General features: G+C 47.9%; 53 protein-coding genes, 2 pseudogenes and 1 riboswitch (2 of these 56 cut by a window edge). Of the genes and pseudogenes, 35 read left to right on the top strand and 20 right to left on the bottom strand.

The annotated features are described in order from the left end of the window. Positions 1–1,509, top strand: partial view of a fructose-specific PTS transporter subunit EIIC gene (locus tag NST99_RS33035; protein WP_341097383.1) — the 3' portion only. It extends 474 nt beyond the left edge of the window; 1,509 of the gene's 1,983 nt are visible here — the last part of the coding sequence; the start codon falls outside the window, past its left edge; it ends in the stop codon at positions 1,507–1,509. A 257-nt stretch (positions 1,510–1,766) separates the two neighbouring features. On the opposite strand, the gene NST99_RS33030 is transcribed toward NST99_RS33035, so the two are convergent. From NST99_RS33030 to NST99_RS33005, 6 genes are all read right to left on the bottom strand, one after another. Then, positions 1,767–4,391, bottom strand: coding sequence for a family 16 glycosylhydrolase (locus NST99_RS33030; protein WP_341097382.1), 2,625 nt, complete (start codon positions 4,389–4,391; stop codon positions 1,767–1,769). 176 nt (positions 4,392–4,567) lie between these two features. Then, the gene (locus NST99_RS33025; RefSeq protein ID WP_341097824.1) at positions 4,568–6,094 is read right to left on the bottom strand and encodes a response regulator; all 1,527 of its coding nucleotides are present in this window, start codon (positions 6,092–6,094) and stop codon (positions 4,568–4,570) included. A gap of 12 nt (positions 6,095–6,106) precedes the next feature. Beyond that, positions 6,107–7,948, bottom strand: a complete 1,842-nt coding sequence (locus NST99_RS33020) for a sensor histidine kinase (protein WP_341097381.1) — start codon at positions 7,946–7,948, stop codon at positions 6,107–6,109. Between the two features lie 135 nt (positions 7,949–8,083). Next, positions 8,084–9,751 carry an extracellular solute-binding protein gene (locus NST99_RS33015; protein WP_341097380.1) on the bottom strand — a complete coding sequence of 556 codons (1,668 nt, stop codon included), beginning with the start codon at positions 9,749–9,751 and terminating at the stop codon, positions 8,084–8,086. 50 nt (positions 9,752–9,801) lie between these two features. Next, positions 9,802–10,626, bottom strand: a complete 825-nt coding sequence (locus NST99_RS33010; RefSeq protein WP_083675719.1) for a carbohydrate ABC transporter permease — start codon at positions 10,624–10,626, stop codon at positions 9,802–9,804. 75 nt (positions 10,627–10,701) lie between these two features. Then, on the bottom strand, positions 10,702–11,622 hold the full coding sequence (locus NST99_RS33005) for an ABC transporter permease (RefSeq protein ID WP_038598111.1): 921 nt from the start codon (positions 11,620–11,622) through the stop codon (positions 10,702–10,704). Between the two features lie 153 nt (positions 11,623–11,775). On the opposite strand from NST99_RS33005, the gene NST99_RS33000 reads away from it, so the two are divergent. Continuing rightward, positions 11,776–12,516: a glycoside hydrolase family 16 protein gene (locus NST99_RS33000; RefSeq protein ID WP_341097378.1), complete on the top strand. Its 741-nt coding sequence runs from the start codon at positions 11,776–11,778 to the stop codon at positions 12,514–12,516. A 102-nt stretch (positions 12,517–12,618) separates the two neighbouring features. On the opposite strand, the gene NST99_RS32995 is transcribed toward NST99_RS33000, so the two are convergent. After that, the gene (locus tag NST99_RS32995) at positions 12,619–12,858 is read right to left on the bottom strand and encodes a hypothetical protein (RefSeq protein WP_341097376.1); all 240 of its coding nucleotides are present in this window, start codon (positions 12,856–12,858) and stop codon (positions 12,619–12,621) included. A 309-nt stretch (positions 12,859–13,167) separates the two neighbouring features. Continuing rightward, positions 13,168–14,598 carry a MocR-like pyridoxine biosynthesis transcription factor PdxR gene (gene pdxR / locus NST99_RS32990; protein WP_341097374.1) on the bottom strand — a complete coding sequence of 477 codons (1,431 nt, stop codon included), beginning with the start codon at positions 14,596–14,598 and terminating at the stop codon, positions 13,168–13,170. Positions 14,599–14,821: 223 nt separating this feature from the next. Between pdxR and NST99_RS32985 the strand changes: the two genes are divergently transcribed. Together NST99_RS32985 and NST99_RS32980 are read left to right on the top strand one after the other, a co-directional pair. Then, positions 14,822–15,370 carry a pyridoxamine 5'-phosphate oxidase family protein gene (locus tag NST99_RS32985; protein ID WP_341097372.1) on the top strand — a complete coding sequence of 183 codons (549 nt, stop codon included), beginning with the start codon at positions 14,822–14,824 and terminating at the stop codon, positions 15,368–15,370. A gap of 197 nt (positions 15,371–15,567) precedes the next feature. Further along, complete coding sequence (locus NST99_RS32980) at positions 15,568–16,329, top strand: leucine-rich repeat domain-containing protein (RefSeq protein WP_341097369.1); 762 nt, start codon at positions 15,568–15,570, stop codon at positions 16,327–16,329. A gap of 173 nt (positions 16,330–16,502) precedes the next feature. Here the strand turns inward: NST99_RS32980 and NST99_RS32975 are convergent, their stop codons facing one another. Further along, complete coding sequence (locus NST99_RS32975; protein ID WP_341097368.1) at positions 16,503–17,249, bottom strand: SDR family oxidoreductase; 747 nt, start codon at positions 17,247–17,249, stop codon at positions 16,503–16,505. A 155-nt stretch (positions 17,250–17,404) separates the two neighbouring features. Between NST99_RS32975 and NST99_RS32970 the strand changes: the two genes are divergently transcribed. The 4 genes from NST99_RS32970 (at position 17,405) to NST99_RS32955 (ending at position 20,159) form a co-directional block, all read left to right on the top strand. Next, positions 17,405–18,328, top strand: a complete 924-nt coding sequence (locus NST99_RS32970) for an AraC family transcriptional regulator (RefSeq protein WP_341097366.1) — start codon at positions 17,405–17,407, stop codon at positions 18,326–18,328. Positions 18,329–18,540: 212 nt separating this feature from the next. Then, positions 18,541–18,870 carry a hypothetical protein gene (locus NST99_RS32965; RefSeq protein WP_341097364.1) on the top strand — a complete coding sequence of 110 codons (330 nt, stop codon included), beginning with the start codon at positions 18,541–18,543 and terminating at the stop codon, positions 18,868–18,870. Positions 18,871–18,939: 69 nt separating this feature from the next. Next, the gene (locus tag NST99_RS32960; RefSeq protein WP_341097361.1) at positions 18,940–19,911 is read left to right on the top strand and encodes a helix-turn-helix transcriptional regulator; all 972 of its coding nucleotides are present in this window, start codon (positions 18,940–18,942) and stop codon (positions 19,909–19,911) included. Between the two features lie 101 nt (positions 19,912–20,012). Further along, complete coding sequence (locus NST99_RS32955) at positions 20,013–20,159, top strand: hypothetical protein (protein ID WP_341097841.1); 147 nt, start codon at positions 20,013–20,015, stop codon at positions 20,157–20,159. On the opposite strand, the pseudogene NST99_RS32950 reads toward NST99_RS32955, so the two are convergent. Both NST99_RS32950 and NST99_RS32945 read right to left on the bottom strand, forming a co-directional pair. Beyond that, positions 20,143–20,415 (bottom strand): annotated as a pseudogene (locus tag NST99_RS32950) (MFS transporter); the annotation flags it as partial. The gene NST99_RS32955 and the pseudogene NST99_RS32950 overlap by 17 nt on opposite strands. Positions 20,416–20,437: 22 nt before the next feature. Further along, on the bottom strand, positions 20,438–21,448 hold the full coding sequence (locus tag NST99_RS32945) for an alpha/beta fold hydrolase (protein ID WP_341097360.1): 1,011 nt from the start codon (positions 21,446–21,448) through the stop codon (positions 20,438–20,440). 133 nt (positions 21,449–21,581) lie between these two features. Here NST99_RS32945 and NST99_RS32940 point away from each other — a divergent pair, with 133 nt between their 5' ends. Further along, the gene (locus NST99_RS32940; protein ID WP_341097359.1) at positions 21,582–22,508 is read left to right on the top strand and encodes a LysR family transcriptional regulator; all 927 of its coding nucleotides are present in this window, start codon (positions 21,582–21,584) and stop codon (positions 22,506–22,508) included. 148 nt (positions 22,509–22,656) lie between these two features. Continuing rightward, positions 22,657–23,535 carry a MerR family transcriptional regulator gene (locus NST99_RS32935; RefSeq protein WP_341097358.1) on the top strand — a complete coding sequence of 293 codons (879 nt, stop codon included), beginning with the start codon at positions 22,657–22,659 and terminating at the stop codon, positions 23,533–23,535. Between the two features lie 25 nt (positions 23,536–23,560). Here the strand turns inward: NST99_RS32935 and NST99_RS32930 are convergent, their stop codons facing one another. Genes NST99_RS32930 through NST99_RS32910 form a run of 5 tightly spaced genes read right to left on the bottom strand, consistent with a single transcriptional unit; the run spans position 23,561 to position 27,838 of the window. After that, positions 23,561–24,952 carry a sensor histidine kinase gene (locus NST99_RS32930; RefSeq protein WP_341097354.1) on the bottom strand — a complete coding sequence of 464 codons (1,392 nt, stop codon included), beginning with the start codon at positions 24,950–24,952 and terminating at the stop codon, positions 23,561–23,563. Further along, positions 24,949–25,611 carry a response regulator transcription factor gene (locus tag NST99_RS32925; RefSeq protein WP_038598089.1) on the bottom strand — a complete coding sequence of 221 codons (663 nt, stop codon included), beginning with the start codon at positions 25,609–25,611 and terminating at the stop codon, positions 24,949–24,951. Before NST99_RS32925 ends, NST99_RS32930 begins: the two co-directional genes overlap by 4 nt. A gap of 29 nt (positions 25,612–25,640) precedes the next feature. Beyond that, positions 25,641–26,399, bottom strand: a complete 759-nt coding sequence (locus tag NST99_RS32920; RefSeq protein ID WP_341097352.1) for a lantibiotic immunity ABC transporter MutG family permease subunit — start codon at positions 26,397–26,399, stop codon at positions 25,641–25,643. A 1-nt stretch (position 26,400) separates the two neighbouring features. Further along, positions 26,401–27,129, bottom strand: coding sequence for a lantibiotic immunity ABC transporter MutE/EpiE family permease subunit (locus tag NST99_RS32915; protein ID WP_341097350.1), 729 nt, complete (start codon positions 27,127–27,129; stop codon positions 26,401–26,403). Position 27,130: 1 nt separating this feature from the next. Continuing rightward, a complete protein-coding gene (locus NST99_RS32910) occupies positions 27,131–27,838 on the bottom strand; it encodes a lantibiotic protection ABC transporter ATP-binding protein (protein ID WP_341097348.1) in 708 nt (235 codons plus the stop codon). Between the two features lie 137 nt (positions 27,839–27,975). Here NST99_RS32910 and NST99_RS32905 point away from each other — a divergent pair, with 137 nt between their 5' ends. The 8 genes from NST99_RS32905 to NST99_RS32870 all read left to right on the top strand — a co-directional run bounded on the left by NST99_RS32905 (position 27,976) and on the right by NST99_RS32870 (position 34,337). Beyond that, a complete protein-coding gene (locus NST99_RS32905) occupies positions 27,976–28,161 on the top strand; it encodes a hypothetical protein (protein WP_341097346.1) in 186 nt (61 codons plus the stop codon). 67 nt (positions 28,162–28,228) lie between these two features. Continuing rightward, a complete protein-coding gene (locus NST99_RS32900) occupies positions 28,229–28,900 on the top strand; it encodes a hypothetical protein (protein WP_341097344.1) in 672 nt (223 codons plus the stop codon). Between the two features lie 21 nt (positions 28,901–28,921). Then, positions 28,922–29,899 carry a phosphotransferase enzyme family protein gene (locus NST99_RS32895; RefSeq protein ID WP_341097342.1) on the top strand — a complete coding sequence of 326 codons (978 nt, stop codon included), beginning with the start codon at positions 28,922–28,924 and terminating at the stop codon, positions 29,897–29,899. 84 nt (positions 29,900–29,983) lie between these two features. Then, positions 29,984–30,715, top strand: coding sequence for an SMI1/KNR4 family protein (locus NST99_RS32890; protein WP_341097341.1), 732 nt, complete (start codon positions 29,984–29,986; stop codon positions 30,713–30,715). Between the two features lie 249 nt (positions 30,716–30,964). After that, entirely contained in the window at positions 30,965–31,657 is a 693-nt protein-coding gene (locus NST99_RS32885) for a response regulator transcription factor (RefSeq protein WP_341097340.1), read from the top strand. Positions 31,658–31,740: 83 nt separating this feature from the next. Then, positions 31,741–32,664, top strand: coding sequence for an ATP-binding cassette domain-containing protein (locus NST99_RS32880; protein WP_341097338.1), 924 nt, complete (start codon positions 31,741–31,743; stop codon positions 32,662–32,664). Then, on the top strand, positions 32,657–33,418 hold the full coding sequence (locus NST99_RS32875; RefSeq protein ID WP_341097337.1) for an ABC transporter permease: 762 nt from the start codon (positions 32,657–32,659) through the stop codon (positions 33,416–33,418). The genes NST99_RS32880 and NST99_RS32875 overlap by 8 nt, the downstream gene beginning before the upstream one ends. 22 nt (positions 33,419–33,440) lie before the next feature. Further along, on the top strand, positions 33,441–34,337 hold the full coding sequence (locus NST99_RS32870) for a sensor histidine kinase (protein ID WP_341097335.1): 897 nt from the start codon (positions 33,441–33,443) through the stop codon (positions 34,335–34,337). Positions 34,338–34,472: 135 nt separating this feature from the next. Here NST99_RS32870 and NST99_RS32865 read toward each other — a convergent pair whose 3' ends face one another. Next, positions 34,473–35,501, bottom strand: coding sequence for a helix-turn-helix domain-containing protein (locus NST99_RS32865; protein WP_341097333.1), 1,029 nt, complete (start codon positions 35,499–35,501; stop codon positions 34,473–34,475). 269 nt (positions 35,502–35,770) lie between these two features. Here NST99_RS32865 and pnuC point away from each other — a divergent pair, with 269 nt between their 5' ends. The 5 genes from pnuC to NST99_RS32840 all read left to right on the top strand — a co-directional run bounded on the left by pnuC (position 35,771) and on the right by NST99_RS32840 (position 41,728). After that, positions 35,771–36,448, top strand: a complete 678-nt coding sequence (pnuC, locus tag NST99_RS32860; RefSeq protein ID WP_341097331.1) for a nicotinamide riboside transporter PnuC — start codon at positions 35,771–35,773, stop codon at positions 36,446–36,448. Continuing rightward, entirely contained in the window at positions 36,445–37,455 is a 1,011-nt protein-coding gene (locus tag NST99_RS32855) for an AAA family ATPase (protein WP_341097330.1), read from the top strand. The genes pnuC and NST99_RS32855 overlap by 4 nt, the downstream gene beginning before the upstream one ends. A 117-nt stretch (positions 37,456–37,572) precedes the next feature. Next, positions 37,573–37,653: riboswitch (glycine riboswitch) on the top strand. A 163-nt stretch (positions 37,654–37,816) separates the two neighbouring features. Then, a complete protein-coding gene (locus tag NST99_RS32850) occupies positions 37,817–39,208 on the top strand; it encodes an amino acid permease (RefSeq protein WP_341097329.1) in 1,392 nt (463 codons plus the stop codon). 315 nt (positions 39,209–39,523) lie between these two features. Next, on the top strand, positions 39,524–40,927 hold the full coding sequence (locus tag NST99_RS32845) for a phytase (RefSeq protein WP_341097327.1): 1,404 nt from the start codon (positions 39,524–39,526) through the stop codon (positions 40,925–40,927). Between the two features lie 129 nt (positions 40,928–41,056). After that, complete coding sequence (locus NST99_RS32840) at positions 41,057–41,728, top strand: YdeI/OmpD-associated family protein (RefSeq protein WP_341097326.1); 672 nt, start codon at positions 41,057–41,059, stop codon at positions 41,726–41,728. Between the two features lie 167 nt (positions 41,729–41,895). Here the strand turns inward: NST99_RS32840 and NST99_RS32835 are convergent, their stop codons facing one another. Then, positions 41,896–43,371: a DHA2 family efflux MFS transporter permease subunit gene (locus NST99_RS32835; RefSeq protein WP_341097324.1), complete on the bottom strand. Its 1,476-nt coding sequence runs from the start codon at positions 43,369–43,371 to the stop codon at positions 41,896–41,898. Between the two features lie 166 nt (positions 43,372–43,537). Here NST99_RS32835 and NST99_RS32830 point away from each other — a divergent pair, with 166 nt between their 5' ends. Beyond that, complete coding sequence (locus NST99_RS32830; RefSeq protein WP_341097322.1) at positions 43,538–44,092, top strand: TetR/AcrR family transcriptional regulator; 555 nt, start codon at positions 43,538–43,540, stop codon at positions 44,090–44,092. A 37-nt stretch (positions 44,093–44,129) separates the two neighbouring features. Here NST99_RS32830 and NST99_RS32825 read toward each other — a convergent pair whose 3' ends face one another. Continuing rightward, positions 44,130–44,561, bottom strand: coding sequence for a MarR family winged helix-turn-helix transcriptional regulator (locus NST99_RS32825; RefSeq protein ID WP_076113772.1), 432 nt, complete (start codon positions 44,559–44,561; stop codon positions 44,130–44,132). A gap of 180 nt (positions 44,562–44,741) precedes the next feature. Between NST99_RS32825 and NST99_RS32820 the strand changes: the two genes are divergently transcribed. From NST99_RS32820 to NST99_RS32810, 3 genes are all read left to right on the top strand, one after another. After that, on the top strand, positions 44,742–46,028 hold the full coding sequence (locus NST99_RS32820) for an amidohydrolase family protein (protein ID WP_341097321.1): 1,287 nt from the start codon (positions 44,742–44,744) through the stop codon (positions 46,026–46,028). Positions 46,029–46,195: 167 nt separating this feature from the next. Beyond that, positions 46,196–46,909 carry an ABC transporter ATP-binding protein gene (locus tag NST99_RS32815; protein ID WP_341097319.1) on the top strand — a complete coding sequence of 238 codons (714 nt, stop codon included), beginning with the start codon at positions 46,196–46,198 and terminating at the stop codon, positions 46,907–46,909. Continuing rightward, on the top strand, positions 46,902–48,500 hold the full coding sequence (locus NST99_RS32810; RefSeq protein ID WP_341097318.1) for a hypothetical protein: 1,599 nt from the start codon (positions 46,902–46,904) through the stop codon (positions 48,498–48,500). The genes NST99_RS32815 and NST99_RS32810 overlap by 8 nt, the downstream gene beginning before the upstream one ends. A 129-nt stretch (positions 48,501–48,629) precedes the next feature. On the opposite strand, the pseudogene NST99_RS32805 reads toward NST99_RS32810, so the two are convergent. Then, positions 48,630–49,208, bottom strand: a pseudogene (locus NST99_RS32805) (glycerol dehydrogenase); the annotation flags it as partial. A gap of 301 nt (positions 49,209–49,509) precedes the next feature. Between NST99_RS32805 and helD the strand changes: the two are divergent. From helD to NST99_RS32765, 8 genes are all read left to right on the top strand, one after another. Further along, positions 49,510–51,933 (top strand): RNA polymerase recycling motor HelD, encoded by a 2,424-nt coding sequence (helD, locus tag NST99_RS32800; RefSeq protein ID WP_341097317.1) that lies wholly within the window; start codon positions 49,510–49,512, stop codon positions 51,931–51,933. 91 nt (positions 51,934–52,024) lie between these two features. Further along, positions 52,025–52,507: a GyrI-like domain-containing protein gene (locus NST99_RS32795; RefSeq protein ID WP_341097316.1), complete on the top strand. Its 483-nt coding sequence runs from the start codon at positions 52,025–52,027 to the stop codon at positions 52,505–52,507. Between the two features lie 295 nt (positions 52,508–52,802). Beyond that, positions 52,803–53,465 carry a response regulator transcription factor gene (locus NST99_RS32790; protein ID WP_341097314.1) on the top strand — a complete coding sequence of 221 codons (663 nt, stop codon included), beginning with the start codon at positions 52,803–52,805 and terminating at the stop codon, positions 53,463–53,465. 189 nt (positions 53,466–53,654) lie between these two features. Next, positions 53,655–54,689 carry a radical SAM/SPASM domain-containing protein gene (locus NST99_RS32785; protein ID WP_341097311.1) on the top strand — a complete coding sequence of 345 codons (1,035 nt, stop codon included), beginning with the start codon at positions 53,655–53,657 and terminating at the stop codon, positions 54,687–54,689. 14 nt (positions 54,690–54,703) lie between these two features. Beyond that, entirely contained in the window at positions 54,704–54,991 is a 288-nt protein-coding gene (locus NST99_RS32780; RefSeq protein WP_038598046.1) for a PqqD family protein, read from the top strand. Positions 54,992–55,018: 27 nt separating this feature from the next. Continuing rightward, positions 55,019–55,162, top strand: coding sequence for a hypothetical protein (locus tag NST99_RS32775; protein ID WP_156130981.1), 144 nt, complete (start codon positions 55,019–55,021; stop codon positions 55,160–55,162). 53 nt (positions 55,163–55,215) lie between these two features. After that, positions 55,216–56,475, top strand: a complete 1,260-nt coding sequence (locus NST99_RS32770) for a M16 family metallopeptidase (RefSeq protein ID WP_341097310.1) — start codon at positions 55,216–55,218, stop codon at positions 56,473–56,475. 9 nt (positions 56,476–56,484) lie between these two features. Continuing rightward, positions 56,485–57,671 carry the 5' portion of a M16 family metallopeptidase gene (locus tag NST99_RS32765; protein ID WP_341097309.1) on the top strand. It continues 34 nt past the right edge of the window, so 1,187 of the gene's 1,221 nt are visible here — the first part of the coding sequence; it begins with the start codon at positions 56,485–56,487; its stop codon lies beyond the right edge, outside the window.

Genomic DNA, 57,671 nt, shown 5'->3' with positions numbered 1-57,671 from the left:
CCAGGGGGGCTATTAATTCCAGATGATTCATTCTGGAAGACGATTCAGGATATTGGATCGGCATCATTTACTTTCATGGTACCAATATTGGCCGGATTTATAGCAATGAGTATTGCGGACAGGCCTGGTCTTGCTCCAGGTATGGTCGGTGGGTTCATCGCTGCTAACGGAAGTTTCTATGGTAGTGAAGCAGGAGCCGGATTTATTGGCGGGATTATCGCCGGTTTCCTTGCAGGGTATATAGCGCTCGGAATTAAGAAGATTAAGGTCCCTAAGGCGTTGAAGCCTATTATGCCAATCATTATTATACCCGTATTGACCTCTTTGATTGTAGGGCTGATTTTTGTGTTCGTTATAGGTTCTCCAATCGCACAGGTGTTTGAATCCCTGACGGTATGGCTCGTAGGTATGCAAGGTACAAGTTCGATTCTGTTAGCTCTCATCCTAGGTGCGATGATCTCCTTCGATATGGGCGGTCCAGTGAACAAGGTTGCCTTCCTATTCGGATCGGCCATGATCGGTGAAGGAAACTATGAAATAATGGGTCCAATTGCTGCTGCTATTTGTATCCCGCCTATTGGTACGGGACTTGCAACGATGATTCGCAAGCGTAAATTCGAACCTTCGGAACAAGAAGCAGGTAAAGCATCATTTACAATGGGCTTATTTGGTATCACAGAAGGTGCGATTCCGTTTGCTGCACAAGATCCACTACGTGTCATTCCAAGTGTCGTGGTAGGTTCGATGGTAGGTTCGGTGATTGCGATGGTTGGCCATGTTGGTGATAGAGTTGCCCATGGTGGACCTATTGTAGCTGTTCTTGGTGCTGTTGACAATGTTTTGATGTTTTTTATTGCTATTATTGTCGGCTCAATAGTAACAGCTCTTATGATCAGTATGTTGAAAAAGGATGTTGTAACAGGGACTCTGGATATCGCGGGAGAAGCGGATCTTGAACATTCAGTTGTGACTGGTGGGAGAACTGCTACAGCTGTGTCAGCATCTGTACAGATAAAGGATCAGATTATTGAAGAAGTGCCAGTCTTCCACATTGAGAAATTAACCGATATCCTTACGCCCGATTTAATTGATTTAGATCTGGACGGGGATACTCAGGATGCGATTATCGACGAAATGATTGGAACATTGGATAGCGTCGGAGCGGTAAGTTCAACCCGTGATTTTAAAGAGGCTATATGGGCTCGGGAAGAAGAAAGCTCGACAGGCATAGGTATGAATATTGCCATTCCGCACGGCAAATCGGACGCTGTACTGAAGCCAAGTGTTGTCTTTGGCATCAAGCAGAACGGAGTAGACTGGAAGAGCCTGGACGGAAGTGAAGCCAAACTGATCTTTATGATTGCAGTGCCACGCAACAGTAAAGGAAACGCTCATCTGAAAGTCTTACAAATGCTGTCCCGAAAGCTGATGGATGATGACTTCAGGGAAAAACTGTTGGCGGTAAAAACGAAGGCAGAAGCCTATCAATTGCTAGATCAGGTGCGTTGATTCATTGCACTGAGTAGTAAAGAAATGACGATCAATTTGCCTTTGACTTTTCCAGCAACAGTGAACATTCAGTCATGGAAAAAGCACAGGAACACACGGCTAGAGTGTATAGTGAATTAAACTTGGACGCACAAAAGGAATTTGCAAGAGGATTAGCTAACCGATTAGGTTTACAAGTATAAAAACAACCAAGCATTGCCCCAGGGGCATTGCTTGGTTATTTGCATTCCGCTTAATCACTCATTCCGCCATAATCCCTACTCCGGAACTCCCTGTGTCAATCCATGCACATACGTCTGCCAAGGCGTGTCGAGCGCTCCCTGACCTGGGTTGTAGGTGAAGGAGTATTCCACTGTATCTCCTTGCTGCAGGTTGAGGAGCGGGTAGGTGAAGTTGCCGTTCCCTGTAGAGGTCATGGCGACGTTGATCTGGCCGCCGCCATTGATCTTGTAATGCAGGTCGGCGAAGGTCGCGCCGTTAACGTAGAATTGCAGGTTGTTGGCGGTCTTCTTCAGGCCGCGCACGCTGTCACCGATGACGACGGTGCCGGGTGACGGCGTGACGACAGTGATAGTGCTGGCAGCCGTTTTGCTGCCGTCAGCGGTTGTGGCTGTTACGGTGACAACGCCCGGCGCGAGGCCGGCTACGCTGCCGGTTGCGTTGACGGAGGCGATGCCGGGACTAGAGACCGACCAGTTGACTACTTTGTTGGTAGCATTCGAAGGCGCTACGCCCGCAGTTAACTGGACGCTCTTGCCTACCTCTACTTGGGAAGAGGACGGTGTGACGGTGACGCCGCTAACTGGAACGTTGCCGGGATTTTCGCCGCCCGTGCCTTCTTTGTATACCCGCACATAGTCTAGCTGCATTGTAGCCGGGATACTGGATGGGTCCGGTATGCGTCCCCCGTCGAAATGGCCGCCGACTGCCAGGTTCATGATGAGGTAGAACGGCTGATCGAACGGTGCGTCGGGATTGTTCGGCGCGGCGACAGAATACCATTGCTGACGGCTTACTTTGAAGAAGAATTTGCCGTCTACATACCATTTGATGTTGTCATCTTCCCACACCATAGAATAGACGTGGTAATCGTTCGCGAACGTTTGCCCTTGCGGGAAGTGATACTCACCGGCGATATAGCGGTTCACCGGCCATTGGCCGCCGAAGTGGATAGCCCCGCTGGTGGTGCCGGGCAGCCGCCCTTTGGCTTCCATGATGTCGATTTCGCCGGATGCAGCCCAGGCTCCGTACACGGAATTCTCCGGCAGCATCCAGAGCGCCGGCCAGATACCGTCGCCGGTAGGCAGCTTGGCGCGGATGTCCACCCGGCCGTACTCAAGGGACATATGATTCTTGGTGTTGATTTTGCCGGAGGAATACTCTGCGTACCGGTTCGGGTCCTGCGGGAACGAACGGTGATCGTTCAAGGCCCGGATGTTCAGCTGTCCGCCAGTCACGAATACGTTCTGTGTGCTGTTCGTGTAGTGCTGCATCTCTGCATTGCCCCAGCCCCAGCTGTTGGGATCATCGCTGATGTAATAGCCTGTTTCATAATTCCATTTGCTTGTATCGAGTTCGGTGCCGCTGAATTCATCCTGCCAGATGAGGTTCATGCCGGCGATGGCTGGATCACTTGGCGTCCCGATCACAATGTCTCCATGGTCGGTTTCATCGGGACGCGGCGCATTGGGGTTGCCGATGAAGTTGTAATACACATAGTTGCTGCCGACGTTTCCGCCGGACTGCCCGTTTAACGGGTAGCCGATACGGATTTCCATGTTCTCCTGAATCGGCTGGAACCAGAGGCCGTAGACGTAGTCTGCCCAGTATCCCCACTGGTTGGCGGCGGACATGTTATTGTATCCGTTGCCCGAGTAGACGAATCTGCTCTGGCCGGAGCTGCTGAGATCGACCCATTGCCCGCCTATTTTAATCTGATACACGAAGTTGCCTAGTTCGCTGCCAATCGGCGCGCCTCCGTCAATCTTAGGTAACGGGAAGCCGATGGCGCCGCTCTTGTCCGCTGTGTAGGTGGTGCCGTCGTAAGCGGAGAGGACGAACGAATTGCGGACAGGCTGATTGAAGGTAATGGTGTAGATGAGGCTGGCGGAAGAGGTCTTCGACTCCAGCTTGACGTTGATTGATTCTGTTACCTTAAACCAGTAACCTCCGCCCCCTTCAGTAAACTGGCCGAAATTGCTGTCATAGATCCAGCCGCTGGCCGCATTGTTGTCGATGTTAACCCACTGGGTGCTGCCAACAGGCTTGACGGACAGCTTGAGATCGTGAGCTACCGCATCATAGATGAGGCCCGGATTGTTGTTGAAGACGGGATACGTAAAACCTGCGCTGCCGGTGAAGCCCGCCGTAAGTGCCGGTCCTTGCGTCGGCGTCATTGACGTGATGGTAGTGGTGTTAACGTTCTGGAACACAAGCGTGTAATCCAGTGTAACTCCGCTATTGGCTTTGGAGTATAGCTGAATTTCTGTGGTAGCAGTTAGCGTAAACCAGTAGCCATTCGCGCCGCCGTCGCTCCAGTGTCCCCAGTTCTGGTTATAGACATAACCGCCTGCGCTGTCGATGTCTACCCAATTGCCACTTTTCTTCACCTTAACGCCTACATCGCCGGAAACGTCGTTCCAGCTGGCGGAACCTCCATTAAAGACCGGCATAACAAACCCAAAGCTGGCTTGCCCCACTCCGGATTTGGAGATGACCGGCCCGTCTGCCGCTGAGAAATAAGCCATGGACGTTACAGTACTGCCTGCCGCCTGAACCCTGGAAGCTGGTAACAATCCGATGCCCGACAACATCACCAGCGCGAGGAACAGGCCCCATACTTTGCGTGTAAACCTAATCTCAGCTTTGTACATTCGTTTCATACTTGCCCTCCTTTAGAATCGTTTGGCACAATAGAAAACGCTTTCAGATTAATACATCTATATTCTAACTAATGGAATAATTCGGTTAAAGGTACAGGATTTTATATGAAGTCCCATTATTTTAGTTTTAGACAGGATGAACCCCAAAAATCCCCCATAAAGGGGGATCGGTACACTTATTTCCGCCGGATCATCTGTCTGTATTCCGTGGGCTGCATGCCCATCACTTCGCGGAAGGCCCGGGTGAAGCTTTTGTAGCTTTCATACCCGACCAGCGGCGTGATCTCGACGATTTTATATTCCGTCTCGGCCAGCAGCCGCCGGGCTTTATCCAGCCGCACATCACGCAAGTATTCGGCAAATCCTTTACCGACATTCTTTTTGAACAGGTTGGAGAAATAAGCGTAGTTCAGCGATACATGGTTGGAAACCATGGCGAGATCAAGCGGCTTGTGGTAATTTTCGTGGATGAAGCGGATCGCTTCGTTCAGGTCCTGTGAGTTACGGTAGCTGCACTTAAACTCGTAATAGAAATGGTTGAGACGCAGCATCTGATGCTGCAGCGCCTGAATATAATCACGGATACCAGGATAGTCATACAGGTTACGCAGCGATTCAATATCGAGCGCATCCTCCCCCATGTAAGGGCGTATCACCCACTCGTACTCCTCCAGCATCTGCACCACAGCCCGGCATAACCGGTCGGTATATTGAATGTGATAACGCTGCAGCACATCTTTGTGAAAAAGCATCGAAATGCCCTCGGCGATTTTGCCGTCGTTGTTAGCTCCAATGAAACGGAACAAAGCGTACAGCTCTTCATGGGGAAGCTGCCACTGCTGCATAAGCCCCGCGATGTTCTCCGGCAGCATGCAGCGCAGCTCGGGGAATAAATAGCTGTGCCGGTATAACTCCTGGACCTCGGTGTAGGCGCAGGGAAGCGTCTTTAACCCTTGCTGCGGCCCGGTCATGACGGCTGTAGCGCTAATCTGTGCGGTCTTGAGAGCGGCGGGCAGCTTGCCGGTAGGAACAGAGGCATCAACGGCTAATATCAGGTGCGGCCGGTGCTGAAGGCAGATGCAGCCCTCACTGCCATACACGCGGTAGGCGATGGATTCCATGCTGTGGGCGCTGCTTACACACGGCTGGTTAATCCGCCGCTCCTCGCGCAGCAGGCAGAGCCGGTAGCTGCGCCATAGCTCCGCATTTTGCTGCTCCGTCTCGCCCACCCACACTTCATCGCTTGCCGAGCCCTGCATGTATAGGCTGAGTTCCTTGCGGTCCGTCTCCCGGGCGAGCCGGGATAGCTGCTCCATGTTGTGCGAAAGCGTCTGCCGGGTCCGGATTTCCTGCCACACATGCTCAACCGAGGCTTGCAGATCCTCGCGGTTCACCGGCTTGAGCAAATAGCCCTTCGCCCCCAGTTCGATCGCCTTCTGGGCGTAAGCGAAATCGCCGTATCCGCTAATGATCAGGTAATCAGCTGTGATGTGCTCTTCCCGTGCGTGCGCCATCAGCGTCAGTCCGTCCATATCGGGCATGCGGATATCGGTAATGACGAGCTGGATGCTGTTCTGGCGAAGCAGCTGCAGCGCTTCAATGCCATTCCCTGCGCAGTAAATGCTGTCCGGCTGGAGCGGGAATTGGCGCACCATAGCCTGCAGGCCGTCGCGGATATGCTTCTGATCGTCCACAATCAGCATATTGATCAACTTTTACCATCCCCCCAGATTGACTTGTTCCCAAGGCAACCGTATCGTGACGCATGTATAGGCGCCCGGTATGCTATCAATGGAAAGGCCGCTGCCCTTGCCGTAGTGCAGCTGCAGCCGTTTGTGCACATTCTCTAATCCTAGGCCATTTTGGCTGGCGACAATCGGGTTATCCGACTCATCCTCCAGCGCCTCTTGCAGAGTGCTGAGCGTCTGAGAATTGATGCCGGCTCCGTTGTCGCGGATTTCGATCAGAAGCATGAGGTTGTTCTCTACGGTTACGTTAATTTCGATGCTCACGCTGCCTCCCGGGGGTGCCGCATGATGCACGGCGTTCTCCACAATGGGCTGCATGCACATTTTCGGAATGGGGTAGCGCAGCACTTCAGGCAGAAGGTCCGCCTGCAGCTCGAAGCTGCTGCCTTCCATAAAGTTAATGAAGCGGATATAGCTCTGAATATTGGCTAACTCATCCCCGAGACTGACGGTATCGCCCCGCCACTGCATGCTGTAACGCAGCAGCGAACCGAGTGACACCAACGCCCCGGCGATAGCCGGCTGCCGCTCCACTTCCGCATGCATCCGGATCGACTCCAGTGCGTTGTACAGGAAGTGGGAATTAATCTGCGAATGGAGTGAATGGAGCTGTGCGTTTTTGGCGATCAGCTGCTTATCAATGACCTGGGTCATCAGGCGCTGGATTTCATCAAGCATGTTGTTGTAGCTGACGGCGACATAGTCGATTTCATCACCGGGTTCATTGTCTCCAAGACCTGTATGGATCTTGGCATCAAGCTGGCCTCTGCGCACCTTGCGCATGGAAGCCAGTACCATCTCCAGACGGCGGAAAATGCGCCGGGTCATATATGAAACTAACAGCAGCATCATCAGCAGCACGCAGGATGTAATGGCCACGACGAGCAGGTACCAGCTTCGCGGCCCCTTCATCAGATCATGGCGGGAAGCGATATCAATGACATAGGCATCCAGCGGCGCGATGTAACGGTATAGCGCATAGTAGGTCTGATCACCGGCCCGGACCTCGACGGGATTGTTATGCTGCAGTACATCGAGTTGCCCGTGAACGCGGGTAAGGATATCATTCAGCTGCCCGCCTGCGTCCAGGGCAAAAGCATGAGAGGTATTATAAATATGGCGTGAAGGAATGGTTCCATCCATTACAACGGAGAAGAAATTACCACCTGTCTCCTCCTCCAAAAGATTGCTGAAAAAGACGCTGTGCCGGGTCCGGATTTCCATGAGGGTAGGCCGCTTGTACTGTTGTCCCTGAAGGCGCACCAATCTGTAGTAGGATAACGTATGCTCCCCGTCCTGAAGGGAGAACAAGCGGTAAGCGGCTCCGTTCTCTTCACGCAGTGACATCCAGTAGTCCTGCGGCCAGAACCGGTCGTAATGATAGATTTCCGGCCAGATCTCGTACAGGTTCGGGTTATCGACATAGAAGCTTAGCTCGCTAACCATGTCGTAGCTTTGAATAATATTATGCATTTGCTCGTATTGATTCTGCCTGAACTTGACGAGCCGCAGACCGTCGGCCCGCATATCGGAATGAATGAAGTCAACAAATGCTTTCTGTGTAAGAGCTGTTGAGGAAGCGTTCTCAAGTATATCCATGCGGCTGCGCAGCTGTTCCTCCAGGCGCGAGACGTGGCTGCTGCCGGTGGCCATGGCGTCCTTGTAGAGCTGGGTTTCCTGCGCCCGGATAAACAGGAAGGATACCACAATGGCAGGGATGGCAATCATCAGGCTGAAAGCCAGAAATAATTTTTGCGATATACGGGAATTGCGGTAAAGCTTCCTTATTTTCATCCATACAGCCTTCATTCCCATACCTCCCTACATTTGTAATATACCATGGATTACAAACCTTCAGGCAGGTAAACAGGAGAATGAGCGAACTTGCTGAAACCCCTGCGTAAGCAGGCAAGACCGGCTGCCCTCAGGCAGCCGGCAGTGCTGTTAATCGGCCATTTTCGCTTTCCGCACATCCAGCTCGGCCTGGCGGAACTCCATTACCTGCTGGAAGCCGTAACTGTCACGGCGCTCAAGGAAGCTTGCGAAGATTTTGTCAAACGCAGCCTCATCCTTGGCTGTAATCAGCTCCGGCAGCACTTCCTCCCAGTTCTGTGAAATCCGTGACCAGGCTACTGCAACCTCGGAATCACCCAGCGGGTCCAGCCCCTTGTAAATGCCGCTGTCAATATCGGCCTGAGCGTTGGCGAAGTCCTCCATCTGCTTGATTACAGGTGCTTTCTCCGGTCTCCACTGGTTAACGATAACCGGGTTACGCATCATCCAGTACGTATCGAGCACGCCATACTGCTTCTCCAGCGTCTCAATATCGCTCTCAATCAGGTTCAGCATATCAGCCTTGAGCTGAGGCTTGCCATCCACCGTCTCCCATGTTTCGCCTTCTTTGCCGAGGAACAGATCGTGCTGCCCTTCTTCGCTGGAGAGATAGGTCAGGAAGCGGATGGCCCGTTCCGGATTTTTGGTCGACTTGCTGATCATTGTCACCATCCAGCCGTCCATATTGCCGGGGAACAGCTTGGCGCTGTCGCCGCTGCTGTTCTGCGGTCCATCCACAGCGATATAATACGAATCGGGATTGGTGCCGGCAGCCAGCATCGGATTCACGGCCGTCATGCCGGACCATTCGCGGATCATCATGAAATAGCGAGCGTTATTCGTTTTCTCCTCCACCTGCGTATCGGAATCCACCAGGAAGTCTACGTTGATCAGCCCGCGCTCGTAAGCGGTGCGGAAGGTTTTCAGCCAGGCAATATATTCGGGATCGGTTACGCGGTCATATACTTTTCCGTCCTTCTCGTGCGGTATAGCTAACAGATTATGCAGATATTCAGTCATGCCGTATGGCACATTGCCTTGGGCGAAGAAGGGGCTCATCGGCTGGCCCTTATATTTGGAATATTTATCTTTAAACAGTTGCAGCGCGTTCAGAAAGCCCTCCGGGGTGCTGAGGTCTGGACTGCCCATTTCTTCATACAGGTCCTTCCGTACAAGGAACGTCTGATTGGCCGCCGTCATACCCGTTTCATGCATCAGATTCGGGCTGTAGGAGTCGTTCGGAATGCCATAGGTGTTGCCGTTTTCCTGCCGGTACCATTTCAGGGTCCCGTCGCCCGCCACCTTGTAGAAGTAAGGGTCATACTGATCTGCCAGTTCGTTTAAGGCATAGACATGGTCGCCTTCCCACAGTTTTTTGACAGCGGTTTCCCATGATCCCATGGAGATAAGGTCCGGCAGCTGGCCGGAGGTCATCATTAAGGTGATATGCTCGTTCGCTTCGCCGGAAGGGACTTCGAGCTTAACATTGACGCCTGTTTTCTCTGTAATGTACTTAGAGGTCAAGCTTTCGCCCCAGGAGTGGGCGTACCAGTTGGCACCAACGAACCAGGTTAAATCGATTGGACTCGTGTCCAGTTTCCATGCGGGCTCATCGGGATTCAGCGTTGCTTCGTTCTGCGGCGCTTGTGTGGAGTCTGCCGGCTGCGCAGTCGGGGCACTTTCATTATTGCCGGAATTGCCGCTGCACGCAGCCAGAGCCAGCGACAGCATCAAGGTCAGCATTATAGTCAGACTTCTTTTAACGGGTTTATGCTTCATAAGAAGATCATCCTTTCAGTTTTTGTAGGTTACTGATTAGGGAATCCGGTTTACCCCTTGATAGCGCCGATCATGACCCCTTTGACCAGATAACGCTGAATGAAGGGATAGAACACCAGAATCGGCAGGGTAGCCACCATCATGGAGGCGAACTTTATGGAGTTGCCGGGCAGCCTTGCCCCGAACTGGGCCATTGCCTGCTGCTGCATGAAGGACATGGAATTTTCGGCAATGATTTTGTACAAAATGGTCTGCAAAGGCAGAATCTCCTGCGAGCGGATATAGATAACGCCCTGATAATAATCGTTCCAGTGATAAACTGCGGAGAACAGCGAGATAGTAGCAATTACAGCCATGCTGTTAGGCAGTACAATCCGGAACAGCACGCCGTAATCTGATGCCCCGTCCACCTTGGCCGATTCCTCAAGACTATCCGGGATGGTGCGGAAAAAGCTCATAAAGATGACCATATTGAAAAAGCTGTACATGCCGGGAATGACAAATACCCAGAAGTTGTCGTACAGGCCCAGCTTCGTCATCAGGATAAACGTTGGAATGAGTCCGCCTGAGAAGAGCATGGTAATCAGGGCAATTTTCATATACAGCTTGCGGCCGATCAGCGTTGTCTTGCTCATGCCGTAAGCTATTATGGCGGTAAAAAAGACATGCGCAGCCGACCCGATTACGGTACGCAGGGTCGTAATTACGAACCCGTTCATCATTGTCTTGTCGTTAAATACGACGCTGTAGCTGGCCAGCGAGAACTGCTCCGGGAACCAGTTGACGGTGCCCAGCAACGCCTGCTCCGGCGCGTTAAGCGAGTTAATAAGCACGAACCACATCGGGTACAGCGTCAGAAAGCATACCCCCAGCATCAGGAGGGTGTTGCAGACCTCAAATACTCCGATGCCCCTTAGTCCTGAGCGTCTTTTCACCGGATGGCCCCCTTTCTAGAAAATGCCGTCGCCAGTCAATTTTTTGGATGTCTGGTTCGCCATAAACAGCAGCCCCAGCGCCACGATGGAACGGGCAAATAAAACGGCTGTTGAGAAAGAATGGCGCCCCGACACAAGTCCCATGTTATAGATATAGAGATCGAGACTCTCGGCCATCTTCATGTTCATATTGTTTTTTAACATAAAGATCTGCTCAAAGTTACTGCCGAGAATGCCGCTGACGGCGAGGATGAACAGAATAGCGATGGTCGGACGGATGCTCTGCACGGTAATGTGCCACATGCGCTGCCAGCGTCCCGCTCCGTCAAGCTCCGCGGCCTCGTACAGACCAGGATCGATGCCGGATATAGCCGCGATATAGATGATGGCGCTCCAGCCTGTTTCCTTCAGCGTATCGGTAAAAAAGGTAATCCACCAGAAATATTTCGGGTCGCTGTTAAAGAGAATTTCGCGGTTCTGCAGTCCGAGTGTCATCATCAGCTGGTTGACCACACCGCCTTCACCCAGCCAGTTGAGCGCGATGCCGCCGAAGATCGTCCAGGCGATAAAGTGCGGCAGGTACGAAATGGTCTGCACGGTGCGCTTAAAGCGCAGGCTGCGGATTTCGCCCAGCAGCAGAGCAAACAAAATCGGAATCGGAAATCCCAGCACAAGCTTGATGCTGCTCATCCCCAGCGTATTGCGGATCGAACGCCAGAACCGGTCGTCCGTCACAAAATCCTGAAAGTGCTTCAGCCCGACAAACGGCGACTCCAGCATAGGCTTCGCGATACTATAGTCCATAAAGCCGATAATGAGCCACAGCATCGGAAAATAACAAAAGATCAACATCCAGATGATTCCCGGAATGACCATACTTTGCATCTGCCACTGTCTAAAAAACGCTTTCATTTGTTTCGTTTGGAATTGAAACATGTCTCGTGTCCCCCCTTTCCTCTTCATCGTAAGAAAAAAGACCCAGGAAAAAAAGGGGCATGATTTTTGACCCTATCCCATTTTTTTGGATTCATTCGGACCGGGCGCTGAAATGCATTATGCTGTGATTAAATGGAAAGGAGCGTGTCATGGATGAGTAAGCTGATATGGGAGCAGGATTTTGTGAACGGCGGAGGTGATTTGAGTCTCTGGAACATCCGTATAGGCAACGATCTGCTTGATGATAACGACAATCCCATCTATGCCGGCTGGGGAAACGGCGAGCAGCAGTTCTATACGGATCACCCGAACAATCTCTATTTCGATGAGTACGGCTTAAACCTGCGAGCGTGCCTTGAAAAAGCCCAGCAGGAGGGGCGGAGCTTTGCGTATACGTCGGCCCGTTTGGATACAAGGAATCACTTCTCTTTCTGCTACGGTAAGCTTGTCATACGCGCCAAGCTGCCGGTAGGGCAAGGTCTATGGCCTGCCATCTGGCTGCTGCCGCAGAATCTGGCATACGGGCCTTGGCCAGCCTCGGGAGAGCTCGACATTCTGGAGGCCAAGGGCCGCCTGCCCCGGCAGATTGCCGGCACGCTGCACTACGGAAAGGACCTTGACAGCAAAGTGGTTGAGGAATTCACCCACGAGCTTGAAGACGGAACCATTAATGAGTTCCGCGATTATACGCTGGAATGGGATGCGGGTTCTATTCGCTGGCTGGTAGACGGGTACTGCTTCGCGCAGCGCCAGCTGGAGCCGGGTATGCCGTTTGACCAGCCCTTCTATCTGCTGCTTAATCTGGCTGTGGGCGGCTGGTACGACAACGTGGAGGTGGACGAGGCGGCGCTGCCCGGGCTGATGACGGTGGCGGGGGTTTGGCTGTATGCGTAGGATTGGAGCATCATTTTATAATTCTCTGGGCGGAAGAAAGGGCCATCTGCTAAAGGGTGGCCCAAACTTGCCTAGTAATGAACCGCCAGCCTGTCGTGCAGATTATCCCACACCATCACTTTCTAACAAGGAGTAAAAATTATCGCGGTCTTCGTTATCGAATTTGCCAAGCGTCCGCACCCTGACAAATTCATGTCCGCCATACATGTCTATTTCCTCGCCATACCTATTGTAGAGCGCGATCATATGACCATCCCGATTCAACTCCATGTATCCGTCACAATTTGCTTCAGGCACTTCACCGTGAAAAAGCGTGAATTTAATTTTAATCACTTTGTGCATGCAGATTCTCCTTTTCCCCAACAACCTGAAGAAAATTTTACGTGAAATCGGATGAATTGGAAAAAGTGATATCGCTCTCCATATTCGGAAATTCATCTATATTTCGAAAGTAAAAGGGGGGAATCCCCGCTACGCCGCTCATTCACACATTATCTCTTGACGGGACGAGATTAGGAGAGTATTATAACGTGCCGGTCAACTCTACAAGGTAAATCAATAAAAAGACTGACTTTTCAAGCGCCCCGGCACCGAATTGTCAGCCTAACGTTCATGAATACACTCAGAAGGCTGGGAATTGTGAACATGACCCTATAAAATCAGCTCCGCAAGACGATGGATTCCCTGCTCAATCGATGCTTCATCTACTTTTGCAAACCCCAACACCCATCCCTTCCTTTTGCTTTCCAGACAATAAGGTCCAAGAGGGTATACACGTATTCCCTGTTGAAGGGCTAACTTTGTCACGGTTTCTTCGTCGTATGATTCTTCAGCTTCAAGTAACATATGCAATCCTGTTTCTACTCCACTTAGTGTGAAGCGTTCCCCTAAACCGCTAGCCATAATAGCCTTTGTCATAGCTTCGTGTCTTCGCCGGTACACATTTCTGACTCTTCGCATATGGCGCATAAAATGTCCATTCTTAATGAAGTGGGTTAGTGTTAGCTGATCCATAATCGGAAGATGACGGTAAGTCAGCTCCTGTACCCTGGCTAGTTGAGCAATTGCCCGGGCAGATCCAACGATAGCCGAAATACGAATGCCTGGAGCAATCATTTTAGAAAAACTCATGAGGTACAAGGTATTATTAGATGCCTGACTAAAGAGCGTTGGAAGCGGGTCCCCACGATATCGAAATTCACTGTCATAATCGTCCTCAATGATCCAAAATTGTTCTTGCGCGGCCTTATGCAGCAGTTGTTGCCTGCGCGGCTCTGACATAACAACCCCGACTGCGCACTGGTGCGAAGGAGTCGTAAAGATCAGTTTGGATTGTGGATGAATACGGTCAACCACAAGACCGTGCGCATCAACGGGAACGGGCACCACATTCATACGCCGATAGTTCATCGCCATCCAGGAAGCTGGAAAACCGGGATCTTCTACACAGACAGTGTCCCCATCAGATAAAAGCGATTGTGCGATTAAGTCAATGCTATGCTGAGCTCCAGAGGTCAACAGAATCTGATTTGTTTGGATATGGATACCTCGTTCAAGTGATAAATAACGCTGAATTTGCTCACGTAATGGTGTGAAACCATAGGGGTTGCCGTAAGCCCAGCTTGATAAGTCCATTGCAGCGGATGCGTGGAGAAACGATTGCCGCCAGTTCTTTTGAAAATGTCCATCCAAATAAGGTTCGTGGGGACTAAAATCAATATCCGCTTCTCCATGTTCTTTGCCTCTGAACCAGTCCTGTAATTGATCGACCGCTGAGTTCAACAAGGGAAGTGAGGGAGGCAGAGGGCCATTTGCTATGATTTCCTTCGTTGACCCAGTAATTTGATTCCATTTACTAACCCGCGTTCCTCCTCTTCGGGATGTAACCGTATAGCCTCGGCTTAGCAATTCCTCATAGACGATCTGTATAGTTGAGCGAGAAACGCCTATCTGGTGAGCGAGTTCGCGGGAAGGAATCAGCAGTTCTCCTGGAGCCCAGATTCCACTTGTAATATTATGAATGGCTTGATCAAGCAATTGCTGCCAGATCGGTCTCTTATCATTACGAATTACTTTCATCATCGTGTATACCTCCAAATAGTAGCTCCAATCATAAAATATTAAGTAGTTATGGATTGCTCATAACCTTAATGTTTGGATCTTAAAAGGCACTCCATTCACTGATATACTACCGTAATAACGCTGGTATTTGCAATCTGAGTCGTTGCCGCACTCTAGAAGAGTATCGGAGTTCAAACTATTGGAGTGGGATGAATGTCTCATGAGTGAAAGGAGAGGTTTCGAAATGGATCCAGTTCGTTACAAGACCAGGGAATGCAAGGATCAGGAGAAAATTGAAAGCTTCCTGCAGCAAGCGAGAATAGGATATCTTGGGTTGGTTGATGGGCACCTCCCCTATGTTGTACCGCTAAACTATGTATGGTCTGAGGGGAAGCTCTATGTTCACGGGGCTGGCGATGGAAGACGTAATCAGGTCATGAGCAAAAATCCAGAGGTGTGTTTTACGGTATGTGAGGAATACGGGACCATTACGGATCCGGTACCTGCTAAAACGGATACGGCTTATATGAGCGTAATGATATTTGGACAAGCAGAGCCGATCACAGATTTGGACGAAGCCACTCATGTACTTCAGGGATTGATCAATAAATACGTACCCGCCTATTATAACCGCCCCTTGTCCAAGCAGCATGTGGACAAGTATAGGTCGGCTGTATTCGGCGGACCGGTTCAAGTTTACCGGGTAATCCCGCACCATATGACAGCAAAAGAAAGTCCTATTGAAGCAGGGAAAATGTATAGAACGGACACCAATGTCGGACGAGAGATTTAATGACAAGATAAGCTTTCATATTTCTTTAAATTTAGCGCGAATGCCCTATGACTATCTGATATAGTTTTAGGGCATTTTTTCGGTGTTGATTTTAATTTTTGATTGAATTCAACAGGTTAAGCTGAACATTTCTGCAGTGAAATCCGATAAAGGTAAGGAATGGCACTTATTCAATGTGCTTGAAAAGGAGAATGTATATGCCTACTAAGCTAATGAAAAATATCATCGTGATTTGTTTGGTTCTCGTATTCTTACCGGCAACATCCATTTGGGCCGCATCCGTCATTACGGACCCGGTTTTGGCGAAAGCCGTTCGCGCGGAATTAGAGCTGCCGGCTAAGAAAGAGCTGAAGGCAGTTGATTTGAAGAAGTTGGAATCTTTGTATCCTAGCGAATCTAAGGCTAAAATCACCAGTTTACAAGGTCTTGAATATGCGGTTAACATGGAGAGCATATTTCTGCCCGGCCAAAAGATAAAGAATATTAAACCGCTAAGCAAGTTGAAAAAGTTAACGTTCTTAGCAGTTGAGGAGAATCAGATTACTGATCTTTCACCGATTTCCGGGTTAAGTTCTCTAGAGAAGCTGGTTGTTGACGGTAACATGATAAAAAGTCTAGTGCCGTTAAAAAATCTAAATAAGCTGACCGATCTTCTTGCCAGCAACAATCAGGTGGAAGACCTAAGTCCCATTAAGAAATTGAAGTTAGAATGGCTCTTACTGAGCGGAAATAAAATTCAAGATTTGACGCCGTTACGAAATCATCCAACCTTGGAACATCTCTATCTAGACGATAACCTCATCCAGGATATTGAAGTGCTCGAAACGTTGCCCCAATTACAAGAAGTATCTTTGGCAAACAACCCGCTGAATGAGCAAGCGGAGCAGGTTATCCAAGAGCTGGAGAACAATGGTGTCATAGTAAATTTGGAAGATAACGGGGATACTCAGCCGGAATAGCTACTTAGATCTGAAGCGTATTTGCCTGAACCCGCAATGCGGCGTTGAAAATTCCACCGAAGAGATCTGGAAGTAATCGGGAACTTAAAGGGGGTGTACCAAGCCATTTGATGGCTTCTGGGACACCCCCTTCGTATTGAAACCAGGGGAATAGGTACCCATATCTATTTGCGTTACACTTGGGCGGTGGGACGGAGCACGATCTCGTTCACATCGATATCATCCGGTTGTTCTATTGCGTATGCAATTGCGCGGGCTACCGCGTCTGGCGTCATCGCCATTTTATCCCGGATGGCGGCGAGTTGGTCTCTCAATGCCGGGTCTGTCATGCCCTCCGTGAAATTAGTCTGTACAATACCGGGCGAAATGATGGTTACACGCAGCTTATCGCCAGCCTCTTGGCGCAGTCCCTCCGAGATGGCGCGTACGGCGAATTTTGTTCCGGAGTAGACCGACTGGTTCGGCACGGTCTTATGTCCTGCTGTAGAAGCAGTGTTCACGAAATGCCCGAAGCCTTGTTTGCGAAAAACAGGCAACGCTGCTGCAATGCCATACAAAACGCCTTTAATGTTGACGTCAATCATGTCCTCCCAATCTTCTACGCGCAGATCATCGAGAGGGGAAATAGGCATAACGCCAGCATTGCTGACGAGAACATCAAGCTTCCCGAACCGTTCGCAAGCCAATGTAACAAGTCTGCACAGATCCTCGCGCCGTCTCACGTCAGTGCTTGCATAAATAGCTTCGCCGCCTCTATTCGTAATGTTTGTCGCCAATGCTTCAAGGCGATCAACTCCGCGCGCCCCAAGCACGACCTTTGCTCCGCGCCCGGCAAGCAACAGTGCTGTCGCTTCTCCAATTCCGCTACTTGCACCCGTGATGACGACGACTTTGTTCTCCATTCTTCCTTCCAAGCTCATAGCTCAATCCTTCTTTCTTTGATCTATTGGCCTTGCAAGTACATTTTAAGTAAAATTCGATGGAAGCAGGTAGACCAATCCCGTCCAATTCTTGCCTAATCCTATTCGGTGTGGATATAATTAGCCATCAGCGTTGTGGAAAGGAAAGGTGAAGCATGCCCGATTTCGTCTCTCCCTCTAAGATTTCTGCTCATCTGCAAGAACTGATTCTTCTTATTCAACGTCACGCGCCTTCGGACGGAACACATGCTTCAGCGGTACCGGAACTTTGTTTCAGGCGCGCAAGCCAGGTGTCGGAGCCCAAGCATACGGTCAATATGCCCTCTCTGTACGTGGTCGCACAAGGTTCAAAGACAGCAACGCTGGCAGGGGAAAATTACGTGTACGATCCGACCACATACATGGTCACCTCGGTGCATCTGCCTGTAATCGGAAAAATCACTCAAGCCTCGCCGCTGCTTCCTTACCTAAGCCTTCAATTATCCATTAGTCCAGATGTCATTCTGGATATAATTCAGATGAGCAGCCCCCAATGGAACGGAAAGACGGGACGGGGTATACTGGTGAGCCAATCGGACTCACCGCTGCTTGATGGGCTGCTTCGGCTTGTCCGGCTTCTGGACACCCCTGAGGATATTGAGTTCCTAGCGCCGCTTATCACCCGCGAGATTCTTTATCGTGTGCTGAAAGGTGAGCAGGGAGCTTTAATCAGGCAATTTGCCATAGCCGGCAGCTATGCGTATAACATTTCCAAAGTGATCCATCTGATTAACCGCGATTACTCCAAGCCTCTTGTGATCGAAGAATTGGCGAACGAAGCGAACATGAGCCCTTCTTCTTTGCACAAGCATTTTAAAAAGGTAACGGCGATAAGCCCACTTCAGTATCAGAAGGCCATCCGGCTGCAGACAGCACGCCGCTTGCTGCTCTCAGAGGGATTAGAAGCCGCTGCTGCGGGCTTTCTCGTTGGTTACGAGAGCCCTTCGCAGTTCAGCCGGGAGTATAGCCGCATGTTTGGACGTTCCCCAATGAACGACGTTAAGCATCTGCGTAAGATCTTAAATGTTCCGGTTGATTGATATGCAACTTCACTCTTTAACCTATCTATTTACATTGGAGGGACTCCCAGATTGATGAAGTTTATCCGGTTTTTTTTCATTATCACTTTCTTTTCATCGTCGGATGCAATAGCAGTAATTCGTCCAAGCAAATAGCAGCCGCCCCATCAGTAGCTACTTCTACGGGAACAGCTTCACCCACAGAGCTTCCTAAGGGTTCCAGTACCACCAGCGTGAACAATTATTCAGATGATGAGATCCTTTCCTTTGTTCTTAAATACAGTAATTTAAACGAAACTACAGTAAAACTAAAGGATTGGCCTGATACAGATGAAGACGAAGAACAATTGAGCGACCCTATTTATTTTGTTTTAGTCGAAAAAAGACCAGATAGTAAAAGTAATGAGGTAGATCAAAGGGATTATTACAGTATTTACTTTGGTGAGAATGTTGGGGATCATATTGCCAGGTCTTTACGGATATTTGTGAAATATGATCTGAGTGAGACCGTCTTATCCGAAGCTGGATATTTTGATGAACAGACTGAAGTTATCCATCCGTAGATCGTAAAGAATTACTTCCAAATATGATGATATAACATTGAATTTTCGCGAGGAAAGAAGGTGCTACTGTTGGCAAAATGGGATAATATGCTATCGATGCTCTGGATGCTACGCTCCGGAAGGAAACTCACCGCCGCGCAGATCGCGGACAGTTTGGAGATCAGCATCCGCACCGTGTACCGGTACATCGACGCATTATGCGCCAGCGGTGTGCCAGTCGTTGCGGAATCGGGCCATGACGGCGGCATTCACATTCTGGAAAGCTTCAGGGAGACGCCATTATTCTTCAATTCCGTAGAGTTGAAGGCGCTTGTGGACGCGTTTAAATTTGCGCAAGGCGCTGGCTATCCGTATACCGAAGAGCTGGAAAGTGCATTGGAGAAAGTGAAGAATGGGCTGCACGAAGAGCAGCGCGACGATCTGTCCCGCCAGACGAGTGGCTTGGATGTGATTTCTCCGGTGCGTCCGCCTTCCGGCGTTCTGTTGTTGCGGGACCTGGAGCAGGCGGCGAAGGATGGGCGAACGGTCTGCATAGCTTATCGTAAAGAGAATGCGGGGCAGGCTGACGAACGTAAAGTCGATCCATACGGGTTGGCTTACGACCGGAACGAATGGTACGTTGTCGCGTTTTGCCATCGGTCGCTGGCAATGCGGACGTTCCGCGTAGATCGTATCGCGCGGCTGGAGCCGACCGATGCAAGGTTCGAAAAGCCGGAGCATTTCTCCGCGTCCGCCTATTTCCGCGACCAGTCTAAACAGGAACGGGAGGCGGACGGACCGCTGACGGTTATCCGCATCGAGGGAGAGCCCGACACCCTGAACGCGGTTTGCCGCCACTGGCATCTACGCCACTATTTGACGGAACGGACCGATCGCGAGGCGAGGTTTCTGCTGGACGTTCCTACGATGAACAAGTACCTTCCGATGTATCTGCTGACGTTTGGTCCGGCCATTTGTATACGAGAGCCGCTGGAGCTGAAGCGTCGGATTCAGGAAATGGCCTACGGAATCGCAAAACATTACGAAGACGATTCCGATTGACTTCGCTGACAATGGTTGTCAGCGAACCCGGTATACGATAGAGATAAGGCTGTGGAATTGGCAGCTAAACGATGATGAATAAAGGAAAGGTGGTTTCATACATGCTTAAACACCGGCAGCAATTGTACGAATATCATGTTTGGGCGAATGACCAGCTATTCACCCACCTGCTGCTTGAAACAGATGCTACGCTGAAGGAAATTGCAGAGGGCATCGGCTATCAAGACCCAAAAGGTGTACGGGCATAAGCCCGTTGCTGATAATAAACACACTGAGGGCAGCCATCAGTAGCTTCTTGCGCTCCATATTGATTGTTAATGCAATTAGAATCGGAGCAACAATGGCCGCTCCCAGAGCAAATACAGTCACTAGTAAACCAGCTTCGGAAGTAGATACTCTTAAATCCACGGCGATCATTTCAATGACTCCTGTAATAATGTATTCAATGGTTCCGATTAGAAAAACAGTAAGTGCGAGGACATATATAATCAACTTATTTTTCAATTTAATCCGCTTCTCCTCAGTTTCATTCAAGCAAGAAACTCTTTAGACTTTTATCTATAAATACGGAATCTGGTTCATGCTGTCCAATGCCTGCGCAATGCCCCCACTTGGATTCAACAGGGAGGAAGAATGCATTTGGTATCTGTTGTGCTTCAACTTTGCTATCCTGGGGAGTGAAGAAAAGGTCTGTACTTCCCGGCATAACCAGGGCCCGTGCGGTTATCCTGCTTAATGCAAGGTGAAAATCACCGTTATACATCGGATTAGCGCTAATGTCACCTGTAATGCCGGTTCGTAACATGGTGATCAGGTCATTAGCGTCAAAGGTCAAAAATACTTGATCCCAGTAATCTACGAGATATTCCTCCAGTGTGTGGTAGCCCTCCTGCTGATAGAGCTGCTCTAGATAATAAGCCTGAGAGAACCCCCAAGCTGCGTAGACTCGACCCATGGCTGCCAATCCCGTTTTAGGTTTCTGTGTGTAAAAACCATTTTTCCAGGCAGAATCAGCCTGAAGGGCAGCGATCATTCCTTCAAATACAACCTTTGTATGTGGCCGGGTCATGGCAGTCCCGCCGAATGGAGCGATTCGTTTTACCATATCGGGATAGCTTGCCCCCCACTGAAAGGTCTGCACAGCGCCTAGTGACCAACCTACAACGAGGGCGATTTCTGTAATACCGAACTTTTGATTCACCAGTTGATGCTGCAGCCGCACATTATCATAAATTGAGATCAGTGGAAAATTTGCTTGTTGATAGGGCGATGGCGTATTGCTTGGCGAGGAGGAGAGTCCATTGCCCAACATATTAGGGACGATAATAAAATATTTTTCTGGATCCAGTGCCTTGCCAGGTCCGATTAACCATTCGTTATCAGTATGCAAGCCGGCAAACCAGGTGGGATATACAATCACATTATTTTTGGCTGCATTTAACATGCCGTATGTTTTGTAGGCGAGAATGGCATTAGGCAGAGTGTTACCGGATTGCAGCAGAACATCTCCTAGTTCATAAATATCATAATCTCTCATATAAAAACTCCTTCTCATAGCTAAAGTAGGGACTGCCTTCCTTGTCATCACTCTACGATGCCGCTATTGTTAAGTCAAAGAAACGTTCATGAATATAACGTTCATTTTTTTTGAATTAAGGAGCGGAAATGTGATGGAATTGCGCCAATTAAAAACCTTTTATACGCTTGCTTCCACACTCAACTTTACCCGAGCTGCAGAAGTGCAGAACTATGTCCCTTCAACGGTTACGATGCAAATGAAGGCCTTAGAGGAAGAATTGGGTGTCAAGTTGGTGGACAGATTGGGTAAAAATGTGACTTTGACCGATGCAGGGAGAAAGTTCCTGCGCTATGCAGATAACATATTGAGTGTGGTTGAAGAAGCACAGCATGCCGTTAAGCAATCCGGCGAATTGACGGGTACGGTAGTCATAAGTGCCGATGAAACGTTATGTACGTACCGGCTGCCGGCTGTATTGCGCCAGTTTCGTTTGTGCTATCCAGGGATTCGGTTAATGTTTCGTCCGCTGGCTAATTCGAACCTCAAACAGAGCTTGCGTGAAGGGGACGCTGACATTATTTTTATGCTGGATGAGGACAAGGGCGAGACAGGATTTTGCGGTGAAAAAATGCTGGATGAGCCCTTTTATCTATTGGTATCACCAGATCATCCTTTGGCTGCACGTACTGCACTGGCCATTGAAGATTTTCATGGCGGGACCTTTTTGTTAACGGAAAAGGGATGTTCCTATCGCACTTTTTTTGATCGAAGTCTTTCACAGAAGGGCATGGGGGGAATTACCGAATTGGAGTTTAACAGTGCTGAGGCTATTAAACAATGCGCAAAAATAGGAATGGGCATTGCCATATTGCCTGAAATGGCCGTGATAGGAGAAGTGGATCGGGGAGAACTGGTTCCGTTGCCGTGGGATTTGACCGCCACATCGTTTGCAACCCAAATGTTTTGGCATGAAGAGAAGTGGATCTCGCCAGCAATCGAAGCCTTTTTGAGCTTGACCAGAGAAACATTTTTGAAATCCTCGGGTGGATTTGAAACCTTATCTTCAAAAGGAAGGTGATTTAGAATCTTTCATTCCTGTATGGGTGGTTGTGAACATGACTCAATGGAGCGTTTTTCACTTCACTGTGCTTAGAGAAGGAACACTCTTGAAATTGTCGCAGCGTCAAGTGCTATTATAACTTTGAGAGCTCGGAAAGGAGATCAGGATGAACAGATCTGTTGCAATCAATAAATTGTCGGAGCAGATGGGACTGACGAGTCGCACCTTGCGCCACTGGGAATCAGAAGGACTCTTTAAAAGTTCAAGGGATACCTCCTCTGGCTGGAGAATTTATGATGAAAATGCACTCTTATGTATACGAATTACTGCAGTACTTCGCAAAATGGATATTCCGATAAAGGATATAAAATCTGTTATCGCAAACAAGTCCCCTTCACAGCTTAGCACGGTTATTGCAAATAAAATCTCCACTCTAAAGGTGCAGAGAGCAGAAGTACTCCTTTTTGAACAGCAATTAGACCGGGTCTTGAAACTGCTTCAAAAGCAAAACGCAGACTGTTTGTCTAGTCTGGATGAGATTCTTACTGAAACGGAGGATTTGTTAATGAGCAATTTGAAAGAAGCCAACATAATCAAAATTATTACCCTTCCTCCTATGAGGGTGGCCTACAATATTGCTATAGGTGTATCCCCGGAAGATGAAGCAATGGCACCGGTGCTGGATTGGATTAAGTCGGCAAACTTACTGGGCACAGCACGTTTATTTGGTGGTAATGTGAAGCCAATGCCAAGTCATCTGGGTACCCCATATGGATATGGCATGTGTGCTACCATCCCAGATGGTACGGATGTTCCAAAACATTTAAAAGAAATGATGTTACCCGGGGGCCTATACGCTATGCTTGAAAGCAGTGACGATATAGGTGATTCATGGAAAACGTTAATGCGTCACTTGTCCAAGCATAATAAGTACAAATCTGACCGTTCAAGAGTATGCTTGGAAGAACACATTCGTAATGATAATCCAGATGGTTGCGGAAGCAAATATTATCTGAATTTATTCGAACCTGTAAAACTGAAATAATCTAGGGACACCACAAGAGCGCTCGTTACTCCTGCCCATAACCATCCCAGCCTCCCGCAGAAACAGGAATGCTCATAGTCACCTTCCCTCCGCCGGAGGATGGCATATTGGCTATAGCTAAGCTCCCTCCATGCTGCTTGGCGGCGGACTCGGCAATGTACAGCCCCATCCCGTGATGATTGCCGGAACTTCGGCTCTGGTCCCCTCTATAGAACTGGGTGGCGGCTTCTTTCAGATCGGTTGGCGAGAAGCCGTTGCCCGTATCCGTGACCGTGAAATGGACAGCAGCGTCATCCCCCCGGACCAGCAAAGCAACGCTCCCCTGGGGAGGCGTATGCTCGACCGCATTGGCGATCACATTGACGATTCCCCGCTGAAACAGTTCCTTATCTAAGAGGAGAAATGCAGGAAGCTTATCCTTCTGGATATGCGTATGCAGGTCCTTGCCGGAGGACAGAGCCTTCATCTGCAGCTCTAATTCCCCAATAATCTCCGCTGTACGTACCAGCGATTTCTGACGAACAAAACTGGCCTGCATGCTGGACAGATCAATAACCTCTTGTACGAAGGCCTCAATATCCTCGGCGCTGCGAAGAATGTATCCGTTATATTCCAGCTGGGCAGCAGTCTGTGTCGTCTCCTGCAGCAGCTCTGCATTTCCCCGAATGACGGTAAGCGGGGTTTTGATATCGTGGGCCAGCGCTGAAATCTGCTCTCTGCGGGAACGCTCCAGCTCCCACTGCCGCTTGAGTGAGGTGTGCAGGGCTTCTTTCATCCGGTCCAGTGAGGCCAGCACATCATCGATTTCGCGGATACCGCTGGGCTTGACGGTAAACTCAAGATTCTCGCGCTGGATGTTCTCTGTCGCTTCCTGTAATCCTGCCATTTTCTCAGTGAGCTTTTTGCCGAACCGGGCGGCAAGCAAGGCTGCCTGGAGCAAAATGCCCAAGATGAAGAGCAGCACTCCCAGCAACTGAGGATTCGGCAGATAGCTGCGCAGCAAGGAAGATGCATACTGCGGTGTTAAGCTATACCGGAATATCCAGATCTCCTGTCCGTGCCGGGCGGTTGTATAGAAATGAGAGTCCTGAGTATTGCCTTGCTGTATAATCTCCCAGGCATGTGCTGCTTCACTCCGGCTCAGATTACCGGCGAGAGGTTCTCCTTCCTGGGTGAAAACCGTATAATCTACCATTCCCGGAACGCTATCGGGCGTTACTGTTCTGCTTGAGGCAAGACGCTCCTTGAACGCAGCAATCTCCTTCTCGGCATAGTTAGCAGGGAGTATAATATTGGAGGAAAACGCCAGTGTGAACAAGCCAAGTACAAGCACCAGCAGCAGAATCGTCCCTGTGCTTAAGAACAAGAGGTATTGCAGGAAAAAGGTGCGAAGGCGCACTGTTTTGATTCGTTTCACAGATTCCACTTATATCCAATCCCCCAGATAGTCTCAATCGCGTCGATCCCGTATTTGCTCAGCTTGGCGCGGATGTTCTTGATATGCTCCGTAATGGCGCTGCGGTCGCTTTCTCCGTCAAACCCGAAGACCGCTTCATAAATATGTTCTTTGGAGAAGACCTGTCCGCGGCTGCGGGCCAGAAATTCGCAAATTTCATATTCGCTTTTGGTCAGAGGCACCTTGTCCTCTTGGACCAACAGTTCTTTACCGGAGAGGTTGAAGTGTACATTCTCCAGATAGAGAACATTCCGCCGCTCTCTGCTTTCCCGCCTGAGGTGGGCGCCAATCCGTGCCCGCAGCGCGCCTATGCCAAAAGGTTTCACAATATAATCATCTGCCCCCAGTCCGAGGCCGTACATCAGATCGCTTTCCAGTGTTTTGGCCGTTAAAAAAAGGATCGGGCAATCCACCGCCGCGCGTATTTCCCGGCAGAGTGTAAAGCCGTCCACACCCGGCATCATCACATCCAGCAAAATAAGATCATACGCGCCAAGGTCATTCCGGCACACCTGTGTAGAATCAGAGATCGTTGTCACCAGATGATTGTCAGTAATAAGCGCGTTGCGGATCAGCGACAGGATGGCGGGTTCATCGTCTACCACGAGTATTTTTGCCATATTCGTTCCCTCGATTGTAAGTTGTATGTCTAATTATCGGTTGATCGTCCCTCCCACCGCTGGAACCATGCAGCGCATAGAAGAGCAGCCATTATCGTTCCCAGTACACAGACCGTAATTCCGGCGCTCAGCCCTGATACAGTGGGGGATAGCGTGGTACCGGAAGCGTGGATTGTCCATAGAGAGATGAAGCGGACGCCCCATGCGAAGGGAATATACGGCCAGATGGCATCGCCTAGCCCGGTGAGCATTAAGGCGGCGACCAGACTCCCTACAATCCCCACCCCGATGGAAGCGCCTCTTCCGAAGCGCAGACTGGCTGTCAGATGAAGAAGGTAGAGAAACATATTGCTCCCGAACAGAATAACCGCCCCGGTGATGTAAAAGGGCATTCCCAATCTGTCTTGCTGGAGAATTCCGCCGAACCCCAGGCCAAAAAGGGTGTAAGCAAACAGGACGGCTCCAAAGCCAAACAACAGCAGGAGAAGCAGCTTGCTTATATAGGCAGTAATTTTGTTTGCGGGTATAGCAAGCATGCTTTGAAACTGTCCTGCAGCCGCTTCCTGTTCCACCGCCATGGAGCAGACTAGCCCGATCAGGGTAGGAAATGCGCATCCTAGAGACTGCATAAACGCCAGAGCTTTGTCGGTTGCACTCCATGGGGAGTACGAATAGTACGCTAAGAATACGCCAACTCCGATAAGAGGAACCAGCAGATGAATTAGCAGAAACGGCGTATGCCGGCTTTTGAGCAGATCCGCTCTCAGCAATCCCGGTAGTGAAGCCATGTTACTTCGCCTCCTGCTTACGAAACCATAGCGCAGTAAGGAGGGAGAGTAATCCGAACCAGGCCAGGGAGATCAGGACATCCGGAAGAATCATTTCCGTGCTTCTCAGCGGACTGTCCACCGGTACGGGGAGACCGTTCGGCAGGATGGACAGAACCGGGCACATGAGCCTGGGAGTAATAGTATAAGGCATGAAATCCCACAGTCCTCCGGTATCGAAGGCAACGACACCCATAACATTACCGAATATATTAAGCAGAACAGCAGCGAATAATCCGAGCCGTGCGGTCAGGAACAGACACAGCGGAATCTGCCACAGAAACGTGACGAAGATCAGGAGGCTCCCGGCCATGCTGTTCATCAGCGGAATGGTTTGGCCGAACAGTATTCCCCCTGACGTAACGGCAACCAGGAACAGGAGGATGGCGACTAATAGCCATTCTGCACAGGCTATTATTTTCCCGGTCCAGAGGGTCCTCAGATCAACGGGCAGAGCCAGCAGTCCACGGTATTTCATCTTGGCATCCTTATGCAGAGCCAGTGAACAGGTTAGGGTCAGCGCCCCGGGCAAGAGCATCGTGTACCACCAGTTGTACGCCCCGCTTTGAAATAAGCGTCCGCCCATTAAGATGGCGCAAAGGAGCAGCGTGAACACAGGTGCTAGCCAGACAAGCTTAGGAATAAAGGTGCCCCGCCATTTTAAACGTTCAGCCCTAATATGACGAAGCATGTTATTCACCAGCCCTTCGGTTGGCTGCGGCGACCTGCATGAACAAGGCTTCGAGCTCTTGCCCGTGGGGAACGGCTCCCTGATATCCCAGAACTCCCCCGGCTATAATTCCGATCTGATCCACTACCTGTTCGACTTCAGAGAGAATATGACTCGACAGAATGACGGTGATTCCTTGCCCGGGAAAAGAACGGATCAGCTCCCGCAGCTCCTGAATCCCGATGGGGTCCAGCCCGTTGGTCGGTTCGTCCAGAATCAGCAGCTTGGGCTGGTTCAAGAGCGCAATCGCGATTCCCAGCCGCTGCTTCATGCCCATGGAGAACTGTCCGGCACGTTTCTTTCCGGTATGGGTTAAATCCACGACAGCGAGCGTTTCCTCGATGCGGGACTGCGGCAGTCCGAGGGCAAGCGTGCGCACCTTAAGATTCTCTCTGGCAGTCAGATTCTCATAGAGCGGTGGCGCCTCAATTAATACGCCAATCTCGCTTAAATCCTTCCGGGTCCATTCATTTCCATGAATGCGAATACTCCCGGAATCGGGGCGCAGCATGCCTGCGATCATTTTGAGCGTTGTTGATTTACCTGCGCCATTCGGCCCTAAGAGCCCATAGATCGAGTTACGGGGTACTGCTAACGTTACTTTGTTGACGGCTGGTTGATGTTTGAAGCTCTTGCAAAGATTCTGAGTTTCTAAAATAATGTCCCGCATATTATATCATCCTTTCCACTTCCACAGTGTAAGGGGAGATTCTAAGGATTCTGTAAGGATAATGGGGGATACACCCGAAGAATTAAGAGGTAATCTATAAATAGTGCAGGATTGAACCTGGGGAGAAAAACGTATCTTTGCTGAATTTAAATAAGATTGCGGAATCCCTTGAAGTGAATTTAATACAGTTGTTTGCATATCTGGATGAAGATTTCATCGTTACATCAGCAGAGAGCGATATTCAAGACATTGTGGCTTTACTTCGTGATGCCAATGATGAGAAGATACGGCTGGCTAAAAATGTACTAAAAGAATTATTATGAAACAAAAGTATGGCCGCGACCTAACCAGCTGTTAAATTACGAATAAGGAAAGGGTGACGATATGGTTTTGTCAAAAAGAGCTTGTGATTATCTTGCACACTCCGAATGGAAAGACTCTGTTAAGGATGAGAAGGAGATAATCAATGCCTTTCAAGCGGCAAGAATCATGCCTACAGATCCGTTAATAGATTTCCAAACAAGATTCGGCGGATTTACACTCTATGCTTACTTGGAGCCTATCGTATATGGAATTCTTCATAAGGTGCCTTGCCGGGGCGATTTTAAACATGAGAGCGGATTAATCGTAATGGAACCGGAGGATGATATCGTCATACGCCACTTTAATTGTGCAGATACGTTGTATCAAGAGATATTTTCAATTGATGAGCAAGGCAGATATTATGAGGGATACGACTTGAAATGCAACAATTTTGAGACCCATATAGAGAGTTCAGCCATGCTGAATCAGGTCAACAAAGGGAAATGGCAGACCGTTTATAAATATGAGTTAGACGCATATAGAGACTACTATGAGATTGTGGATGAGAACAAGTATGGTGAATTAGTCAAACTGCTGGGGCTAAAAAAGGTGGAAGATTTCCCTGAGGATATTATTAGTTGGGATACGAACGGAGAAATTCTTGTCTGGAAAAGGGCCGATTCCGTGGTTGTACTTAGTGAGAACGGAATTAAGCCCCGGGAATTAGAGGGAATTAAGGAGATTTTCCAAGAAGAGTAGGGTAACTAGGGGGGATATTCTATGGATTATACGAAGTGTTTTAAGGAAGTCTTACTGAAGTATTCTTTTATTGACCCTTTCGTGGAATTGATCCGTCATAACGAGAACATCACATACAAGGTCACAGAAAAGTATTCTGGAGACACTTACTTGTTGCGGATGCATAAACCCATTACAAAAAACATGCAGGGTGTACATAATACGCGTGAGGCTGTTCAATCGGAGTTGGAATATCTGTTAGCTTGGTCTTCTCATTCCGAATTACCTGTTCAAATCCCTGTTCCGAATTTAAACGGTGAACTGGTAACAACTGTTGTTATTGAACACGAAGAAGTGCACTGTTCCGTCTTAAAATGGATTTTTGGGGAAATCATGTCCAAGCAAGATTTAAACAGTGAGGGAACAGTTCGTACCTTTGGGACGCGTATTGCCCATTTGCATCAGTTTTCAATGCGCTATCAACAGGGTTCAAGTTTTATTAGGCCCGAATATGAAATAGAGTGGACAAATACCATGCTGGCCAAATTGCGATCCGGTGAAGAAATGGGGATTATCACTACCAAGGATTTTTATATTCTTGAAAATACATTTTCGTTGATCAATGATCGTGTTAAAGTATTGAGCAAAACGATGGAGACATGGGGATTCATCCATGCAGACATTAACTATAGTAACCTAATCCGCACACCAAAGGGGATTTCATTCATTGACTTTGGCTTGTCGGGTTTTGGATATTACGCGATGGATATCGCTATGGGCGCCCTTTTGACTGAAGGAGAATTGCGAGACGCTCTACTATCCGGCTACACAACTGTCATTTCCAGAAAAATAGACACTGAACAATTAGAGGGTTTCATATTTTTGGTGATATTTTCCTACTACTCTTTTCTGATAAGTAACCAAGATAAGCATATGTGGATACGTAAACAAATGCCGGATTTGATTGAGAATTACTGCAAACCCTTCCTAAACGGTGAAACTGTTTTCTACAGTTTTTGATTCCTTCGAAGCAATCCAATCTTAATTAAAGTGGTGATCTTAATGCAGAACGTTTATCAAGGAATAGACAACGTTTTGGAGAAAATGCAATCAGCTTTAGAGAAGACAAGGCAGCAAAACCCCGATTTTTACGCGAAGTATCCAATGCAGCTGCTAACCGAGGCGGAAGAGCAGGCAATACGCACCGTCTCCGGGGAATGGAATCTGCCCGATGAGTACACCTACTTTCTGAAGCACTATGTTCCCGAATCAGTCTCCTGGAGCACGGATGAATATATCAATCTATTTATTTACGGCGCCAAGGACTTGGTTGAAGGCCAATCGGGTTACAATTATAATCCCGTTACGGAAGAGGTCATTACCGATTGGCCGCGCGATTATCTCGTTATTGCGTCGGATGAAGGTGACCCGTATTGCCTGGATCTCTCCAGAGGAGATACCGTGATTTATACTGCAAGGCATGGAGAGGGTTCTTGGGATTTCTCTGTTGCTTATGATAATCTTATCGAATTTCTTCACAGCGTCTTACTTCCTAGGGGGATTGAGGAGGAATGGGAGATGGGCGAAGACGGGCAGTTGGATTACTACAAAGTATTCATTACAGGCCCGGGCACCGACAAAATAAAAACATTGGTGTTCATCAAAAAGATACTCTCCTGCGATTATGCGCTGGCCAAAACTTATCTGGAGGCGGCACCTCTACTGGTGTATAAGGGCATTGATCGGGTTGCGGCTAACATAGAGGACCAATTAAAAGCCATCGGTGCGGATTATGAATTACAGCAAATCAGTGTGGATGAATTTTTGAAGCAATAGATTGATGAGACGGGGAGATAGTATTGTGGTCGAAAAAACCGGGCTCGGTTGATCTTTTTCATGTTCATCACAGCGGATTCGAATTTCCACGTGGAACATTTGAATAGCATAAAAAACCACCGGATTCCAGCGAACACCGAAAGGGCCGCATCAGGAAGGCTATTCTGGAAATAGAGGTAAAAATCGTCTATCATATAGGCTATAGAACATCTAAATGACAGCTGATTAAGGATAATACAAGGAGAAAAGATGGATAATTCAATAAATATTCTCGTGGCCGAGGACGACAATGACATCAGCCGGCTGCTGTGCAGCATTATTCGAAAAAGCGGTTATGTGCCACAGCCTGCCTTTTCCGGAACAGAGGCGCTACTCTATCTGGAGCAGCGGGAATGGAGCATGGTACTGCTAGATTTGATGCTGCCGGGAATGACGGGCGAGGAGCTGCTTAAATGGATCCGCTTGCGGGGAGGCGTGCCAGTCATTATCATTTCGGCCAAGGGTGAGCAGCAGACCAAGGTGTCAGCGCTGCGCGGGGGTGCGGATGACTTCATTACGAAACCTTTCGATATCGAGGAAGTCTCGGCGCGAATCGATTCCCATCTGCGCCGGTTTGCGCAGATTGCTCCGCCGGCTGTGAAGAGCGTGCTGCAGCATAAGGGACTTGTGCTCGATCACGATTCCAAAACGGTGACGGCAGAGGGAGCGGAGGTTGCGCTGACCGCCCGGGAGTATGAGATTCTCACATTGCTTCTATCGGCACCGAAAAAGGTATTCACGAAAGCAAATTTATACGAAAGCGTATGGGATGAGCCATACTACGGAGACGACAATACGGTCAACGTCCATATGAGCAATTTGCGGAGCAAGCTTGCGAAGGCTGCGCCCGGCAGCGAATTTATTGAGACGGTATGGGGCATGGGCTATCGGCTAAAGCCTTAAGACATTCTTAAGGATTGGCTTTAGCTCCTCTTAAGTTTTCGTTTCTATACTTGGTCTATCACATAAGGGAGGCCAAGACTACAATGAGCGAATATGTATTGCAGACGAATCAATTGTCTAAGAAGTTCAAAGGCAGCGTAGCGCTGGATAAAGTGAATTTATCTATCCGTAAAGGCTCCATATATGGCTTTATTGGGCAGAATGGAGCCGGGAAATCGACGCTGATGCGCATCGTTACCGGACTTGCTTTTCCGTCCGAAGGAAATATCGCGCTGTTCGGCGCGAGCGACGAGCGGGCGTTGACCCAGGCCCGTAAGCGGATGGGTCTGATTATCGAGAGCCCCTCGCTCTTCCCCCACATGACCGCCGCCGAGAATCTGGAGGTGAACCGGCTCCTCCGGGGCATCCCCGGCAAAGACTGCGTCCCAAGGATGCTGGAATTGGTCAGACTGCAGGAAACAGGCAGGAAAAAAGTGAAGAATTTCTCGCTTGGAATGAAGCAGCGGCTGGGTCTGGCAATCGCCATGCTAAGCGATCCGGAATTTCTAATTCTGGACGAGCCGACCAATGGGCTCGATCCGATGAGCGTCATCGAAATGCGCGAGCTGCTCAAGCAGCTCAACCACGAACGAGGGATAACGATTCTGATCTCCAGCCACATTCTGAGCGAACTGCATTTGCTGGCAAGCCATTACGGCATTATTCATAACGGCAAGCTGCTGGAGCAGCTCACTGCTCAGGAATTGAATGATAAATGTCAGCAATATGTGTTTATTAAAGCGGATGATCCGGACAAAGCGGCAACGGTTATTCAGAACGAACTCCACACCAACGATTTCGAAGTGATGCCCGACGGCGCGATTAAGCTGTTTGGCCGCATCGAACAGCCAGGTAAAGTATCTTCGACGCTATTCTCCGCAGGTCTGGAAATTGAGCAGTTTATGCCGATGGGCGAAGACCTGGAGAGCTATTTCATGAAGCGGATCGGGGGTGCCGGGCATGTATAATCTGATTAGATCCGAGCTGTTCAAGCTGCGTAAGGACAGGTCATTCCGCGTGCTGCTGCTAATATCCGCCATTCTTTCACTGGTCTATCCACTGCTTTACTACTTTGACCATAAGTCGAATGGAGAGCCGCAGTTCACGGGAGCCGAATTTCTGATTCAATTTATTGCAAGCAATGCCTATCTGATCAAATTCGGCGTTGCAGCGCTGGCCGGATTCTTCATCGCCAATGAATATGCGACGGGTGTCATGAAGACGATCTCATCGTCGGGCAACGATAGAGGGCGGCTGTTCACCGCCAAACTGATCGGCTTCTCGGTCGGAGCCATGGCTATCTCTCTGGTATTCCCGATCGTAAGCACGACCGAGGTTTCCCTGCTTTCAGGTTTCGGCCATTTGCCGGAGGGGTTTGACGCGTTCTTCATACCGCGGGTCCTAGGACTGACACTGCTGTACACTGCAGGCTATGCGGCGATCGGGGCGCTGTTCACTGCCGTGTTCACCGAAAGCGGTAAAACGATCGGCTTCTCGATGATTTTCTTCCTAATGATTGATACGATTTTGGGGGGCTTAGGTGAGTACATCCCTTTCTTTACTACAGTGTATGATTATTCTATCTTCAAGCTGATGAACGATATCGGCAAGCCCAGTATTGCCAGCGGCGATCTGCCAGCGCTCCTGCTCGTGCCAGTGCTGACGATTGTCGTATCCGCGCTACTCGGTATTCTCGTGTTCCGCAGAAAAGAAATTAAATAATAATGAGAGGGGCGGGAGAGTCTTGCTTATCATAACGCTCATATCGGTTACGGTGGCGGCTCTCTTGCTTACCCATCTGCTGCTGATGAGGCGGGAGCTGGGGCGGATGACAGAGCAGCTGCGTCACTATAATGAACGGACAACCGGTAAAAAAATAGACGTGACTCTATTCGACCATAGGCTCGAAACGCTTGCAGGTCAAATTAACCGCCAGTCCGATCTCGTAGTCGACGCTGAGGCCCGCAGAAGACGAACCGAGAATGAGCTGCGGCAGGCGATTGCGAACATTTCCCATGATATCCGTACTCCGCTCACCTCCATATTTGGCTATATCCAACTGCTGGAAGCGGAGCCTATTACGCCTGAGGAGAAGCACGAATACCTCACCATCGTTAAGAATCGTACAAAACGGCTGCAAGCTCTATTGAACGATTTCTTCGAGTTATCCCTAATCGAATCTTCCGATTATCAGCTTAAGACCGAACGGATCGGAATGACTGTCCTCTTGTCAGACATTCTGGTCGGTTTCTACGACCGGTTTAACGAACGGGATATTACGCCGGATATCCGGATGCCGGAGGGAGAGGTAGCCGTATATGCTGACGAATCAGCCGTGCGGAGGGTCATTGAGAATTTGCTTACCAATACTATCAAGCATGCGACTGGTCATGTAAAAATTTGCTTCCAGCAACAGCCTGAGATTGCCGAGTTCACGATCATTAACGAAGCGAAGGAATTATCCGATATTGATGTGAGGCTGCTATTTGACCGCTTCTACACGGTCGACCGCACCCGATCCGGCCAAGGATCGGGACTTGGTCTTTCTATCGCCAAAAGTCTAATGGACAAGATGAACGGCACGCTGACAGCGGAGCTGCACGGGGGCAACTTAAAGATGACCTGCCGCTGGAAGCTGTGATCACGGGGCACCGAATTAGCCAATCAATGGAGCCAGCTCCATTGATTGGCTTTTCGTGAACGGAATTGAAATCCACCCCATAATATAGCAGGGGAAGCGGTGTAATTGATGGGCTAGTCATTTATGCCACTTTACTTACAGTTTCTTGAAATATTCTATTTCTCTTGCATAAAAATCAACTGCCTTACCCTCTGTGATTTCCCAATTACTTTCCAATTGTTCGATGATTTCTTGAAGCTTCTCAATAGCTTTATCATATTCTCCTTGAATCTCATATATATGTGAATTTGCTATCAATGCATCTATATATTTGGGATTGGGTTGTAGTTCGTATCCTTTGGTGTAATATTCGATGGCTTCGTCGTATTTGCACAGTTTCGCCATGCAGTCTCCCCTAAAGGACCACGTACGCCATTCATCAGGATACAGATCCGTCATCTGCTCCCAAATAACTAATGCCTGAGAAAGGTTGCCTTCTTCCTTGCAGATCAGTCCTCCATATAATTGATATAAATAACCTGGATGGATTTTGTTCAATCCTTCTAGAGTTTCTTTAGCTTCAGCGCATCTGCCATCTGCAAGTAAGTGGTTCATAAGCCATACATAACCCTGCCAGTAATCTGGATGATTTGGCACGAAATTTTTATAATACTCTATAAGTTTATGGTGATTTGAATAGTTCCAGTCAAAAATGACTCCATTCTCCGCATCCCGTAAAGCATTATGATTACTTTTTTTATGTGGATCTAATAACAGGGCCTCCTTGGCATAATGGGAAGCTAATTCACGGTGCTCCTCTGAACGATGAATGTGTAACTGAGCCAGCAATGTGAGACATGGGGCCTTTTTTTCGTCATTAGTTAGCCTTTCTTTGAGAAATTGTTCAGCATAATTAAAATCATCTTTGGAAATAAAATGTTCGGTACTAATCATATTTTCAATACGCTCTAGATGTGTGTCATCAGATAATGCAAATAGCTCATCAATTGTAACCCCTAAAATCACAGATAACTCAGGGAGAATTTGAATATCTGGCATGGTTACGTTGTTTTCCCACTTGGATATGGCTTGGGATGACATATTCAATTTTGTTGCAAGCTCTTCCTGAGTCATTCCTTTTTGTAAACGTAGGGTTTTGATTTTTTTTCCGATCTCAATATTCATTTGAATACCCTCCAATTTTTATCAGTTCGACTAGTCCCTTGAATTATAACTTGTGGTTTAAAATCTCCTCAATGACCGCGTGGTTAAACGAATTAACTTATCAGTTACATTAGCGGCCACAAGGCACGAAGCCTCTCTTTGGATCATTCGATTCATCAAGTGTACATTTTTTGCTTTCAATGATATTAACAATATGTTATTATCAAATTGAAAGTAAGAACGAACTAACCTTATGGTGCACAAATCGGATGAAAGCAGAGGGGATGCAAGTGAATAAATCATGGGGCGGCTGGAACCTGTTTGAATTGACCTGGCTGGTTTTGTTTACCTCAATTGCTGTTGGATTTACGGTGATTTCTAAGGATTCTTTATTCGGATTTACGGTCTTTATCACCGGGGTGCTGTGCGTGGTGCTCGCGGCGAAGGGAAATCTGATGAGTTATGTGTTTGGGATGTACAATACCGTTGGTTATGCATACTTGGCTTACGTCAACGGTTTGTTTGGAGAGGTTATGCTAAATCTGCTTTTCTTTGTTCCTATGAATGTGGTTGGCTTCTACATGTGGAAAAATAACCAGACTAACGGCAAGCTGTCCATGCGTCAGCTGGAGCTCAAGCGTCTGCTCCTTGTGGGGGCGTTCTGCGTATTAGGCAGCCTGTTGCTGGGCCTGGGTCTATCGTTCATACCGGGGCAGAATTCGCCTTATATTGATGCGATTACGACGGTGTTATCCGTTGTCGCCACGCTTTTAATGGTTCGAAGATTCAAGGAACAATGGCTGGTCTATATGGTCCTCAATATGTTCACGGTGCTGCTGTGGGTGATTCGAATGCTGGAGGGGAGCGGTGAAGGCCTGCTGATGATCGTCATGTGGAGTGCGTATCTGGTTAACGCTGTATACGGCTACTACAATTGGAACAAGGGAGCTAGGGAGGTATCAGCATGAAGAGACTTGGCTTGACGCTCGGGAAGTTTGCCCCGCTGCATAAAGGGCATCAGTTTATGTTCGAGACGGCGCTGCAAGAGGTCGATGAACTGATTGTAGTGATCTATGAGACGACGGTGACCCCGATCCCGCTGCATATCCGGGCCAACTGGATTCGCAAGCTCTACCCGGCGGTACGGGTGATTGAAGCCTGGGACGGTCCCGATGGGTATTCTAACAACCGGGAGCATGAGATAAGGGAAGAGCAATATATTCTGGGGTTACTGAAAGGCGAGCAAGTGACACATTTCTACTCCAGCGAGTTTTACGGAGAGCATATGAGCATCGCTTTGGGCGCAGTAGACCGGAGGGTGGATCAAGCCCGCGGGCAGGTACCGATTTCAGCTACTATGGTCCGTTCGGATCCTTACAAGTACCGGGAATATGTGAGCGATAGCGTATATCGGGATTTAATAACAAAAGTGGTTTTTGTGGGAGCGATGTCTACCGGCAAATCCACGATCACCGAAGCGTTGGCCCGGCGGTATCGTACAACCTATGCGAGCGAATACGGGCGCGATTATTGGACGGAGCATCAGGTGGACCGCCGAATTGGCTTGGAGGCGTTCGATGAAATTGCTGTCGGCCATATGGAGCGGGAAGAGCGGGCTTTACTGCAAGCGGATAAATATCTTTTTGTCGATACCAATGCGATCACCACTTATATGTTTGCCCTGGATTACCACGGCCGGGCCCCTGAACGCTTAACCCGGATCGCCCTGGAAAATGCACAGCGGTATGACCTTTTTTTCCTGTGTGACGACGATATTCCTTACGAGGATACATGGGACCGCAGCGGGAATCAGAAGCGGCATATTTTCCATAAGCAAATTATTGCGGATTTGAAGGCGCGGCGGATTCCGTACATCACGCTTCGGGGAAGCCTGGAGGAACGAATGGGCAAGGTAGACGAAGTACTGGCAACGTTCAAGCCCTATCATAATTATTTTGGCGAAGCACGGTGGTAATTAATGTTATTGACAAAACTTTTGACTATGATTAGTATTGAAAAATATTTAAAAGAAGTTATGATCCTATAATCAAATAATTTCTAAGCTATGAATGCTATGGATCACACTATAGCAGGAGCAGCTTCTGGAGAGACCGTGGGGATTCCCCGGCGCCGAAGGGTTCACAATCTCAGGCAAAAGGACAGAAGAGTACTGGATATTTCATTTGTTATTCTGATAATCGTCAGAATAATGAGTGTATTTTATTTAATATTCTTATGACCGTGAGATTGGAGCGCATCCAGTCTCTTTTTTATTGTCATTTTTACTTGTTCATTATTTCACAAAGAATTATTAAATTTAGAGGGGGGAGTTTCACATGGCACCACAAGAACTAAAGAGAGATTTAGAGAATCGGCATGTTCAGCTCATTGCAATTGGGGGGACCATCGGGACCGGATTGTTTTTAGGATCAGGTAAAGCTATACAACTCGCAGGACCATCCATCATCTTTGCTTATTTAATCGTCGGTATTGCCGTGTTTTTTGTTATGAGGGCGTTGGGAGAACTTCTGTTGTCAAAAGCGGGTTATCAATCTTTTACAGACATCGCCGAAGATTATCTTGGACCGCGCGCAGCATTTGTAACCGGATGGACCTATTGGTTTTGTTGGATCATGACGGCTATGGCGGATATTATAGCTGTTGGCGTATATGTACAATATTGGTTTGATATCCCGCAATGGATTCCTGCCGTCATTTGTTTGATCATTTTATTAGGGCTCAATTTATTAACTGTAAAAAGTTTTGGCGAATTAGAGTTTTGGTTTGCATTAATCAAGGTAGTGACTATTCTCGCGTTGATTGTTATCGGGGCAATCCTGCTCGTGATTGGATTCAAAACAGCTAACGGAACGGTTACTGTCAGTAATATTTGGGCGCATGGGGGAGTATTCCCGAACGGGATTTCAGGGTTCTTACTTTCCTTTCAAATGGTTGTGTTTGCCTTTGTAGGTGTGGAATTGGTGGGGGTATCGGCAGCAGAAACATCTAATCCAGAAAAAACCATCCCATCAGCGATTAATAAAATCCCTTTGAGAATTCTATTTTTCTACGTGGGTGCCATTATTGCCTTATTATCCATCAACGCATGGACAGAACTAAATCCGGCAGAAAGTCCTTTTGTTAAAACGTTTAGTTTAGTCGGGATACCGATTGCTGCTGGAATTATTAACTTTGTCGTATTAACTTCAGCCGCGTCTGCCTGTAACAGCGGAATGTTCTCAACAAGCCGGATTCTATATAATTTGAGCAGGAATGACCAGGCTCCAGCCAATTTTGCAAAGCTGAATAAAAATCATGTCCCAAGCAATGCGCTCTTCATCTCCACGCTTGTGTTATCCATGGGAGCTCTTTTGAGTAAGCTGATTCCGGAGACTGCTTTTGGAATCGTGACAACCATCAGTGCCATTTGTTTCATTTGGGTTTGGGGTATCGTCCTGATCTGCCATGTGCGGTATAAGAAAACAAAGCCCGAATTGCAGGCGAAGTCAAAATTCAAAGCCCCGTTCACCCCATTTATTAATTATGTAGTCTTAGCGTTGTTTGCAATCATACTCATTATTATGCTGTTTGCTGAAGAAACACGTCCGGCCTTATTATTGACGCCGTTATGGTTTATTTTATTATTTGTTTTGTATTCGGCGAATCGGAGAAAGCGGGAAAGAAGCAGCAAAATAATCAGTACAGAATCACATCCCATGGATGCCTGACCGAGGTCGCTCTTTTAATAGATCCAATTTATATGCTCCGGCCGGGTGAGTCGTCCCGAACAATAAATCTTCAGAAGTAGTATCCTGGGTAATTGCAACAGTGTCCCTCGCAATCGAGTTTAACTCATTTCCCAGATTATCATAAATGTCGTATCCTATATCATATGAGCAAATTCCCTGCTGAGAAATAATCAAATACTATCTTGAATTTACATTGTAAATTTTACAAAGGCCTAGTTGTCCGTTAATACGTCTTTTACACTCATCTTCTATAGTTAAGCAATTACTAACAATAGAGGGGAACATTGAACATCAATGAAAACATGGGAAACTGTACTATCTACGCTACTCCTTGCAGGCGCTCTACTTCCTGCCGCAACAACTAATGCAGCATCCGCCTCAGACCTAAAAGGATATGAACCTCTGCGCAAGCATATGGATGGGATCGGAGCAACTATCACTTGGGATAGCGACGATAAGTCGGCACTGGTCAAGCTGAAGAACGGATTCGCAGGCACGTTCACGGCAGGCGATAAGGAATATCGTCTAGCGGGTAAAGCAGGCGAGCTTCCAGCGGAGGTCAAATTAGTCGATGGCACGATGTACATTCCTTCCAAGCTGCTTCAAGCAATTCTGGCGGAAAATGCAAAGTTCATCAATTCCGCGGATATCATCACCCCGTATCCGGTAACCGCCCAGGTGGAGACGGCAGCCGTTGAAGATGGCGAGGATGCAGCCGATGACCCGGCCATTTGGCTCGATTCTGCGAACCCGGCGAATTCCAAAATCATTGCCACGAACAAAGGCGGAGGCATTCTCGTCTATGATTTGAACGGCAAAGAGCTTCAGAATTATAAAGTAGGAAAAATGAATAATATTGATATACGTTATAATTTTCTGCTTGGCGATAAAAAAGTAGATATTGTTGGCGCGACGAACCGTTCTACGAACACGATCGATATTTTTGCCATGGATGGGGCAACCGGGAAGTTGACTGACATCGCAGCAGAGCCCATTAAAGCAAAGATGGAAGAGGTATACGGCTTCAGCCTTTACCATAGCCTGAAATCGGATAAGTATTACGCTCTGGTTCTGGGTAAAGCAGGCGAATTTGAGCAATATGAGCTGACTGAGAACGGGAAGGGCAAAGTTTCAGGTAAGCTCGTTCGCGAGTTTAAGCTGGCTACGCAATCAGAAGGAATGGTAGCCGATGATGAGTATGGCATGATGTATATAGCGGAAGAGGATTACGCGATATACAAATATAATGCAGAGCCTGACAGCGGCACAAAACCTCTATCCACTGTCGATATTGCGGACGGACGCCGATTGCAGGATGATATTGAAGGGTTGACTCTCTATTACGGTGCCGACGGCAACGGTTATTTAATCGCCTCCAGCCAAGGCAGTGACAGCTACGCGATATATGACCGTGAAGGCAATAACGCTTACCTCACTAGCTTTAATATCGCCGATGGCGCATTGACCGATGGCACCTCAGTGACTGATGGTATTGATGTACTCGGGTTCGGACTGGGCGAACAGTTCCCTTATGGCATTTTCATCGCACAGGATGATTCCAACATTAACAATGGCAAAGAGCTTAACCAAAACTTTAAAGTGGTAGCCTGGGATCAAATTGCTAAAGGTGCAAAGACCCCGCTATTAATGGACAATAAAGTTGATCCTCATAAACTCGTGGACCGCAGCGCGAAGTGATAGTTGTTAACAGCTAACGTTCAAGTTTTAAAGCAAAGAACATTTTCTCACAAGTAGCCTCCAATCCCACGTTTTAGGGATCTTGGGGGCTGTTTTATGATAAAGACAACATATAACGGGGGTCCGTACATGGCTAAAACAATTGTAGAAAAGCTAAATATGCACAAATTCAAAAAGGTTGCTGTATTGTACAGACCAGAGGATGACGACAGTTTAGCGGGATTAGCAGAGCATGACACTGAATTAACAGCCAGCAGTTATGATCTGATTTTTGCTTATGTGCTCAATATGGAATCGCTACAGAATCTCGTCCAGAAAGTGATTGATCACAACTATTTAAATACAGGCGGCTATTTGTTCGCCGCTTATCCCAAAAAGGGGAATAAGGTTTATCCGACCTATATTCACAGAGACAGTCTTTTTGAAGGGGTAGGAGCCGATGAGGACGGTTATATTGGCACGGGCAACCTGAAGTTTGCACGTATGGTGGGCTTAAATGATGTGTTTACCGTAGTTGGATTCAAAGAGGAGGCGCGGAAGAACAAGGAAGCATCCTCAAAGCCAAGTCAACGTGTGGACGATTACACCTCTATGATCCCCGCTGTGGAGCAAGATCTGACGGATAGTGCGGAGACACTGGCTTTTTACCAGTCCCTTACGCCCGGCTACCGAAAGGATTGGGCCCGTTATGTATACAGCGCCGTACAAGAGGAGACTAGAGAAAAACGGCGGGCGGAAATGAAGAGGATTCTGAGTGAAGGGTATAAAAGCATTGATATTTACCGGAGAGACAAGCCGTAAATGGAACTGCAGGATTAATTTATCTTGATTTGCATGACGGATTAACTCAATTCACAGTCGAATGCGCTATGCGTATTTTTGGTTTGCGAACATAATAAAAGAAAAGCCACTCCGCATAAAGAGTGGCTTTTCTTCTTCATATACTTAATATTGCTAGCTCATGCGTGTTACAACAGAGGTTCTTCCTTGCTGACTGCGTTTGCTTTTTTTTCAATTATGATCTTCTTTTTCGTAGGCATAAATAATGTGATAACAAATGCGGCAATGGATAAAATCATCATGAAGTAATAGGCGTCACTTGCCCCTAAAATCGATGTAAGGGATTTAAGGAGCTCAGCAGTAGTAGAAGGATTCTGCTGGATCACTGTAGCTGCATGGCTTGTTGCCTGCACTGTATAAATTGTAATCACGACAGCCGTACCAATCGCCCCGGCAATTTGGCGGACGGTATTATTCACTGCTGTACCATGCGTACCGAGTTGCTTGGGCAGCGCATTTAGTCCCGCCGTATTAAGTGGCATGGTAATGAAGCTTAATCCAATTCGCAGGCAGATCGTACGAATCATTAAATACATATACGTTGTCGATTCAGATAAATCTGTTACCGCCCACATGGATGGAATAACAAACAGTAAACCGATGATGAACAATGGCTTCGCACCGAAACGGTCGTATAATTTACCGGTGACGGGTGACATCAAAGCATTTACAAGCGCACCCGGCAATAATAGAAGCCCTGCATCAAATGCTGTGAATCCACGGCCATTCTGCAGATAAATAGGCAATAGAATCATATCTGCGTACATCATCATCGTGACTAGCACGTTAATTAGAGACGTTAAGGTAAAGATTTTATTTTTGAAGACAGACAGGTTTAACAGCGGGTCATCGGACTTGATCTGCCGAATACAGAATAGGGCCGTTACAACGATCCCAATCCCTATGGAGAGGATCACTAGTGCATCGTCCCAGCCTTTACTGCCTGCGCTGCTGAAGCCGTATAAGATTAAGCCAAATCCGATGGTTGATAAAAGAACGCTCACTACATCGAGCTTCGACTTAGACGTTTCGGATACATTCACTAAATATTTGAAGGCCAGCACTATGACAATGACGACAAGGGGGATGAGGCCAATAAATAACCAGCGCCAAGAATGATATTCGACGATAAATCCCGAGAGCGTCGGTCCAATGGCAGGAGCGAAAATCATCGCCAGTCCAAGCAGCCCCATAGCGCTGCCGCGTTTCTCAATAGGGAAGATAGCGAGCACAACACTCATCATGAGCGGCATAATAATGCCTGCGCCGGCCGCTTGGATCATACGTCCTATTAAGAGCACAATAAAGCTTGGTGCCGCTGCACAAATGATTGAGCCCATTAATAGAAATAACATGGCGCTTAGAAATAATTGCCGCGTTGTAAAGCGCTTCATTAAATAGGCTGTAATCGGAATTAATATCCCGTTAACCAGCATAAAGCCCGTTGAAATCCATTGTACAGTCGTTGCCGTGACATGAAATACATCCATTAAATTACTTAAGGCGACATTTAATAACGTCTGATTGAGTGTGGATAAGAAACAACCCAAAATTAAGATGGTTAGTAAGATTCCTTTATTTATTTTCTTAATGTCTTCTTGCACAGTGTAATCCCCTCTTCATTGCTTTTTCGACACAGTGTCAATAAAATGAATCATATCAGTAATTAAGAATTATTCCTATTTACAATTTTATTGAAAATGTTGACTAATCGACAGAACGGGTGGATTAGTAGATGAAGTGACAAATAAACGATAATCGAGGGATGAAATGTCTGCACAAAAGAGAGTAGATCCACGAGCCATTCGCTCGAAAAAGATGCTGAAGACTGCCGTCTTTTCATTATTGGAAGAAAACCCGGATATTTCGCAGCTGACCGTCCAAAAAATCGCCAGCCGGGCAGAACTGAACCGTGCAACGTTTTATTTGCATTATGAGGATATTAACGATTTGTTGCGCCAGATCGTACATGAAATCTTTGATGACCTGTCCATGAAAGTTGAACCGCTATTACAAGTGAAGAGCAGCAACGAACAGGAGCAGTTGGTTACATTCTTAAATTATTTTTATGAATACCGGAAGATCTTTGCTGTATTCGTTGAGCATAAAGGCTTCAAAAATCACTTGTCCAACCTGTTGAAAAATACGATAGAAACACGAAGAAACGCGAGAAGAATAGATTCCATAAAGGAGGTTGTTTCAGTCGATATTGTGGTATCATCACTGCTGGGGATTATTATGTGGTGGATTAAGGATGGCATCCAATATAATTCTGAATACATAGCAGCGCAAATTACCTTGATGCATAGAAGAAGGTTTTTGTAAAAAAACCACTCACATGGGCAGGAGTGGCTTTGTCTTGCTACAAGGTCTCTTTCACTTTGATTAATAACTTCAAGAAGGCCGCGCTTTCTTCTTCGGTAAGGCCCTGGGTAACACATCGTTCTACTTCCATGAATATATCGTGGAATTCTTCGACGAGGTCGGCCCCTTTTTGCAATAAATATATTTTTTTCTGCCGTTCATTATCTTCCGGAATCACCCGCTTGATATACCCTTTTTTCTCCAACCCCTGAAGCATGCTGGTGATGGTGGCTCCCTTACGGTTGAAACGCTCGGCCAAATCCTTCTGGATCACACCTTTGTCCTGATGTTCAAAAATATAGCCCATCATCTGCCCTTGCTGCGCATTCAGTCCCAGTTCCGATAATCTGACATTGGCCATACCTCTGATTTTCAATCCAATCTCCCGGATTAAATCGGAGTAGGGGGTAAGCAAAGCTTGCTTCGTCATCCTGTGCCTGACTCCCTTGCTATAGTTTGAATTCTAATTATAAGAACATCTTAATTTTCGGTCCCTAAATTGTCAAATTCAAATGGTTAGACTTCATTTAATTTTATGATTGACAGTTAGAAGTCTAACTGTTATATTTCAATCAATAACAAACACTATCCCATTATAGGAGGTATCACAATGATTACAGCAATCACCAATGCGCGCATATTTGACGGCGACAACGTGATCAGAGCCACGACGGTCCTGATTGAAGGCGAACAGATCCTATCGGTAGGCGGGGAAATACCGGCACATGCAAACACCATTGATGCGAAAGGAGGGACTTTATTGCCGGGTCTGATCGATGCCCATGTTCACACTTCCGTAGAGGGCCTGCGTGACGCACTGAAATTCGGTGTGACGACTGAACTGGAAATGATGGGCGGGTTTACGAAAAACGGCCGCGAGGCACAGCTCCAGGGGATTGAGGATATTGCCGACGTGCGGTCTGCCGGAATGGGGGTCACACCTCCTGGAGGGCATCCCGATGAACTTATGCCTGGGGATGGGGAAATCCCGGATTTTGTACTGAAGGAATTGGAGAAAATGAGCGAGGAAGACCGCAATGCTATGCTGGCTGCTCATGCCCATGATCACGATCACGGAGAAGCGGCTGCGGTATCGAACAGGGACGAGGCGTTGGCATTTGTAGGCGAACAAGTCAGGGAGGGAGCCGACTATATTAAGATTATGATTGAGGAAGGGACGGTACTGGCCGCCCCCGGCTTGCCTGTTTTAAGCCAAGATATTCTAAGTGCAGCCGTAGGGGAAGCACACCGGTACGGCAAGATTGCGATTGCCCATGTGTTGACTGCGGACTCCTCCCGGCAAGCCATCGAAGTCGGGGTCGATGGTCTGGCCCATTTATTCATCGACCGCCCGGACAATACTTCGGATCTGGTGAGAATGATCGCTGAGGCCGGTGCTTTCGTTACACCGTGTCTGGTCTTGAACTCCTCCATTATCGGTAACTCCGCAGCGGAATTGGCCAAGGATCACCGTGTGAGTTCCAGGCTCAGTCCGGAATGGGTGGATACGCTGAATGCCAGCTTCCATACCTACCCGCAAGGCAGCATGGAAGACAACTACCGGAATGTGATGGACCTTCATCATGCAGGTGTAGATATCCTTGTGGGTACGGATGTCTCCGTGCCGGTTCCTTCGCTTGGCGGGCTTGCCCATGGGGCCAGTGTACACCATGAAATGCAGCTATTGGTGGAAGCGGGATTCACGCCCGTAGAAGCTCTTCAGTCCGCTACTTCAAAAACAGCCCGCCGGTTCGGCCTGAATGACCGCGGGCGTATCATTCAGGGGGCAAGGGCAGACTTAGTTTTGGTCGACGGCGACCCGACCACGACTATTTCCGATACGTTATCCATCCGTGGAATATGGCTGCGCGGCATTCAGAAAGTAGAAGAAGTGTGAAGCCACGCTGGCGCTTGATTTTTTAATAATGAGAAAGTCCATCCTAAGGGGGTGGGCTTTTTTTAATATCTATACAGGCAAATGAACGTTCGGGCGGTGCTATTCGTACTATAGTTATTCTACGGGAAGAGCGTATGGGAAGAAACGGATTGAAAGGGTGAAGGGGAATGCTTACAATCAAACATTTTACCAAAAGCTATAAGGGTGGAAAAAAGGCAGTAAATGACTTGAATTTGGTGGTGGAGCAAGGCGATATCTATGGCTTTATCGGACATAACGGAGCAGGTAAAACAACAACCATTCGGGCGGTAGTGGGCGTGCTTGATTTTGAAGAAGGGGATATTGAAATAGACGGTATCTCCATTAAAAAAGATCCGGTAGCTTGCAAGGCGAGGATTGCGTATATTCCGGATAACCCGGATCTGTATGATCATCTTACCGGCATCCAGTACTTGAATTTTATCGGTGATCTCTTTAGTGTATCCAAAGCGGATCGTGAGCAGCTTATTAAAAAATACAGCGATGCTTTTCAAATTACGGCCCATTTGGGTGATATGATCTCATCGTATTCCCATGGAATGAAGCAGAAGCTTGCGATTATCTCTGCACTTATTCATAAACCAAAGTTGTTGGTGTTAGACGAACCCTTTGTTGGCCTTGATCCAAAAGCGGCTCACATGCTAAAGACAATTATGGTAGAGCTGTGCAGCAACGGCAGTGCCATCTTCTTCTCCACGCATGTGCTGGATGTGGCAGAGAAGCTCTGCAATAAGATAGCGATCATAAAGGGGGGCCAATTAATAGTCCATGGCAAGACAGAAGAAGTAAAGGGCGAAAATAGCCTGGAAGCATTATTCATGGAGCTGATCGACAATGATTAATATCTGGAGATTAACGAAGCTGCAGTTGTTTTCTTCATTTGGGTTGAATAAAGCTTTACATACAAAAGATGTTAAAGAAAAACGCAAATCGCTTCTACTCGCCTTTGGTATTCTTGTGGGAGTGCTTATGATAGCAGTAGTTTCATTTGGATACAGCTTCATGTTGGCAGTGACGTTTGAACAAATGGGGCGAATGGATCTATTGCTGGCCATTATGATGGCTGTTACTTCTATTGTAGGGTTCTTCACCACGGTCTATAAGGCAAGCGGTGTATTATTCAGCTATAAGGACTACGATTTGGTGATGTCACTGCCGGTCAAGACGAGTCATGTTGTGGCAAGCCGTGTTCTTCAGCTCTATGTGCTGAATTTGTTCTTTTCTTTGATGGTCATGCTGCCAGCAGGTGTGGTATATGCTATAAAAGTGAATCCGGGGACGTTATTTTATCTGTTTTTTCTAATGACCCTTTTATTTATCCCATTACTGCCGATTATTGCGGCAACGATTATTGGTTCATGCATTAGCTGGATCTCTTCCCGGTTTAAAGCGAGCAGGCTGATCAGTCTTGTATTAACTTTTGCCATTGTGATTGTACTTATGGTCGGTTCATTTACACTCAATGGAAACGAGCAGGCACTTGCTGATATGGGGACTGAGCTGGCCGATATGATATTTAAGCTGTATCCTCTTGCAGCGATGTATGTCGATGCGGTCTGCTCGTATCAGGTAGGATCATTGTTATTATTTATTGCGTTATCCGTACTTTCCTTTATTATATTTGCCACTGTGTTAAGTACAAGATATAAAGCGATTCATACCGGTCTAATGACCAGCCATGCAGGCAGCAAATATACCATGAAGCCGTTAGAATCCTCCTCTCCATTTCGTGCACTGTATAAGAAGGAGTTGCGCCGATATTTTGGATCTTCTGTTTATGTGCTGAATACAAGTATAGGCATGATTCTATTACTGGTGATGTCGGTTGCCTTATTGTTTGTCAGTTCGGAGAAGCTGGGGGAAATGATTGAAATTCCGCAATTATCCCATTACCTGAGTACGCTGGCTCCCATCCTACTATCCTTATTTGTAGTGTTAAGCTGCACAACATCAAGTTCCATTTCGCTTGAAGGCAATAATTTATGGATACTAAAAAGCTCACCCGTATCGAAACAAGCGATATGGCTTAGCAAAGTTGCCGTGAATCTCACCATCACATTACCGGTCCTGAGTATAAGTAGTGTAATGCTTATGATATCGTTGCGCACGGGATGGATAGAAAGCTTATTATTGCTTGTTATCCCTTTGATCTACGCTTGTTATTCCGCGCTGATGGGCATTATTGTTAACCTGAAATTACCTAACCTGGAGTGGAAAAGTGAAGTTACGGCAATCAAACAAAGTGCAGCAGTTCTTGTATCTATGCTCATAGGGTTCATCAGTTTATTAGTTCCCGTGGGACTATCCCTTCTTCTGACGCAGGTAAATGCAAATCTCCTCTTGTTAGGGGTTGGCATGATTATGATAGCGGCATGCCTGGCAATGTATAGATATATGCAGACAAAAGGGGAGCAGTTGTTTCAGCGGCTTTAACCCAGCGTTGCTTAGAAAAAGAGCGGCGGAAGGAGATACGATTTCAGGAATGGCATATCTTACAAAACAGCCAGCTGTCGGTTCCATCCCGGCAACTGGCTGCTTAGCGTTTCAATAGGTCATGAGATTTTAATTATGGTAATATTCTGCCAATGCATTTGCCGCAATGATGGCCTGGAATACATCATCAGGAGTTACGGGATGTGGCATATTGCCCATCGTGTCTCCTTCAGCACATGCATCTTCCGCCACTTTCCGCCATTCGTCCTCTCTAAACTGATCCAGACCGAGATCTTTTAATGTTAAGGGTAAGCCCACTTCTTTGATGAAGTTGATTACCGTTTCCAGTTCTTCCTTGGGTGCACTTTCTAAAATAAGCTGTGTTAATAAACCAAACACTACTTTTTCGCCATGCTGTGCATGATGCAGTGAGGGAACAGCGGTCATTCCGTTATGAATGGCATGTGCAGCGGCTAAACCGCCGGATTCAGCCCCCACGCCACTTAAATAGATGGTGGCTTCAATTGTTTTTTCAACCGCAGGTGTGGAAACTTTATGATCAACAGCAATTTTCGCTTGAAGGCCATATTCCAGAACAGTGTCATAGCACATCTTGGCGATACCTAATCCGGCAAGTGAGGGTTTCAAATTGACCAGATTATCACCATTTTTCTGGTAGCAGGCGCGTGCTTCAAAATAGGTGGCGAGAATTTAACCACTCTCCTTGTTTTAGAAATTATCTACTGCAGGTGAGCGCATTACGCATTCAATGGTTGGGTTTGTTCCCTAAAAAAGAAAAAGGCCCTCCAATTGAAGGGCCTTCATAAGAATCATGTTCGATTAAGTTGTGCACACAGAAATAGTATGATATAATTGGAGAATTACTGATCATTTATTTGATGAATAGCCTAATAATCCTATCTTATTTACAACTTAATCTTACCACACAGTAATACGGGTTGTCAAACTTTCATTTTACAAATTCGAATGAAGGAGTGTATGCAGGAAGATGATAAGTGCAGAGGATTGGAAGCAAGAACAGGAACGGCTGAAGCAGGTTATGGAAAAACTGCAAGCGAAGATCACCGAACTGGAGCCGGAGGTGGCCGGGCTGCATGACCAAGTGGTGGACATCCGCAAGCTTTTTTGGGAAGAAGTGACTGTGAACACAAGCACTAGTGAAGATTTTGAAGAGACTTTCTACAGTATCAGACAGCAAGAAGCATTATTGTCCGAACGGGAGCGAAGCCAGCGGTTGCGCGCACAGCAATGGAAAAACATGAAACGGCTGCTGTCCTCTCCTTACTTCGGACGCATCGATTTTCATGAGGATGGCTTGAACACTGCCGAGCAGGTCTACATCGGTGTATCATCCTTCATTGACTCAGATGGCATGAGTTTTCTGGTGTATGACTGGCGTACTCCGATTGCTAGTATGTATTACGATTATTCACCGGGCACGGCCGGATATGATACGCCGGGTGGAGCTATCGCTGGAACGATGCAGCTGAAGCGGCAGTATCAGATTCGCGGAGATCAACTGCAGAACGTATTCGACACGAGCTTAACGATTGGCGATGAATTGCTGCAGCAGGTGCTTGGCAAGGGTGCCGACAATCAGATGAAGAGCATCGTCGCGACGATCCAGAAGGAACAGAATGCCATTATCCGCGATGACAACAGCCGGATGCTCATCGTGCAGGGGGCGGCTGGCAGCGGGAAAACCTCGGCGGCCCTGCAGCGGGTGGCGTACCTGCTGTATAAACACCGCGAACGGCTGAGGGCTGACCAAATTGTGTTATTCTCGCCTAATCCGATGTTTAACAGTTATGTATCTACCGTACTTCCTGAACTCGGTGAAGAGAACATGCAGCAGACGACCTTCCATGAATATCTCGATTACTGGCTTGGCAGGACGTTTCGCTTAGAGGATCCCTTCGACCAGATAGAATACGTGCTGGAAGAACAATCTGACCGCGGGTATGAAGCCCGGCTGAAAGGAATCCAATACAAGGCATCTGTGGACTTTCTTCAAGCGCTCCAGAAGTATGCGCAGGGGTTGGAAGGGAAGGGCATGCGATTCATAAGCATACGCTTCCGGGATCGCGATTTGATCACAGCTAAGCAAATGGAATCGAAATTCTACAGCTATGATTCTTCCATTCGCTTATCCAACCGCATCGCTTTGCTGCAGGAATGGCTACTGCGTGAAATTTCTCTGTTGGAGGACAAGGAACGTGAGGCGTTCTGGGTGCAGGAGGAGCTTGATTATCTTGACAACGATCAGTACGCCGAAGCGTTTAATGAACTGCATAAAGACAGGGGTGTGTTTGACTTTGCCGAACAATATGAAGAAGCCCGCGAAATGCAGCGCGGCAATCGGAGGCTGGACGAGGGCGATTTCGATTATGCTGAGCGGGAGGAAGCACTGCTGCGCCGGATGGTCGTGAAGGAGCAATTTAAACCGCTGAAGCGAAGTGTGAAGCGGATGTTGTTCATAGACATGATTGGGCTGTACATCCAGTTCTTTGAAGAAGAGAATGTTTTGGCGGAGATGACGAATGAAGCTGGAATTCCCCCGCTCTGGCCGGAAATCTGTCAGCAAACCAAGGAGAAGCTTAGCCGGTCCGAGCTCTTCTATGAAGATGCGACACCGTACCTGTACCTGAAGGAGCTCATCGAGGGCGTTCGGGTGAACACGGAGATCCGGCATGTATTCGTCGATGAGGGTCAGGATTATTCGATGTTTCAGTATGAGTTCCTCAAAAAAATGTTTCCCCGTGCCCGCATGACGGTGCTTGGCGATTTCGGACAGGCTATCTTTGCTCAGGCCACAGAACTGTACGGCGAAGAATCACCGCTCATCGGATTGTATGGCAAATCTGAAACGAGCGTATTCCGTCTGGTTCGCAGTTACCGGTCAACGCGTGAGATTGTGGAATTCACGAAGTCTTTATTGCCTAACGCCAAGGAGATTGTAGCCTTTGAACGCAGTGGCAGGAAACCGCTCCTCTCTCAGATGGGCAGTGGCGGGCAGCGGGCAGCAAGAATAGCTGAGCATCTTGCGGCGCTTCGGGCGGAAGGCTTGGTCTCCATCGGGATCATCACCAAGACAGCGGCCGAAAGCAAAGCTGCTTATGATCTCCTTACAGCTCAGGGCTGCCAGGGGTTGAAGCTTGTGACGAAGAGTACGCCCAACTTTGAGAAGGGAACCCTGATCCTTCCCGTATATCTTGCCAAGGGCGTTGAATTTGATGCCGTTCTAATCTACGACGCATCTTCGCAGACGTATCATTTGGAGAGCGAGCGCAAGCTATTCTATACCGCATGCACGCGTGCCATGCACCGGCTTCTGATCTGTACAACGGGAGAGTGGACCCCATTCCTTCCGGCATCGGATAAGTCCTTGTATGAGGTAGAGCAAATTCAGTGATGAATACTAACCAAGGATCTCTCTTCATAAACATGACAGTCAGATGTCGAGTTTCTCCATGTATACTTTGGAGAAAGGAGAGGATTCAACCATGAACACTTATACGACCCACAAGCCCAAGCTGATCCTTACTGGAGTGGCTGTACGTACAACAAACGCTGAAGAAACGGGACCGGACGGTCGATTGCCACAGCTTTGGGACACCTACTTTCAGAGTAATCTTGTTTCTGCGGAGGGGATCAGAAATCCTCAATTCCTATACTCGTTGTATACGGATTATGAAAGCGACGTGAACGGAGCTTATACCGTTGTAATTGGACATGAAACAGACAATGAATTCGTCCAGGATGATGATAATCATGCGGTTGTGGAAATACCCGAAAGTAAGTACATCGTATTCACGTCAAAGAAGGGACCTATGTATGAAGTGGTGCCTGAGGCGTGGCGGGAGATATGGGCCTATTTCAAGCAATCGCCGGAAGTGAGAACCTATACGGGCGATTTTGAGCTTTATGATTCCAGGAATTCGGATCCAGCAAACACTGAAGTGCAGATTTATATAGCCATTAAATAGCTGGAGAGCATGTTAAAACGCTACTGACATAAGGCTGTCAGTAGCGTTTTTGTATCCTTATATAGAATGAATTTAATAACTACACAAAAGGGAAAAAGTAACGGAGGGGAAATTTGGAACTGTAGGAGCGATAGTGCCGGGAGGTACAGATTAGAGATCTTTTAGAACAGCTTAGCTTCACGCAGGGGAATCCCAAGTGGGGGTATTTCCTCCGCTTCGGTCATTTGGAGATATCTTTGTAGATGAAGAATTGACAGTCTCGAAAGCAATGCTATAATCAAATAAATAGAAAATAATGCAATTATTTTTTCTTTTTGGAACCTGCATCCAGACAAACTTCACTAATCACTGTTTGGAAAATGGGGGTAAAGAGATGGGAGAGCTCAAAGCGCCTTTCGTAACCAATGTAGAGGATATGAGTTGGATCAGGCGCACTTCTGACTGCTATTTTATCATCGATGAGACGGGGAAAGTTTTACAATGGAGCACGGAGCTTGGAACGCTGCTTGGTATTTCGGCTACACAAGCGGTCGGCAAGGCCTGCCGTTCCCTTGATCTCTTCAGTGATTCTACCGGGAACAGCCTCTGTAAAACCTGCCAGGTTCTAAGTGCTACGCAACATATGAACAATTGCAACGGATCACGCAGGGTATTTGTTCAACGTGGTTCGGTCCGGGTTCCTTTCTTGAAGAATATACGGGCCAGCAGCTACGATAAACGGTTAATCTGGGTGACCCTCGAACAGGCCGCGATTTTTTCCCTGATGGAAAAGCTGACTTCACAAGAAAATAAAGTGCTGGACCTATTATCCAGAGGCCATACAACGCAGCAGATTGCTATAGAGCTACACATTTCTTATACTACGGTACGAACCCATATCCGTAATCTTTTGAGCAAGCTTGGAGTACACAACCAAAAGGAAGCCGTTTCTCTCTTTTTTGCCGAGCTGCTTAAATAATAATTAGTGAGTAATAGAAAAGGATCATCTCCCGGTAGTTGACTGAGGAGGTGATCCTTTTTGCGGCTTAATATCCAAATTATATTATAAAAATACCTCAAATGTACGATCCTTCATCTTCTAATATATGTTAATTTAGTAGCACATATTGAAAGCCGGGAGCAAACGTTCCCGGTGAGGGAGGGAAATATGAGTAATATTGCAGCAATACAGGGTCAGTTCAAAGCTCCGTTCTACCTGGTCTGGGAGATTACACTTTTGTGCAACGCCAGTTGTGTGCATTGCTATTCAGGCGCAGGCCGCCGGCACCCCGACGAACTAGACGCAGCAGAGGCTCTTTCCGTAGTCGATCAATTAGCTGAGGCCGGTGTCCTCCTGCTTGGACTCTCCGGGGGAGAAGCTCTGCTCAGGCCCGATTGGATGGACATAGCCTCCCGTGCTTCGTCGAAGGGGATGATGGTTTCGATCGGCACCAATGGAGCCGTGATTGATGATGAGATGTGCCGCCGGATCATCGAGGCAGGAGTGTCTGGAATTTGTGTCAGTATTGATGGAGCAACCGCAGAAGTGCATGAGCAGGTGCGCGGTGTCAAAGGACTGTATGACAAAGCTGTTAGCGCTATAGAAACATTAGTGAAGCATGGGATTAATGTAACTGTTGGGTATACGCCGACCCGGCTTAATTTCAGGGATGGCCGAAGGGTCGTAGAATTGGCCGCCCGGCTCGGTGCAAATGGAGTGAATTTATCTGAGTTCATTCCCACAGGACGGGGAGATCAGGCATTGGCGCTTACGCCAAATGAGCTTCGCGATGTGATTGTGGAGTGGATCTCCATGCAGCAGGAGTACGCCGGAAAGCTGAAGATATACTGGCATGACTGCCGTGTTGCACTGATGCTGCCGCCAGAGCAGGCAGCACAATATATAGGCTGTGGTGCAGGTTATGTTACCGCCCGTATCACGGTTAACGGTGATGTCACCCCTTGTGTGACTTTACCGCTCACAGCAGGCAATTTGCGTGAGCAGAGCTTTCAGGACATCTGGAGCTACTCGCCGGTCCTAGCGAATATTCGGGACAGGACGACAAGAAACGAAGGAAATTGTGGCACTTGTGAGCATAAGTTCATCTGCGGAGGATGCCGCTCTGCGGCATTAGCCTATCATAACGATGCTTCAATGGGCGATCCTTATTGCTGGGTGGTTCCTGAAGCAGTTCAAGTGTAGAAGGAGAGGATAAGATGCCAAATTTAACTTCGGATACGGTACTAACACTCGCATCCAATATTGTTACCCGCAAAGAGGAAAATAGCAAGTACGTGGTGTACAACCCGGCTACGGACGAGCTTCATGTGTTATCACGTCTGGCCTATACCATATTGAAGCTATGTGAGCAGCCCGCCCGGGTTGCCGAGATTACGGGGCTTGTTGAGGAATCCATTCCAGCCTTCCAGTGTGACCAGGGACGCGGGGAAGTGAACGGATTACTTCAGAAGCTATTGAAACGAGGCTTGCTCCAGGCAGCCTGACCAGCCCTATAGAGAGGAGGTGAGGAAATGGAAGCAACCAGAGAACTGCTGTGGGACATCGCCCGTGACAATATGGCGGAAATGGAAGACGCTGATTTGCTGGCAGCCATTCAAGAACTGGATATTGTAGATTTAGGGGAATTATCTGTTATTGCCTGGAGAGTAATTTAGCAAGCAAGGAGCCTCGGGCGCTGCCGGAGGTTCTTTTTACAAGGAGGCAGCCAATGGGTCGGAGCAGAACAACCTTCCGGAGGTTAAGCAGTGGATTGGGAATTATTCATCTTCCGTTAGCCGGTATGAACACGGTATCGCTGGGCCTGCTATCGGGTGCGGGTGCAAGGCTGGAAGCGGAAGATGAAATAGGCAGTTCGCGGATTCTCGAACATTGGATATGGCGAAGAGAACAGAAGGAAGAGGATCTCAATGATATTTTGGCGGATTTCGGAGCTAATTTGAAAACCTCATCCAATATAGAATGGACACGCCACTGGACTACAGTGCTTTGTGATCAATTTGAGCCGGTCTTCAAACTGTTTTTGCATGATATTCTGGAGTTTGATTTGTGCCCTGAGACCTTTGCGGCCAGCAAGGAGTATGCAGCAGTTCTTTCCAGTAAACGCCGGAAGGAACCAAATGCGTACGTAATGGATGTATTGCGTGAGAAAATGTCCGGGGGTAAAACGATCGGACGGTCAGCTGTAGGCCGGGTTGAAGATATAGCGAGGCTGGATTTCCCCAAGGTGAAGAGCGTCTATGAACGTCTTTATGTTCCAAATAATTGTGTGGTTGCTGTGGTTGGAGGCATTTCAAAGGAACGACTGGAGAAGCTGCTGGATGAAATCGGTGAAGCCGGCGTTGTACAGGATTCACTGATCGTTCCTCGGGAAGAATCCCCTTATTGGCAATCCTGTACGTATTCCATCGAACAGGAAGGCAGACTCGTTCATCTGGCAGCAGCGTTGCCCTGTGTATCCTGCAGACATCCTGATTTTTTCGCATTTGCTGTGTTGTCACAGGCGCTGGGTGGAGGAGACGGTTCCAGACTTTTTGAAAGTATCCGGCAGAGAAAAGGGTTGGCCTATCAAGTACGGAGCAGCTTGATGTCCTTCAGGGACACGGGACTCATGACCTTTTATCTGGCCACCGGACCGAATTCCGTATCCTGGGCGGCATCTGCCATTGTTCAAGAAATGGAGCAAATCAGGAATAACGGAATGAGCAGAGAGGAGGTCAAGGCCGCCCAAAACCAGCTTTTAAACCAGATGGTCCTAAGGTCAGAGAGTACAGCTTCCAGAATGAACACGCTGTTGACCGCCTCATGGTATCCGGGATACCCAGGGACGTTAACGGTCATGAAAGAAGCCATAAGTTCGGTTACTCCGGAGGCGATTCAGTCCGCTTTACAGAACGCCGCCCCGACTGCAGAAATGGGTGTGGTGACGTTGGGTCCGGTATCCGCTTCAGCGCTAGTATTGAATCATTAGGAGGACGTTATGGCCTACTCGCAGTGGAAGTATCCAAATGGTCTGAACGTAATCACGGAGGATATGCCTTCAATGGCAAGTGTGACGGCCGGATTTTTTGTACTGAGCGGGGCAAGACATGAGTCCCCGAAACAGACAGGTATAGCACACGCGCTGGAGCATCTGCTTTTTCGGGGATCGCTGCTTTATCCAAAGGGAGCCATGAGTCCCGAATTCACTCAAATGACAGGGACTATGAATGCTTTTACCACCTGGGAATATACTTGCTTCTACAGCCGTTCCATCCCTGAAGAATTGCCCGGAATCTTTTTTCCATTAATGGATATGATTCGTCAGCCTCTATTGCGGGAAGAAGATTTTGGTCTGGAACAGAATATTATCCGCAAAGAATTATCAAGACAATTAGAGGAACCGCGGAGCAGACTCACTCATGCGCTCCATCAATACGTGTATCCGGGACGTCTCGGCAAGCTGCTGATTGGTCTCGATGAAGATATTCTAAAGCTGAGCGCTCTGGAGCTTAGACAATTTCACCGGCGGCATTATATTCCCTCCAATATTCTGCTGGTGATTTCCGGCAGCCTTGAGAAATGCAGCGGACTGGAGCCCTGCCTGCAGGCTTTACAGGATTGGGAGGAGCCTATGCTTCCGGTCGGGCTTGAACAGCCTCTAATGGCACAACCTGCGGTGGTTAACCTTTCGCAAAAGCGTGCAGATCTATGTTACTCAGTATGGGCCTGGAGTCTCCCGCCGCTTGAAGATAAAGAACATTACGCAGTCCATTTGCTATGCACCTTGCTGGGCGACGATAATTACATCGGCTCAAGGCTTTATAATGTGATCGTTGCCCCTGGATTCGCCCAGCAGATCACCTGTGTATACTCCGTATTGGGCGGCAAAGGACTGTTCAAAATCTATGGTTTGGCAAGTGCAGCTCAACTGGAGGGGGTTCGAGAAAAGATGCTGGGCGAGCTGCGCCAGATGGGGGCTGGAAGGATCACACCACGCGAATACAACCGTGCCAAGCAAAAGGTAAAAACACAAATGGCCCTGGATGCTTCCGTATCCCACAGCCGTTCGGTCTCAATTGCCCAGGCCTGGATGCGGCATAGACGTATGATTCCTCTGGACGAACTTCTGACATTCATTGATCAGATCAGTATAGGTGACCTTCAAAATATAATTGCCCAGTATTT

The sequence above is a fragment of the Paenibacillus sp. FSL L8-0470 genome (assembly GCF_038008625.1).
Taxonomy (GTDB): Bacteria; Bacillota; Bacilli; order Paenibacillales; family Paenibacillaceae; genus Paenibacillus_AQ.
Note: the sequence above shows the minus strand (reverse complement) of the source record. Positions and strands in the feature narration are given on the sequence as shown.

Excerpts from the sequence above, each read along its gene's own strand:
- NST99_RS33025 (WP_341097824.1), bottom strand. The coding sequence starts at position 6,094 with ATGCTGATTGTGGACGATCAGAAGCATATCCGCGACGGCCTGCAGGCT.
- NST99_RS32970 (WP_341097366.1), top strand. The coding sequence starts at position 17,405 with ATGCCCGATTTCGTCTCTCCCTCTAAGATTTCTGCTCATCTGCAAGAA.
- NST99_RS32915 (WP_341097350.1), bottom strand. The coding sequence starts at position 27,129 with ATGCTTCGTCATATTAGGGCTGAACGTTTAAAATGGCGGGGCACCTTT.
- NST99_RS32985 (WP_341097372.1), top strand. The coding sequence starts at position 14,822 with ATGGATCCAGTTCGTTACAAGACCAGGGAATGCAAGGATCAGGAGAAA.
- NST99_RS32980 (WP_341097369.1), top strand. The coding sequence starts at position 15,568 with ATGCCTACTAAGCTAATGAAAAATATCATCGTGATTTGTTTGGTTCTC.
- NST99_RS32795 (WP_341097316.1), top strand. The coding sequence starts at position 52,025 with ATGAACACTTATACGACCCACAAGCCCAAGCTGATCCTTACTGGAGTG.
- pdxR (WP_341097374.1), bottom strand. The coding sequence starts at position 14,598 with ATGATGAAAGTAATTCGTAATGATAAGAGACCGATCTGGCAGCAATTG.
- NST99_RS32850 (WP_341097329.1), top strand. The coding sequence starts at position 37,817 with ATGGCACCACAAGAACTAAAGAGAGATTTAGAGAATCGGCATGTTCAG.
- NST99_RS32945 (WP_341097360.1), bottom strand. The coding sequence starts at position 21,448 with ATGAGAGATTATGATATTTATGAACTAGGAGATGTTCTGCTGCAATCC.
- NST99_RS32790 (WP_341097314.1), top strand. The coding sequence starts at position 52,803 with ATGCAATTATTTTTTCTTTTTGGAACCTGCATCCAGACAAACTTCACT.
- NST99_RS32770 (WP_341097310.1), top strand. The coding sequence starts at position 55,216 with ATGGGTCGGAGCAGAACAACCTTCCGGAGGTTAAGCAGTGGATTGGGA.
- NST99_RS32925 (WP_038598089.1), bottom strand. The coding sequence starts at position 25,611 with ATGGCAAAAATACTCGTGGTAGACGATGAACCCGCCATCCTGTCGCTG.
- NST99_RS32885 (WP_341097340.1), top strand. The coding sequence starts at position 30,965 with ATGGATAATTCAATAAATATTCTCGTGGCCGAGGACGACAATGACATC.
- NST99_RS33030 (WP_341097382.1), bottom strand. The coding sequence starts at position 4,391 with ATGAAACGAATGTACAAAGCTGAGATTAGGTTTACACGCAAAGTATGG.
- NST99_RS33010 (WP_083675719.1), bottom strand. The coding sequence starts at position 10,626 with ATGCTGGGGGTATGCTTTCTGACGCTGTACCCGATGTGGTTCGTGCTT.
- NST99_RS33000 (WP_341097378.1), top strand. The coding sequence starts at position 11,776 with ATGAGTAAGCTGATATGGGAGCAGGATTTTGTGAACGGCGGAGGTGAT.
- NST99_RS32935 (WP_341097358.1), top strand. The coding sequence starts at position 22,657 with ATGAACAGATCTGTTGCAATCAATAAATTGTCGGAGCAGATGGGACTG.
- NST99_RS32975 (WP_341097368.1), bottom strand. The coding sequence starts at position 17,249 with ATGAGCTTGGAAGGAAGAATGGAGAACAAAGTCGTCGTCATCACGGGT.
- NST99_RS32880 (WP_341097338.1), top strand. The coding sequence starts at position 31,741 with ATGAGCGAATATGTATTGCAGACGAATCAATTGTCTAAGAAGTTCAAA.
- NST99_RS32815 (WP_341097319.1), top strand. The coding sequence starts at position 46,196 with ATGCTTACAATCAAACATTTTACCAAAAGCTATAAGGGTGGAAAAAAG.
- NST99_RS32780 (WP_038598046.1), top strand. The coding sequence starts at position 54,704 with ATGCCAAATTTAACTTCGGATACGGTACTAACACTCGCATCCAATATT.
- helD (WP_341097317.1), top strand. The coding sequence starts at position 49,510 with ATGATAAGTGCAGAGGATTGGAAGCAAGAACAGGAACGGCTGAAGCAG.
- NST99_RS32810 (WP_341097318.1), top strand. The coding sequence starts at position 46,902 with ATGATTAATATCTGGAGATTAACGAAGCTGCAGTTGTTTTCTTCATTT.
- NST99_RS33020 (WP_341097381.1), bottom strand. The coding sequence starts at position 7,948 with ATGAAGGCTGTATGGATGAAAATAAGGAAGCTTTACCGCAATTCCCGT.
- NST99_RS32845 (WP_341097327.1), top strand. The coding sequence starts at position 39,524 with ATGAAAACATGGGAAACTGTACTATCTACGCTACTCCTTGCAGGCGCT.
- NST99_RS32910 (WP_341097348.1), bottom strand. The coding sequence starts at position 27,838 with ATGCGGGACATTATTTTAGAAACTCAGAATCTTTGCAAGAGCTTCAAA.
- NST99_RS33015 (WP_341097380.1), bottom strand. The coding sequence starts at position 9,751 with ATGAAGCATAAACCCGTTAAAAGAAGTCTGACTATAATGCTGACCTTG.
- NST99_RS32820 (WP_341097321.1), top strand. The coding sequence starts at position 44,742 with ATGATTACAGCAATCACCAATGCGCGCATATTTGACGGCGACAACGTG.
- NST99_RS32955 (WP_341097841.1), top strand. The coding sequence starts at position 20,013 with ATGCTTAAACACCGGCAGCAATTGTACGAATATCATGTTTGGGCGAAT.
- NST99_RS32920 (WP_341097352.1), bottom strand. The coding sequence starts at position 26,399 with ATGGCTTCACTACCGGGATTGCTGAGAGCGGATCTGCTCAAAAGCCGG.
- NST99_RS32830 (WP_341097322.1), top strand. The coding sequence starts at position 43,538 with ATGTCTGCACAAAAGAGAGTAGATCCACGAGCCATTCGCTCGAAAAAG.
- NST99_RS32785 (WP_341097311.1), top strand. The coding sequence starts at position 53,655 with ATGAGTAATATTGCAGCAATACAGGGTCAGTTCAAAGCTCCGTTCTAC.
- NST99_RS32890 (WP_341097341.1), top strand. The coding sequence starts at position 29,984 with ATGCAATCAGCTTTAGAGAAGACAAGGCAGCAAAACCCCGATTTTTAC.
- NST99_RS33005 (WP_038598111.1), bottom strand. The coding sequence starts at position 11,622 with ATGTTTCAATTCCAAACGAAACAAATGAAAGCGTTTTTTAGACAGTGG.
- NST99_RS32875 (WP_341097337.1), top strand. The coding sequence starts at position 32,657 with ATGTATAATCTGATTAGATCCGAGCTGTTCAAGCTGCGTAAGGACAGG.
- NST99_RS32825 (WP_076113772.1), bottom strand. The coding sequence starts at position 44,561 with ATGACGAAGCAAGCTTTGCTTACCCCCTACTCCGATTTAATCCGGGAG.
- NST99_RS32775 (WP_156130981.1), top strand. The coding sequence starts at position 55,019 with ATGGAAGCAACCAGAGAACTGCTGTGGGACATCGCCCGTGACAATATG.
- NST99_RS32840 (WP_341097326.1), top strand. The coding sequence starts at position 41,057 with ATGGCTAAAACAATTGTAGAAAAGCTAAATATGCACAAATTCAAAAAG.
- NST99_RS32895 (WP_341097342.1), top strand. The coding sequence starts at position 28,922 with ATGGATTATACGAAGTGTTTTAAGGAAGTCTTACTGAAGTATTCTTTT.
- NST99_RS32940 (WP_341097359.1), top strand. The coding sequence starts at position 21,582 with ATGGAATTGCGCCAATTAAAAACCTTTTATACGCTTGCTTCCACACTC.
- NST99_RS32995 (WP_341097376.1), bottom strand. The coding sequence starts at position 12,858 with ATGCACAAAGTGATTAAAATTAAATTCACGCTTTTTCACGGTGAAGTG.
- NST99_RS32855 (WP_341097330.1), top strand. The coding sequence starts at position 36,445 with ATGAAGAGACTTGGCTTGACGCTCGGGAAGTTTGCCCCGCTGCATAAA.
- NST99_RS32865 (WP_341097333.1), bottom strand. The coding sequence starts at position 35,501 with ATGAATATTGAGATCGGAAAAAAAATCAAAACCCTACGTTTACAAAAA.